We start from the raw sequence: 56255 nt of genomic DNA, 5'->3' as shown, positions 1-56255 counted from the left end.
TGCTTACTTCTTCCGGGCCGCGTTTCTATCCATGCAAAGCTTTTCCGGGCCACTGGCTTCGCAACGTTTGTCGATCAGAAGCCTGACGACCACTGCGCCAACAATTCCGACGATGAACAGCAAAATCATTAACTGAATGATGGTGATGCCTTTCATGCGATTCATTATCTTGACTCCCTTTACCGAGGAAACGAGAATCGTGTCCTTCGAACCGAACCATGCGGATGGAACCACCCAGCCGCGGCGACCACACAAAGCTGAAGCAAGAGCATCGCTTGAATGATTTGCTTCGGTTTACCCGGAATACTGTTCAGCTTTTACCAGGTTTTTCAACCAACAATAATACGCAACACTACAAGTTGCGAGAATGATCAAAGGAGACGCACATGAATGTGCAAATGCTGGGCCCGGAATATTCTCTGACCCCGTCGCTGTATGAACACTTGCAACAAAGCTTGCATGCGGCCTTTGCCCGTGCGCGCAGCCATGTTGTGCGCATCGTCGTGCGCCTGGGCGATCTCAACGGCCCCGGCGGGGGACGTGACAAGGTATGTCAGCTCAACGTCACCATGGCAGGCCAACCGGAAGTCGTGATTCGTGAAGTGCAGGAAGACATGTATTACGCAATCGATTGCGCGGTAAGACGCGCCGCGCATCGCGCGCTGCGCCTGATGCAACGCAGGCATGCCAGTCCGGCCAAGAGGGAGGACGCCGCGCCGGTCTGATATCAGAAGACGGCTTTGGCGATCATGCCAAGTGCAACGATCGCGGATACGAAGGCAAAGGCTTTCTGCATCTGCGATCCCGCCAGCCGATTTGCAGCCAGCCTGCCGGCGAACATGCCGGCAAGGCCACCGACAGAGAAGGGGAGCGCCACGTTCCAGTTCACATGACCTGCGATCGCGCTCGAGATCACCCCCATGGCCGATACGAGCGCGATGACAGCCAGCGAAGTCGTTACGACGGATTTCATGTCGAGGTCGGTGTAGCGTTGCAGCGCGGGGACCATGACGAAGCCGCCGCCCACTCCAAGCAATCCCGATAGGAGACCGGCAAGGGCGCCGGAAAGCGCGAGCGATCTCGCGCAGTGAGAGGTCCATATGAAGCGCCCGCTGGCTTGATGTCGCACGCATGGGGGCACAAGTTCCGGGTTCCGCTGTTGCGAGGATGGCGATGCGCCGGCCTGCCGGAAGGTGCGGACTGCAACGAGCAGCATGACGATGGCAAACAGGACAGCAAGCCAGCGATTGTCGATATGGCGCGCCAGCCAGAGGCCAGGCGGGGAAAACACAATGCCGAATCCAGCCATCAGGAGCGCTGCCCTATAACGAACGGTTCCCGTCTTGAGTCCAAGCGCCGCTCCCAGGGCGGCAGCCAGTCCGACGGCGAGAAGCCCGATCGGTCCCGCATCGGCGACGCCGAGATGGGCACCGAACATCAGTAGCGGCACGGCAAGAATGCCGCCTCCTGCGCCGGTCAAGGCCAGGATCACCCCGACAATCAGGCCCAGAACCAGGCTAGTCATCATTCTCCTTGATCGATCAGGCAGCCGCGCAGTATCAGCCCGCGAAGCGCCGGCGGACGAGGTCGCACAATGCATAGACGGATTCGTCGGCGATCCGGTAGTACGCGATCGTACCGTGGCCCCGGCGCGCGACCAGCCCGTGCTTGCTCAAAATTGCCAGGTGCTGGGAGATATTGGAAGAGGTGTAATCGCATAACTCCGCGAGTTCTCCGACATTGCGTTCGCCTTGACGGAGCAGGTTGAGGATGCACAGCCGGGCCGGCACCGACAGCACCTGAAAGTACGCGGCGACCTGCCTCGTGGTTTCTCTCGGTAATCCTTTCATCGTACATCCTTCATCACTGCGCGCGTGGCGCAAGGCAGATCTTGTTAAAATGCATGATTGCGTATTTACTTAAGTAGTCACATAATACATCAAAGCGGCCTGACAGAGATTTCCGCTTGGGCGATTTCGACACAAGACATGACACTCGGAGAGAACCATGGCTCATATCGTAATTCTTGGTGCGGGAATCGGCGGCATGCCCGCCGCCCACGAGCTTCGCAACATGCTGGACCGCAGCCACCGTATCACGGTGGTCAATGCCGTCGATTACTTTCAGTTTGTGCCATCGAATCCCTGGCTGAGTGTTGGCTGGCGGGACCGCAAGACGATCAGTTTTCCGATCCGGCCCTATCTCGAAAAGCGCGACATTGCCTTCATTGCGCAGCCGGTCACGATCATTGATGCGGCCAACAACGCATTGGTGCTGGCCGATGGCAGCCGGCTTGATTACGACTACCTGGTCATCACGACGGGACCCAAGCTGGCATTCGACGAGGTGCCGGGTGCGGGGCCGGCGGCCAATACCCATTCGATCTGCGCCCTGGATCATGCCGAGCAGGCTTTCGCCGACTACCAGCAATTCCTGAAGGAACCCGGACCCGCGATCATCGGGGCGATGCCTGGCGCATCCTGTTTCGGTCCGGCCTACGAATTCTCATTCATCTTCAATGCCGACCTGCGCCGCCGGAAACTGCGCAGCAAGGTGCCGATGACCTTTGTCACCAGCGAACCGTATATCGGGCATCTTGGCCTGGGCGGCGTGGGCGACTCGAAATCGATGCTTGAAAGCGAATTGCGGCAGAACGATATCAAATGGATCACGAATGCGAAGGTGACGCGCGTCGAGCCGGGAAAAATGTTCGTCACCGAACTGGATGAACATGGCGGCGTCAAAAAGGAGCACGAGCTGCCTTTCAAGTTCAGCATGATGCTGCCGGCCTTCCGTGGCGTCGATGCCGTCGCGGACGTCGAGGGATTATGCAATCCGCGCGGTTTCGTGCTGGTGGATGAGTACCAGCGCAGCAAGAAGTACCGGAATATTTTCGCCGCCGGCGTGTGCATCGCCATTCCACCTGTCGAGGCAACGCCCGTGCCGACCGGCGCGCCCAAGACCGGCTACATGATTGAAACCATGGTGACGGCCATCGTGCACAACATCGCCGCGGACCTTGCCGGCCAGCCGGCCACCGCGAAAGGAAGCTGGAACGCGATCTGTCTTGCCGACATGGGAGAAACCGGCGTCGCCTTCGTTGCACTGCCGCAGATCCCGCCGCGCAACGTCGCGTGGATGAAGAAGGGCAAATGGGTGCATGTGGCGAAGGTCGCCTACGAAAAGTACTTCATGTACAAGATGAAGAACGGAACCTCCGAACCGATTTACGAAAAATACATCCTCAAGTCGCTCGGTATCGAGCGGCTTGAACCTTGAATCTTTGGCAAAGGAACATGATGGGAATTTTGGGCAAGCTGTTTTCAATGGTTTCCGGCGGTGCATCGGAACAATTGCCGGAGCAGGCGACGCTGATCGACGTACGGTCGCCGGCGGAATTCGCTGCGGGGCATATCGATGGCGCCATTCCGCTGCCGCTGCCATCCATGGCGCAGGGAATCGACAAAATCGCACAAGACAAGGAGGCACCGATCATTGTCTATTGTCAGAGCGGGGCGCGCTCGGCTGCGGCAAGGCAGCAACTGATCAGTCTGGGTTACCGGCAGGTGGTGAACGGCGGCGGCGTATTCTCGCTGGCGCGGCGCATGAACCGTCGCATTCTCAGCTGAGCGACACGGATGCACCGCCTGCGGAACTTGATGCAAATCATTTTTTTCCGATGGGCGGCGGGGTACGCTGCCTTGAATGGAGACCACCCCAGGACAGGTTCTCGACATGCCATTTCAATTTACCCCCATCCCGGAATACGAACAGCTGGAAACGGCTTCGCATTACTTCGCGCTGTTTGCAGAACCGATGCGCCTGAGAATCCTCAGTACGCTACGCAATGGGGAGCGCACGGTCAATGAAATCGCGGCACATATCAACGCGAAACAATCCAACGTCTCGCACAAGCTCAAGCTCCTGCATCAGTCCGGGGTCCTCGTACGACGCAAGGAGGGCACCCAGGTTTTCTATGGCGTTGGCGACCAGAACGCGATGACGCTGTGCCGCGACGTGTGCCGCAAGAAGGCCATCGGCTGGCGAAATGCGGGTGGCGGAAACTTCGAGACCTGTCGCCTGCCCGACCGGCGTTGCAGCATTGGCGGAGGTAGCTGCCAGTGGGAGAAATCGCTGGCGCTCGTGACGAACGGACCTGCGATGCACGAAATTCCGTAAACGGAAACGTGTGCCTGCAGAAAATTAGTCTTATGCAGGCAGCGCCTGGCCGGCGAGCACCGCGAAGTAGGCGGGAAACAGTTCGCGCCGGCGTGCATGGGATTCGGTGATCCGCATGGTGTAGTAGCCGACCTGGTGGTAATAGGTGATGCGTGCGCGGATCATCGCTTCCTTTTCCGAGAAGCCCAGCGCCGAAAAAATCCGTGTGAGCACCTTCAGGCGCGCCGTATCGGCCGAGCGCACCGCGCGCGCCACTTCGGGAGCATTGCGTGCCCAGTCGCGCACCGCGCTGTCGAAATCGGGATCGAATTCCTTCTCCTCGAGCCAGATGCGGGTAAAGCGAGCGAGCTGCTGCAGTGCCGGCTCCTTGTCCTTGCCGATCACGCGCAGGAAAGGCTCGGTGTTTTGCGAACGCCAGTGCTTGAGCAGCGCATCGAGCAAGGCCTGGCGGTCCGCGAAATGCCAGTAGAAACTGCCGCGCGTGACGTTCAGGTCACGCGCCAGACGATCCACCTTGACGTCGGCCACGCCGTGACGTACCAGCGCCGCGCACGCAGCCAGAATCCAGTCTTCAGCCGACAGGTTGTCGGCCGTTTTGCTGCGCGCTTTCGTCATGGGTCGTCCTCACTTGTTGGAGATGGTTTCCAGTGGTTCGAACTTGCCGTTCTTGACCTGCGAAATGGTAACTGCCGCCGAGCGCAGGTCACCCTTGCTGTCAAATGCGATCTGGCCAGTCACGCCCTTGAAGTTGAGCTTGTAAATCTGGGGCAGATACTTCTTCGGATCAGCCGAGTCCGCCGCCTTCATGGCGTTGATCAATACGTTGGTCGCATCATAGCCATAAGGTGCGTACATGACAACCTTGCCGAACCTGGCATTGAACTTCTTCGTGAAGTCCGGGCCGCCGGGCATTTTCTCGATGGCCTGGCCGGAATCGCCGGAATAGGTGCCTTCCGCCGCATCCTTGCCGGCCAGGTTCGCGAATGCGTCGCTGGAAATCGAGGAGCCGAACAGCGGGATCTTCATGCCCATCTCCACCATCTGCTTCTTGAATGGACCCGCCTGCGCATCGACGCCGCCGTAGAACACTGCTTGCACGTCCTTGCTCTTGATCTTCGTGAGGATCGGGCGGAAATCGGATGCCTTGTCATTGGTATATTCGCGTGCGGCCACCTTGCCACCGAGCTTGGTCACCGTTTTTGCCACCACGTCTGCCAGTCCCTGTCCGAACGCGGTACGATCGTCGACTACCGCAACCGACTTCGCGCCGAGCTTTTCTACCATGTACTGGGCGATGGCTGCGCCCACCTGCTGGTCGTCGCCGATCACGCGGAATACCGTCTTGAAGTGCTGGCGGGTCAGTGTCGGATTGGTGGCTGCCGGTGCAACCTGCGGAATACCGGCGGCGTTATAGACCTTGGAAGCGACTACGGTGGGGCCCGAATTCAGATGACCGACAACGCCGGCGACGCCCGCATCGACGAAGCGATTGGCAATTGCGACAGCCTGCTTCGGGTCGGCCTGGTCGTCCTCGGAGAGCATCACAAAACGCACTTCCTCGCCACCCAGTTTGATGCCTGCGGCGTTCGCCTCGTCGATTGCGAGCTTGACCGCGTTTTCAAAGTCCTTGCCAAGGTGAGCCACGCCGCCGCTGTACGGACCGGACACGCCGATCTTGACGACTTTTTCGGCCGCAGCCGGCTGGCTGAATGCAAAGGCGCAGGTGCATAGCGCAGCGAGCAGCGTGAAGCGGCGCGGGCGCGAGAAAATTTCATGTTTCATTAGAGGGTCTCCCAGTGTGATAAAAAACAATGCGTCGCGGGGAACCCGCTCAGCCGGCTTGCCGGAAAACGACAGTGCGTTCTCCGTTCAACAATACACGCCGTTGCGCATGCCAGCGAACTGCACGCGACAGCACGACGTTTTCAATATCCTTGCCGATGCGCACGAACTCATCGGGCGTCAGACCGTGGTCCACGCGTACGGTTTCCTGCTCGATGATCGGGCCTTCGTCGAGATCGGGCGTCACATAATGTGCCGTGGCGCCGATCACCTTCACGCCGCGGGCGTGCGCCTGGTGATAGGGCCGGGCCCCCTTGAAGCTCGGAAGGAAGGAGTGGTGGATGTTGATGCAGCGCCCTTCAAGCGCGCGGCACAGATCGTCGGAAAGGATTTGCATGTAGCGCGCCAGCACCGTCAGCTCGGCCTTGTACTCGCGAATGGCGTCGAGCATGCGCGTTTCCTGCGCGCGCTTGTCGCCGCCTTCGAGCGGCAAATGCACATAGGGAATTCCATACCATTCCACCAGCCGGCGCATTTCCTCGTGGTTGGACACCACCGCGACGACATTGATCGGAAGCTCGCCCGAATGCCATTGATGCAGCAGGTTATTGAGGCAGTGGCCGTGCTTTGATACGGCGATGATGGTGCGCATCGCGTGCGATTCCGGCGTGATCTGGATCGTCATGCCGAAGCGTCCCGCCACCGCGTGCAGCGCCGCGTTGACCGCATCCATGCCGGCGAAGCCTTCGTCCTCGGCACGGAACACCGTGCGCATGAAGAACAGGCCGGTGTCCGGATCGCCGTAGTGCGAGGACTCGGTGATGAAGACCTTCTGGCTGGACAAAGCCGTGGCGACGGCGGCGACAATGCCCGACTGGTCGGCGCAGCGGACAGTGAGTATGTAATGTTCGTTGGGATGTTTCATATCGATCTACAAGGCATCGCAGGCATACGCCCACCAGTCGGCGAGATAGGGTTCCAGGGTGGCGTCAGCCAGCAGCAAGGCATCGAACTCCGAAATACGGAAGAGCACCGCGGCCACGTCCGCCCAGCGCAGGCGCGTGGCGTTGCCCGGCGCCGGCAATGCCGACACATCGGCCAGGCGCGCGAGCACGCCGGGCAGGGCGGCTCCTTCCAGTCGCCATACGCCGACGGCCTCGCTCAGGTCGATGGCGCAGCCCGCTTCGCTATTGCCCGGTTGCAGTTCCGTCAGCAACTTCTTCAGACGATCGGGCGAGGATGCCAGCGCGATTCGCTCCGTCCTGCTGCGCCAGGTCAGCCATGGATCCGTGCCGCTCCAGGCGCCATGCTGCTGCGGCCAGGCAGCGTGCAACGCAGCGGCGGCAGGCGCGGCAACGGCCGGCTCGTCATCCTTGAATACGCGTATCGTGGCCACACCCCATCCGCTCAATCGTGTCATGCTCGGGCGCATTGCATCAAGCTCCATTCAATCGTTCACCGGCCGGATCGTAAAACGGTGTCTCGACCACCTCCGCTTCCAGCCAGGCCCCCATGTGATGCAGCCGGATGCGTTCTCCCGTACGGCTGCGGCCGCGCCGCAACATCCCTAGCGCAACCGGTTCGCCGAGGATCGGACTGAAGTAACTCGACGTCACCCAGCCTTCGGTCTCGCAGGGCAGGGGAGCGGGCGCCACTTGCGCACCCACCGGCAGCCGCGTGCGCCGGTCCACCGGGCGCATGCCCACCAGTTGCATGCGGTTGGCATCGCGTGAGGCGGGGCGCAGCAATGAGCGGCGCCCGACGAAGTTGGCGGCCTTTTTCTCGATGCCGCGGTCGAAGCCGACATCGGCGGGCTGCGTGGTGCCATCAGTGTCCGCGCCGACATGCAGATAAGCCTTTTCGGTGCGCAGGATCTGCAGCGCTTCGACGCCGTAAGCAGTGACATCGAACTGTTTTCCGACCTCCCACAATCGGTCGAGCAATTCCTGCGCGTACGATGGCGGCAGGTTGATCTCGTAACTCAGCTCGCCGCAAAAACTCGCGCGCAGAACGCGCAGCGGCACACCATCGATTTCAGTGCCTTGCATCGTCATGTGCTTCATGTGTGACGGCGCGAATTCCGCGGGAAAGCCAAGCTCCTGCAGCAGCTTCCATGCAAGCGGCCCGGCGACGGTGATGTTGGCCCATTGCCCGGTGACCGGAATGACGGCCACGCGCATGTCGACGAATTCGCATTGCAGCCATTCATCGAATGCCGCAGCGGTGCGCTCCACGCCGCCGCTGGTGGTGTTGACCCAGAAATGCTGTTCCGACAAGCGCACCACGATGCCGTCGTCGACGATCACACCGTTCTCGTTCAGCAGCAAGCCGTAGCGTCCATGGCCGGGCTTGAGCGTGGACATGGTGCCGACATACATGAGGTCAAGGAAAGCGGCCGCATCCGGTCCCGCCACCTCGATCTTCCCAAGAGGAGAGCCGTCGAACAAGCCTGCGCCGCGCCGTACCGCGAGTGCTTCGCGCAAGGCCGCCTGCTCGAGATTTTCTCCTTCACGCGGATAGGCCGCCGGACGCATCCAGCCGCCGAATTCCTCGAACAACGCGCCGCGCTGCTCATGCCAGGTATGTGCTTGCAACCGGCGTCGCGGCCGGTAGCGCTCGCCGCTGCGGCCGCCGACGATGGCGCCCATGGTGATCGGTTTGAAGGGCGGACGGAATTTGGTCGTGCCCACTTGCGCCGGTTCGCGCGCGGTATGCGCACCTAGTCGCACCAGCGCATTGATGTTGCTCGTCTTGCCCTGATCGGTGCCCATGCCGGTCGCCGTGTAGCGCTTGAGATGCTCGACCGATCGATAGTTCTCGCTCGCGGCGATTCGTATGTCATCGCTGCTGACGTCGCTTTGCAAATCCACGAAGATCTTGCCTTTGCGCGCGCCTTTTTCCAGGGCTGCCGGCGCGGGATGGGTGTCTGCCAGACACGTTCCAACGCCGCCCACCGGCGCGGCCGGGATGCTGGCTCCGGCCAGCAGTGCGCGCACCGACTCTTCCGCGTGCATGCTTGCCGCTGCTTCGTCAAACACGCCGGCGCATGCGCCGACCGCCGCGATGCCGGCAGGCGTGCCGTGCGGCACGAACATGGCGGATTCGTCCACCCAGCGCAGCTTGCCGCCCGCTTGCGAAAACAGGTTCACGTTCGGCGTGAAACCGCCTGCACAGGCGATCGTGTCGGCGTCGATGCTGCGCACCTGCCCACCGGCCAACAACTGTGCGGATCGTACCGACGATTTGCCTTCGATACCGACCACCAAGGCATCGTGCCAGTGCGGCACGCCTGCTGGAACGGCGACGTGTGCACCACGGCTTCCTGCGGGCCGTGCGTCGGCGATTCCCGCGACCGCGATACCCGCACGCTGCAAGGCAGCCGCCGTCGCATAGCCGCTATCGGCGTTGACTGCCAGCAGAACCCGTTTCCCGCAGGCCGCCGCATAGTCGGATGCATAGCGTTGTACGGCGCCCGCGAGCATGACGCCCGGCCGATCGTTATCGGGAAACAGCATCGGCCGCTCAAAGGCGCCGGTTGCGAGCACGATATGCGACGCGCGTATCTTCCAGACCCGTTCGCGTACGTCGCTGCCGTTCGACAGCGCCTCCAGTGCTGTCACAAAATGGTGGTCGTAAACGCCGAATGCCGTGGTGCGAACAAGCACCTGCACGCCGGCGCGCGCGAGGTCTTCGCGCCATGAATCGGTATCCTGCTGCGTCGCCCAGCGCTGCCAGCCGCCCAGCGCCTTGTCCGATTCCAGCAGCACGGTGCCCGCACCGGCGGCAGCGGCCGCGCGCGCGGCTGCCACGCCGCTGGCGCCACCGCCGATCACCAGCACATCGGTATCGATGCTGACTTCATCGTAACGATCACGGTCGCGTCCCTGTGGCGCAACCCCAAGGCCTGCCATGTTGCGCACCTTCGGTTCGAACAGATGCCAGTTCGGCCACATGAAGGTCTTGTAATAGAAGCCTGGCGGCATGAAGCGAGCGAATTTCGCGGTTGCGGCCGAGAAGTCGAGATCGACACTTGGCCACGCGTTGCCGCAGTCGGCGATCAATCCGTCGAACAGCTCGATATCGGTAGCGCGTGTAACGGGCGTGCGATCGGCGCCAAGGCCGATGTCAATGATGGCGCTCGGTTCTTCCGGGCCGCAGGTGAAGACGCCGCGCGGCCGATGCAGCTTGTAGCTGCGTGCGACAGTGCGCACGCCGGATGCGATCAATGCCGATGCCAGCGTATCGCCTTCGTAACCCTGCAGCCTGCGTCCCGCAAACTGAAAATCGATGGGACGCGTGGTGTCGATCAGGCTGTGCCGATCAGCCTTCAGGCGGTAGCCGCTCATTCTGCATCTCCATTCGCCGGCAGATCCGGGCGCTTTCCGGTAATGTCATACACCGCATGCACCTCGTGCGTGATCGTGTCGCGCAATACGTTGAACCATTGTCCGCAGCCGAAAGTGTGGCGCCAGCGTTCGGCATGGGCGCCGCGCGGATTGTCCCGAAAGAACAGATACTCTCCCCAGGCCTCGTCGCTGACAGCGGAGGCAGGGCCGGGACGTGCGATGGCTGTCTGGCCGCCGCAGTGAAATTCGTTTTCTGGCCGCCCGCCGCAGCAGGGGCATGTGAGTTGCATCATGTCGGAGTCCTAATGCGCAATGCCTGACGCTGCCGCTTCGTCGATCAGCCTGCCGGTGTAAAAGCGCTCAAGCTGGAACGGCTCGGCCAGCTCGTGGCTGCGCCCGGTCGCCAGCACATGGGCGAGCGTCCAGCCGCCGACCGGGATCGCCTTGAAGCCGCCGGTGCCCCACCCACAGTTGATGTAGAGGCCGCGCACCGGCGTCGGCCCGATGATCGGGCTGGAGTCCTGCACCACGTCGACAATGCCGGCCCACTGGCGCATCAGGCGCAACCGGCTGAACGAAGGGAACATCTCCAGGGTTGCGGCCAGCACCTGCTGGGTGACTGCGTAACTGCCGCGCTGTGCATAGGAAATGAAGTGATCGATGCCACCGCCGATGACCAGTTCGCCCTTGTCGGACTGGCTCCAGTAGGCGCCCACGGCGGGCGACATGACGACCGTATCCAGTACCGGCTTGACCGGCTCGCTTACCATCGCCTGCAGTGCGTAGCTGGTCACCGGCAGGCGGAAACCGGCCATGTCGGCGAGCAGGGTGCTGCTGCCTGCGACGGCGACGCCGACCCGCTCGGTGCGCATCGTGCCACGGTTGGTCTTGACGCCGCTTATCTTCCCGCCTGACATCTCGAAACCGGTGACCGTGCAATTCTGGATGATGTCCACGCCAAGCGCCGACGCGGCGCGCGCATAGCTCCACGCCACGGCGTCATGGCGCGCGGTGCCGGCGCGACGCTGGATGAACCCGCCGAGAATCGGAAAGCGCGCCTGCGGGCCGCCATCGGCGAGGCGCGGGCACAGTTCCATCACTTCATCGCGGGAAAGCAGGTCGGAGTCAATGCCGTTGAGCCGCATGGCATTCGCCCAGCGCGCCATCGAATCCAGATCGTGGCGTGTGTGCGCGAGCGTTACCATGCCGCGCTGGCTGAACATGATGTTGAAATTCAGGTCGCGCGACATGGCTTCATAGAGCCGCACCGAGAATTCGTACAGCCGCGCGCTTTCGGGATAAAGATAGTTGGAACGGACCACCGTGGTATTGCGCCCGGTGTTGCCGCCGCCGATCCAGCCTTTTTCCAGAACGGCGACCCTGGTCATGCCATGGTTTTTCGCCAGGTAGTAAGCGGTCGCGAGTCCATGACCACCGCCGCCGACGATGATTGCGTCGTACTGCGGCTTTGGCTCGGCGTCCAGCCATGCGGGAGTCCAGTCGGCGTTGCCGCGCCAGCCCTCTCGCATCAAAGCCCATGCAGAATATTTCATCCGATGCAGTTTATCCGCGGCAATAATGGGTGTCAATACAGTACTGTATGGTGATTTTCGTCGTCACTCCATGCACTTCTGTATGGAGTGGAAATTGACCCTGTCGACGGACGGCGAAATGCGTTTGGATCGACACCCGACAACATCGAGCGTCAATACGCGGTTATTGCCACGTACTACTTTCCCGTCGATTGCACAATCTCATGGATCAATTGAAGGGCAGAAATGCCGATGCCCAGTAGCGCCGCGGAGGAGTACCATGTTCCTGTCCGGCGCGCTTGAAAATCGCCCCGAAGCGATTGTTCGCGGGCGTGCCACAAGGGACGCGCCTCTTCTCGAGATCACCATGCGTTGATCCGTCCGGGCCGAGGCGATGAAGGGGATTTATCGCATGAGCATGACAGACGCCTTCTGTACTCCGGCATGGGCTGAATGGTGTATTCGACCCGCCTTGAACCGGAAGTTCTCCCGCCATCGAAAGACCTTTTTCGGTGCCGCCGCCACTGCGCATGCGACAGATATCGACCAGACAATTCTTTAATCGAGAGGCGATGATGAACGACGAAAAGACTTCAAAAGACGAGCAGCTGCGCGAAGCTGCACTTGACTATCACCGCAACCCCACGCACGGCAAGATACAGGTGGTCTCCACCAAGGCCTTGTCCAATCAGCGCGACCTGTCGCTGGCCTATTCGCCCGGTGTTGCCTTTGCCTGCGAAGAGATCGAGAAAGATCCGTCCAAGGCCGCCGAGTACACCTCGCGCGGCAACCTGGTGGCAGTCGTGACCAACGGTACCGCCGTGCTCGGGCTCGGCCACATCGGTCCGCTTGCCGGCAAACCGGTCATGGAGGGAAAGGGCTGCCTGTTCAAGAAATTCGCCGGCGTCGATGTATTCGATATCGAACTCGACGAACTTGATCCGGACAAGCTGGTCGATGCCATCGCGATGCTCGAGCCGACCGTGGGCGGCATCAACCTCGAAGACATCAAGGCGCCGGAATGCTTCTATATCGAGAAGAAGCTGCGCGAGCGCATGAACATTCCTGTCTTCCATGACGACCAGCACGGCACCGCAATCATCTCGACCGCGGCCTTGCTGAATGCACTCAAGGTGGTGGGCAAGGACATCGGCAAGGTCAAGTTGGCGGTCTCCGGCGCGGGTGCCGCGGCGATTGCGTGCCTCGACACCATGGTGAGCCTTGGCGTGCGCCGCGAAAATGTCTATGTGGTTGATTCGCGCGGCGTGATCCACACCGGCCGCGATGCCAGCATGGAAGCCAACAAGGCGCGCTATGCGCAGGACACAACAGCGCGCACCCTGGCGGATATCGTCAAGGGTGCCGACGTGTTTCTCGGCTGCTCCACCAGCGGGGTATTGACCGGCGAGATGGTCGCCACCATGGCGGACCGCCCGATCATTCTGGCACTGGCCAATCCGGAACCCGAGATTCGCCCGGAAGTTGCCAAGGCGGCGCGCCCGGATTGCATCATCGCCACCGGCCGTTCGGATTACCCGAATCAGGTCAACAATGTGCTGTGCTTCCCCTACATCTTCCGCGGCGCGCTCGACTGCGGCGCCACCAAGATCACGGGTGAAATGAAGCTCGCCTGCGTGAAGGCCATCGCCGAACTGGCCGAAGCCGAAAGCAATGACGCCGTGGCCGCCGCCTATGCAGGCCAGGACCTGACCTTCGGCCCCGAATATGTGATCCCCAAGCCCTTCGATCAACGTCTCATCGAACGCATCGCACCCGCGGTTGCCAAGGCGGCGGCCGAGTCCGGTGTGGCCACGCGGCCGATCGCCAATCTGGATGCTTACCGCCAGCAGTTGAGCCAGCGCGTCTATCACACCGGGCTCATCATGCGTCCGGTGTTCAACACCGCGAAGATGTCGCCCAAGCGCGTCGCCTATGCCGAAGGTGAGGAAGAGCGCGTGCTGCGCGCAGTGCAGACGGTGGTCGACGAAGGACTGGCCAAGCCGATTCTGATCGGCCGCCCGCATGTGATCGACATGCGCATCCGGAAAGCAGGCCTGCGCCTGAAGGCCGGTGTCGATTTCGAAATCGTCAATCCCGAGGAAGATCCGCGCTACCGCACCTACCATGAAGCCTACCAGGCCCTGCGCGGACGCGACGGCATCACGCCCGACATGGCCAAAACCGCGCTGCGTCGATCCAACACGCTGATCGGCACGATGCTGGTGCATATGGGCGATGCCGATGCGATGCTGTGCGGAACCGTGGGACGTTTCGACGCTCACCTCGAACACGTTCGCGATGTCATCGGCCTGGCGCCGGGCGCCGGCGTGTTTGCGACGATGAATGCCTTGACGCTGGAAAAGTACACGCTGTTCATCACCGACACCTACGTCAATGACGACCCCAATGCGGAGGAGCTTGCGGCCATCACGCAACTGGCGGCGCGCGAGATCGTACGCTTCGGTTTGCAGCCGAAAGTTGCGCTTCTGTCGCACTCGATGTTCGGCTCGTCCTCGCGTCCATCCGCGCGGAAGATGCGCGCCGCGCGCGAAATTCTGGCACGTGTCGCACCCGATCTGGAGGTGGAGGGCGAACTGCAGGGCGATGCGGCACTGTCGGAGGATGTGCGGCGTCACTTCCTGCCGAGCTCCACGCTGACAGGCAGCGCCAACCTGCTCGTCATGCCGACCCTGGATGCGGCCAACATTGCCTTCAATCTGCTCAAGATCACGGGCGGTTACGGGGTGACGGTGGGGCCGATTCTGCTCGGTTCGGCCAAGCCGGTGCACATACTCAACCCCGCTGCGACGACGCGCCGCATCGTCAACATGACGGCACTGGCAGTCGCGGATGCAATTTCGTCGACACAGGCGTCAGGAGTTTCCGGTACGTAAGGCGCGCATTCGCCGAATCCCGTGGCGGCGCTCCAAACGCCGGCGCCGCCATGGCAGCATTTGCGAGGGAATGGCGATGCAGCAGGCACGCCCGCATTGCGCAATCCAGGCGCTGTTATCGCCTTCCCGTCATCTTGTCGACGCTTTGACGCAGGGGCGTTCCGTGTCCTGCGTCAAACATTTCCGATTTGTACCTGTCAGTACCCTTCGTGCTTGATCTGGCACAAGCAGGGGGTACTCGACAGGCATAGTCTGAATGCATATCGCCTGCCGGCGGAACGACGCATGCGTGTCACGCTGCGACAAACCACAGAAGTGCAACGTACGCGCTTCGCCCTCTCCTGAGGGCAGGGGAGTCAGGAATTGCATTTCGTACGAAATAGCACGATATAGCACCATGTGGAGCATGAAATGAAACATGCCAACGCTCTGGGCCTTCTGTTGGCCGCGATTTGTGCCGTGCCTGCCGCTTCGCAGGCGCAGCAGATGGCATTTACCTCGGTCGACGTTCACCTGAGAGCAGGGCCGTCCAGGGAGTATCCTGTTGTCGCCATACTCCCGGCGGGCCTCACGATATCCGTGCAGGGCTGTCTGGGCGATTACAGATGGTGTGACGTCATGGCGGGCCCCAATCGCGGATGGGTCTATGCGGGCAATATCGTCTATCCCTATCAAGGCACGAACGTTCCCGTTCTTACCTACGGCCCGGTGATCGGCATCGGCATCATTACATTCAGTCTGGGTTCCTACTGGGGTGAGCACTACCGTGGCCGCCCGTGGTATCCGCAGCGTCATCGCTGGATCGACCGGCCTCATCCTTACTACGGCCCCGGTGATCATCCGTCGCGACCGCATCCGGGATTCCGGCCGGATGCCAGACCGCATCCCTCGCAGGGACGACGGCAGGGCGATCATCGTCCGCCGGGGGCAAGACAGGGGCAGGAACCGAGCCGGCATCCCCCGCAAGGACAGGGCCCGGGTGGCTGGCACGGACGCTGACCATGCGCTCAAAAGATGAGCTGTTCCTTGCAGTACCTCGCAGAGCTTCCACGAAAAACCGAATCATTGAAACCGGTTACCGCACTGGTGGCGATTGCCTTCACAATGCTGATCTGCTCGATCGGCAGATCCATCATGATTTCGCGCGGTTTGATCAAGACCGGATTCGGCGTACGGCTGCTGTAAGGTAAAATTCAACGGTTGTTTTCACCGTCCCCGCATGCATGAGCAATTTCCCACGATTTTTCGCCGCTTCACTGTCCGCGCTGTTCCTCGCCGGTTGCTCGGCGCCGCCGCCGCGCGCCAATATCGAAAGCGGCGAGTTCGTTTCCACGGACATGTATTCGCGGGCGCTGCCGGGCACGAATGTCTCGGCATGCGAGGCCGCCCGGCGCGCGCTTCTCAGTCAGGGTTACGTGATGCGCGACATGAACGCATCCCAGATCAACGCGCTCAAGAAATTCCAGCCCACCGCCGACCGCCATGTGCAGGTTGAATTCCATGTCGTGTGCGAACCGAATGCCGACGGCAGCAATAGCGCGACGGTCTTCGCCAATGCGGTCCGCGACACCTACACGGTCAAGAAAAGCAGCAACTCGGCCAGCATCGGCGTAGGTGCCGTCGGGTCCCTGTCACTCCCGTTCGGCACCACCGACGACTCGCTGGTCAAGGTCGGCAGCGAAACAATCCAGGCGCGCAGTTTTTACGATCGCTTCTTCGAAATGGTCGAAGCGTATACCGACGAGAATCCGCCGGCAGCAGTCGGCCGTGTCCTGGACGACGAGCACAGTCACTGATCGCGGTGCAACGCAGGCCGACGGCAATCGCGCCGCCGACGACCGTCATCCCGCGACGGTGATCATCAACGTATCACCCGAGCGGAACCGGAACAAAGATCTTGGTATCCCCGCGTTGAATCAGCAGGGCCACATGCTTGCCTTCCTTCGACAGCAAGTCCTGCAGCTGCTCCACCGATTTGACCGGCGTGCCGTTGACCGCAATGATCACATCGCCGCTTGCCACACCGGCCCGCGCCGCGGCCCCTGTTACGCGCTCGATCATCACGCCCGATGCCAGATTGGCTTCATGCTTCTCTTCCGGCGACAGCGGGCGAACGGCCAGGCCCAGCTTGCCTTGCGGCCTGGCGCTGCTGTGGTCGTCCGATGCCAGCGAATCGCTCGCTTCCGTTAAGGTTGACGACAATTCCACGGTCTTGCCCGCGCGCCAGACCTCAAGCTTGGCCGCATCGCCGGGCTTGCCCATGCCGACGAGCGCGGGCAGGTCGCCCGAACGCGTAATGGCATGCCCGTTGTACTTCATGATCACATCGCCCGCCTTGATTCCCGCCTTCGCGGCCGCACTGCCGGGCGCCACGCTCGACACCAGCGCGCCTTGCGGTTGCTGCAGTTTGAACGAATCGGCCAACGTTTGGTTCAGTTCCTGGATCGTCACACCGAGACGTGCATGCGACACCTTGCCGTTCTTGACGATCTGGTCTTTCACATGCAGCGCGACATTGATGGGGATGGCGAAGGAAACACCTTCATAGCCGCCGGTGCGGCTGTAAATTTGTGAATTGATGCCCACCACATTACCGTTGGCATCGAACAGCGGCCCTCCGGAATTGCCGGGATTCACCGCGACGTCCGTCTGGATGAAGGGAACGTAGGTATCGCCCGGCAGCGCGCGGCCCTTGGCGCTGACAATGCCGGCCGTGGCGCTTTGCTCGAAGCCGAACGGCGATCCGATCGCGAGTACGTAATCGCCGACACCGAGCCGCTCGGGATCGCCGAGCTTCACTACCGGCAAATCACGCGCATCGATCTTCAGGACGGCGACGTCGGTGGCCGGATCGCTGCCCAGCACCTTCGCCTTGTACTCGCGGCGGTCGTTCAGCTTCACGATGACTTCGTCGGCGTCGCGCACCACGTGTGCATTGGTCAGGATCAGGCCGTCCTTGCCGATAATGAATCCCGAGCCTTGTCCGCGCACCGGCACGTCGCCGCGCGGAGCCCGCCCGCCGAACCCTGGCATGCCACGGAAAAACTGGAAGAACGGATCGTCCGGAAGGCCATCGTCGTCCATGCCTTTCATGCCGGCCTTGGCGACGCCTTCGGTATTGATGCCGACCACCGCCGGGCCGAAGCGCTCGACGATGGCGCGATAATTCGGCGCCGTGATCGGTCCGATCGGGCCGTCAGGAACGGCTTGCGTTGCGACGGCGGGACTGACTTGTTCAGGCGTGTTCTTGTGCAGCCAGTTCGACGGATTCCAGTTCAGCGCATTCGCGGTTCCGGCCGCAATCACGCCGGCGGCCATCATGCTGAGTGTCAGGGATTTGATCTTCATCTTCGATTCCTTTTCCAAGTCTCGGGAAACATCCACGGGACAAAGAGTAGAAAACGAAAATTAAGCGAGCATTAAGCTTGGTTGGGAAAGGCGATGCGAACTTTCAAGCCGCCCGCCGAAGAGCTGCCCAGATCGATCATCGCGCCATGCTGATCGGCAATGTTCTTGACGATCGACAAGCCAAGCCCGCTTCCTGTCTGGCCTGCAGTATCGCCACGATAGAAGCGATCGAATACCCGCTTGCGAACCGCTTCGGGAATGCCGGGCCCGGAGTCCTCGACCATCAGCACGACGCGTCCCGATTCTTCCGCAATACCCACGCGCACCCATCCGCCTTCCGGCGTGTAACGCACCGCATTGTCGAGCAGATTGCGGGCCAGTATGCGCAGGCCGGCTGCATCCGCGCGCAGGATCACCTTCTCGGGCGCGTCTTGCTCAATCCGAATCCCGCGTGCCTGCGCGAACATGAACACGTCCGCCAAGGCCTGGCGCATCAGTTCGGCAAGATCAATCGGTTGCGGCGAAGCGGCGCGGTCATTGGGATCGGTCTGCGCGGCAGTCAGCAATTGCTCGATCAGGTGCGTCGCCCGATCCACGCCTTCGTGCAGTTTGGCGAGTGCCGCCTTTTTCTCGATGTCGTCGGAAGCGCGTTCAAGGAGCTGCAATTGCAGTCTGACCGCGGTCAGCGGCGAGCGCAATTCGTGCGCGGCATCCGCCACGAAAGCATGCTGGCTCGCGAAGGCGCGCTGCAGCCGTTGCAACAGGGAGTTCAGCGCCTTGACCATGGGCGCGATTTCGTCCGGCAGACCGGTCTCGCTCACTTGTTCCAGGCTGTGCGCATCGCGCTGTCCGACTTCGCGCGCAAGCCGGCGCAAGGGCAGTAGCGAGCTGCCGACCAGCCACCATATCAGCAGGGCCATCAAGGGCGCGAAGGCCAGCAGTGGCGCCAGGCTGCGCAGTGCAGCCGATGCCGCCAGGTCGCGCCGCAGATCGACCGGTTGCGCGACCTGAATGATGCGGTCGCGCGCCGCCAGACTGTACACGCGCCAGAGGCGGTTGCCTGCGGCGACGTCGGTATAGCCGAGCATCGCGCGGGTGAACAGGGGATTGCCGGGATGCGACAAGTACAGCATGGTGCCGTTGGCTGTCCATATCTGAATCACCACGTCCGGCAGATCTTCATCGAATCCGAAACTTGGCGATGGCACGACGCCCTGATCACGCAGCGACAGCGCAATCTGCCGCAATTGGTAATCGAACAAATCCTCGTTTTGCCTCAGTGCTTGCCGATAGGTCACCACGCCGATGACCAATGCCGTGAGAATGGCTGCCAGCAGAAGCAACACCGACATTCGGATGCGGATCGACTTCATGTTTTTGCCCCCGGTTTCGGGACGAAGTATCCGACCCCGCGCACATTCTGAATGAAATCGCTGCCCAGCTTGCGCCGCGCGCCATGGATGTGGACCTCGACGGTATTGCTTTCCACTTCCTCGCCCCACGCGTACATGCGCTCTTCCAGCTGCGCCCGCGAGAGGATCGCACCGGGGCGCAGCATCAGCGCCTCGACCACCGCGTATTCGCGCGCCGACAACATCACCGGCCGGCCGTCACGCGTCACTTCGCGGGTCGCAGGGTTCAGGCGCACGCCCATCACTTCGATTTCCGGCTCCGCGTGCCCGGAACTGCGCCGCAAAGCGGAACGGATGCGCGCACCAAGCTCATCCATGTCGAACGGCTTGACCACGTAATCGTCGGCTCCCGCGTCCAGGCCCTTGATGCGCTCCCCGACGCCGTCGCGTGCGGTAATCACGATCACGGGAATCGTCTGCTTGCGTTGCCGAAGGCTCTGAAGCACGGCGATGCCATCCTTGTCCGGAAGTCCGAGATCAAGCAAGACCAGGTCGAAATGCTCGGCCGACAGCGCGGCTTCCGCAGCGCGTCCGTCGCGGACCCACTCCACCGCATAGCCGTCCTGCCGCAGCGAAGTGCGGACGGCATCGCCGATCATGGCGTCGTCTTCGACCAGGAGAATGCGCATGTTTTGCGTTAAGGAGTTGGCTGCCGGTTCAGGCGGCAATATGTTTCAGGCAATTCGATGATTCGCGTATTGCGGCAGGCGTGTACACGCCTGTCCGCCAATCGAAAAAACGATAGTATGCCTCAGGAAAACGGCGGCGGAGACGTGGCGTCAATGCTTCGCGCGACACGAATCGAGCGAAGTGCATTCGACGCCGAATCATTTTTTAAGAAGGAAGGAGCGTTGAGGCGGCACGGACACGAAGTGGCATGCCCCAGGCAAGGGAAAGTCTTCAAGTCTTGGGGTGGATATGGTCTGCAATATCCAGACCATTCCGAATGATGGTGGAGGCGGCGGGAATCGAACCCGCGTCCAAAGATCCTCTACAGCCAGTTCTACATGCGTAGTGCAGCCTATTGGTTTTAATCCTGATGACGCGGACGCACGCGCTTCACCAAGACGAGTCACCTATTTTTAACGTTACGCCAAGTAACCCGACGCAACGCGATTCCCTGTGAATGACTCTACTGCTGTTGCCAGCCCGCCCCAGGGACAAGACGGTGTAGAGCTAAGAAGTTATTAAGTTCCTAGTGGTTTACGCTGCGAGAGCGTAAGATTCATCGTTTGCATTTAAGCATTTCCGGTTGGATTTACGAGGTGACCAGCCCTCGGCATGCCCTGTACTGCTTCGCAACCCCTGTCGAAACCAGGTCGCCCCCAAAACAGCAACAAGTCTATTGTACTGCACTAGATGTGATCGAGCCGCTTGAATTCAAGACCTGAGCACGAATTAAATTCAGCAGATGCAAAGGCGACTCCACCAGCGCATCCGCATTCCAGGTAGCCGGCTCGACATGTCCGCAATAGCCCCAGGCTGCCGCGATAGTAACCATGCCTGCCGCTCGGCCAGCCTGGATATCACGCAAGTCGTCCCCAACGTACCAGCATTCTTGCGGCGCGACGTCCAGCCGACGAGCGGCTTCCAGCAGCGGTTCCGGATGAGGTTTGGCGTGCGCCGTGGTGTCGCCGGAAATCACGCATGCCGACTGATGCAAACCGATCCGAGGCACGAGCCGGTCGGTAAAGCGCGAGGCCTTGTTGGTAACGATACCCCACGCAAGTTTGTACTCTTGCAGGTTTGCCAGCAAGGCATCAATTCCTTCGAACAAACGGCTTTCCACCGCGATGAATGCTTCGTAGGTGTCGAGAAAGGCATCGCGCAATTCGTTGTAACCCTCATCCTCCGGTTTCATCGCGAAAGACGCGCCGATCAGGCCGCGCGCGCCGGCCGAGGCAACCGGGCGCAGCAGCTCGTAAGGAGTGGGCGCAAGTCCGCGTGCCGCACGTACGCGATTCATTGCAGCAGCAAGGTCGGGCGCTGTGTCGGCGAGCGTGCCATCCAGATCAAACAGGATGGCGCGAGGAGAAGTTAATGACATGATGCCGATATGAAGAGGGCAGATTCCGCGCACCGCACTATTGCAGAGCCGACGACTGCCAGGGTAAAGCGTTTACGCCGGCTTGGAGCAGGCAACCAGATAATTGACGTCGGTATTCTGATTCAGGGAATACACCTGTGTCAGCGGGTTATAACCCATGCCCTTCAAGCTTTCCAGCGTCAAACCCGCCTGCCGAGTGAATTGCGCCAATTCGGCCGGCGTGATGAACTTGGCATAGTCATGCGTTCCCTTCGGAAGCAATCGCAGCAAGTACTCGGCGCCGATGACTGCAAACAGATAAGCTTTCGGATTGCGGTTGATGGTCGAAAAGAACACATGGCCGCCTGGCTTGACAAGAGTGGCACAGGCTTGAACGACTGCGGCAGGGTCAGGGACGTGCTCAAGCATTTCCATGCAAGTGACAACGTCGAAGCTTCCCGGTTCACGGGCTGCCAATTGTTCGGCGGAAATCATTTCATAACGGACTTGCACGCCCGACTCGAGGCTATGCAGATCCGCAACCTTGAGGGCTTTTTCAGACAGGTCGATGCCGGTGACCTTGGCACCTTTTTTTGCCATTGATTCTGCCAGAATGCCTCCGCCGCAGCCGATATCGGCCACCATTTTGCCGGCAAGCGGAGCGCGGGCATTGATCCACTCAAGACGGAGTGGATTGATTTCGTGCAACGGGCGGAATTCGGATGTGGGGTCCCACCAACGATGGGCGAGATCGCTGAATTTTTGCAGTTCTAAAGGATCGGCATTCATAGTGCAAATGATAGCTGGAATAATGCTGCCTGTCGTGTCGTCGTAAGCGAATCGACCATGCGACCATAAAAAAAACCCCGCCGAGGCGGGGTTTCTCGTGAAGCGAATCGATTATCGGGTACGAGTACCGACGACTTCGATTTCAACACGACGGTTCTTGGCGCGGCCAGCGGCGGTCTTATTGCTTGCAACCGGTTGTTTCTCGCCTTTGCCTTCGGTATAGACGCGATTGGCTTCAATGCCCTTGGATACCAGGTATGCCTTCACAGCTTCGGCACGACGCACGGACAGTTTCTGGTTGTAGCTGTCGGTACCGATCGAGTCGGTATGGCCAACGGCGATGACGACTTCCAGATTCATGCCTTGGAGTTTGGAGGTCAGGTCGTCGAGTTTTGCCTTGCCATCGGGTTTCAGCACAGCCTTGTCGAAGTCGAAGAAGGTATCAGCAGCAAACGTGACCTTTTCGGAAACCGGTGCGGGAGCGGGAGCCGGGGCCGGTGCCGGAGCAGGAGCCGGAGCGGCGGGTGCCGGAGCAGGCGCTGCTTTTGCGATTTCTCCGTCGCAGCCGCCGACTGCATCGCCGGGAGTCCAGTAGCCGGTATGCCAGCACTGGCCAAACCCGCTACGGGTGACGACGCCGCGGCTGTCTTGCAGATAGGCGCTGCTCGGAGTCTTTGCCTGGATATCTTGCTGAGCCGATGCAGAGAACGAAACAACTGCGGACGCAGCAAAGATGAGTTTTGCTAATTTATTCATATTTTTCCTCTTGGTTGAGATATCCGCAGATTCACTGCGCAACTAATAACATTCTAGAACTTATACTACCACATGCTATTAAATCATCTTTTCGCAAGGTTGTTCACTTGCAATGCTCTTTAGCTAACTACATTTTGCCATAGGCGCGATACACAACGATTATTGCTAAGTCAACGATACGGCGTTTTTGACCGCGCGTTGTATTTTCGCAACGGAAAGTGTAAAAACACTGGCGTTTTAAAAAATCCTTGCGGACCGTGCAAGGATTTTTTTCAAGCGATTCTGTTATTTCGCAATGCCGCGTGCTTCGATGACCACCCGGCGGTTAGGTGCCAGGCACGCAATCAATTGTTTGCGGGGGAGTTTGTCGTCGCAGGCCTTGATCGACTGCGTCTTTCCCGCGCCCAAGGTATCAATGTTGGCGGTCACGCCTTTGCTCTTCAGGTAAGCCGCCACGGCATTCGCGCGCTTCTCTGAAAGGCGCTGATTGTAAGGATGCGATCCGAGACGGTCCGTATGACCGGTCACCAGCACGATTTCGACCGAGGCGCAATTCGACAGTTTGGCAAGCACGTCGTTGTCGATGCGTGTTTTTGCCGCGCTGCTGAGCGTCGCCTTATTGAACTCGAAGGTTTCATCGCTGCTCAGCGTGACGGCAAAATCGCAGCGCTTGGGAGCGGCGGGCGCGGCAGGTGCTTGCGCAACCGGTGCCACAACGGCAGGTGCGGTTGGCTTGGCCACGGGAGGAGCGAGTTCGCCGTCGCAGCCGGCTACGGCGTCGGCAGGTGTCCAGTCGCCGATTCGCCAGCACAGGCCGAACGGGCTGCGGGCGATGACGCCGCGGCTGTCCTGCAGATATGCACTTTTCTCCGGATTTGCTTTGATGTCTGAAGCGGTTTGGGCATGGGCGGCGAGTGCGCTGATGCCGAGAGCGAGGCCAAGCGTGATTTTATTGAGCATGTTTTTTCACTAACGGTTATTTGTAGGAATGATATTTTTTTGCCGCTTGCAACAGTCAATTTAATCACATTTTTCAGAATTCCGCCCCTCAGCATTTCCATGCGTACTCTATAAGCCGCTCGCTGCGGGGGAGGTCTCGGTCGCCGTGCTAAAATCCAATGTTTGGCATGCTGCGTGTATACGCGATACCGTTGCCAAGATATTCAGCCAACTTCTGCAGAGATAAGCCGACTCCCCAATGGATCAATTCGCTAAAGAGACAATCCCGATTTCCCTCGAAGAAGAGATGCGCAAGAGCTATCTCGATTACGCGATGAGCGTGATCGTCGGCCGTGCGCTGCCGGACGTGCGCGATGGCTTGAAGCCGGTGCACCGACGCGTTCTCTACGCAATGCATGAAACGAACAACGTATGGAACCGTCCCTATGTGAAATGCGCGCGCGTGGTTGGTGAGGTCATGGGTAAGTACCACCCGCACGGCGACCAGGCGATCTATGACACTCTGGTGCGCATGGCGCAGGATTTCTCGCTGCGCTATACCTTGGTGGACGGGCAGGGAAACTTCGGATCGGTCGATGGCGACAATGCTGCGGCGATGCGTTACACCGAGTGCCGCCTCGACAAGATCTCCAGTGAAATTCTGGCTGACATCGAAAAGGAAACGGTCGATTTCGTTCCGAACTACGACGGCAAGGAGAAAGAGCCGTCCGTACTGCCGACCCGCATTCCCAATCTGCTGATCAATGGGTCGTCCGGCATCGCCGTCGGCATGGCGACCAATATCCCGCCGCACAATATCTCGGAAGTAATCGACGGTGCGTTGCACGTGCTGCGCAATGCGGAATGCACGGTGGACGAGCTGATCGAGATCATTCCCGCGCCTGACTTCCCGACGGCCGGCATCATCTACGGCGTGTCCGGCGTGCGCGACGGTTACCGCACGGGGCGTGGCCGTGTGGTGATGCGCGCGAAGACGCATTTCGAGGAATTCGGTAAGGAAAACCGCACTGCAATCATCGTTGATGAATTGCCGTACCAAGTCAACAAGAAATCCCTCCTGGAACGTATCGCCGAACTGGTGCGCGACAAGAAGCTTGAAGGCATTTCCGACATCCGTGACGAATCCGACAAGTCGGGCATGCGCGTCGTGATCGAACTCAAGCGCGGCGAAGTCCCCGAAGTGGTGCTGAACAATCTGTACAAGCAAACTCAGTTGCAAGACACCTTCGGCATGAACATGGTCGCGCTGGTCGACGGCCAGCCGAAGCTGCTGAATCTCAAGCAGATGCTCGAATGCTTCCTGTCGCATCGCCGCGAAGTGGTGACGCGCCGGACCGTGTTCGAACTGCGCAAGGCGCGTGAACGAGGTCACGTTTTGGAAGGTCTGGCGGTTGCGCTGGCAAACATCGACGACTTCATCGCCATCATCAAAGCCGCACCGACGCCGCCGATTGCAAAATCGGAATTGATGGCGCGTGCATGGGATTCTTCGTTGGTGCGTGAAATGCTGGCGCGTACCGGTGCGGAGAATGCTGGCGGCATCGATGCCTTCCGCCCCGAGAACCTGCCCAAGCATTACGGTATCCAGCCGGACGGACTGTACAAGCTGTCCGACGAACAAGCGCAGGAAATCCTGCAGATGCGCCTGCAGCGCCTTACCGGCCTGGAACAGGACAAGATCGTCAATGAATACAAGGAAGTCATGGCGCAGATCGCCGACTTGCTGGATATTCTTGCCAAGCCCGAGCGCGTGACGGCCATCATTTCCGACGAGCTGACCGCTGCCAAGAACGAATACGGCGAAGGCGCGAAGGACGTGCGTCGTTCGCAAATCGAGCTGAATGCAACCGATCTCGAAACGGAAGACCTGATCGCGCCGCAGGACATGGTCGTGACCTTGTCGCATTCCGGCTACATGAAATCGCAGCCGGTGTCCGAATATCGCGCGCAAAAACGCGGCGGTCGCGGCAAGCAGGCAATGGCGACCAAGGAAGACGACTGGATCGATCAGCTGTTCATCGCCAATACGCACGACTACATCCTGTGCTTCTCCAACCGTGGCCGCCTGTACTGGCTGAAGGTGTGGGAAGTGCCGCAAGGCTCGCGCAATTCGCGCGGCAAGCCAATCGTCAACATGTTCCCGCTACAGGACGGCGAGAAGATCACCGTCGTGCTGCCGCTGTCGGGCGAGAACCGCAGCTTCCCGGAAGACCACTATGTCTTCATGTCCACGAGTCTTGGCACAGTCAAGAAGACGCCGCTGACCGAGTTCAGCAATCCGCGCAAGGCAGGCATCATCGCGGTCGATCTGGATGAAGGCGATTTCCTGATTGGCGCCGCGCTAACGGACGGCAAGCACGACGTGATGTTGTTCTCCGATTCCGGCAAGGCAGTGCGTTTCGATGAGAACGACGTTCGCCCGATGGGGCGCACCGCGCGCGGCGTGCGCGGCATGAGCCTCGAGGAAGGCCAGCAAGTCATTGCATTGCTGGTGGCGGAAAACGAGCAGCAATCCGTGCTGACGGCAACCGAAAACGGTTTCGGCAAGCGTACGCCGATCACCGAGTACACACGTCACGGTCGCGGCACCAAGGGCATGATCGCGATCCAGACAAGCGAGCGCAACGGCAAGGTTGTTGCGGCGACCCTGGTTGAACCCAGCGACGAAATCATGCTGATTACCACCGGCGGCGTTCTGATTCGCACCCGCGTCGCGGAAATTCGCGAGATGGGGCGAGCGACGCAGGGCGTGACGCTCATTGCCGTGGAAGATGGCACCAAGCTGTCCGGCCTGCAGCGCATCGTGGAAACCGATGTCGAGGAAGAAAACGGCATTGCGAACGGTGCCGACAATGGCGCAACGGAGGAGCAATGACACGCGTCTATAACTTTTCCGCCGGTCCCGCCGTCCTTCCGCAGGAAGTGCTTCAGATAGCGGCTGATGAAATGCTCGACTGGCACGGCAGCGGCATGTCCGTCATGGAAATGAGCCACCGTGGCAAGGAGTTCATTTCGATCTATGAAGCCGCGGAGCGTGATGTGCGCGAACTGCTGGCAGTCCCTGCGAATTACAAGATTCTGTTCCTGCAGGGCGGCGGCATTGGCGAAAATGCCATCGTGCCGATGAACCTGCTCGGCACGAAACCGCAACCGGCGACCGTGGATTTCATTCATACCGGTTCGTGGACGGGCAAGTCGATCAAGGAAGCGAAAAAATATTGCACGGTCAATGTTGCCGCTTCCTCCGAGAGCCAGAAATTTACTGCCATTCCGCCGCGCGACAGCTGGAAGCTGACGAAGGACGCGGCGTACGTTCACATCTGCACCAATGAAACAATCGATGGCGTCGAGTTCCAGTACACGCCGGATGTGGGCGATGTGCCGCTGGTCGCGGACATGTCGTCGCACATCTTGTCGCGCGTCGTCGATGTGTCGAGATACGGCGTGATTTTCGGCGGTGCGCAAAAGAACATCGGGCCCGCGGGCCTGACCCTGGTAATCGTGCGCGAAGATCTGATCGGTCATGCATTGACGATTTGCCCGTCGGCTTTCGACTGGAAGCTGGTCGCTGAAAACCATTCCATGTACAACACGCCGCCGACCTATGCGATCTACATCGCCGGACTGGTGTTCCAGTGGCTCAAGAAGCAGGGTGGTGTTGCGGCGATGGAGCAGCGCAATATTGCGAAGGCGGCGCTCCTGTATGACTATCTGGATTCAACCGATTTCTACATGAACAAGGTTGCGAAGGATTGTCGTTCGCGCATGAACGTTCCTTTCTTCCTGAAGGACGAATCCTTGAACGAGGCTTTCCTCGCGGGCGCGAAAGAGCGCAAACTGCTTCAGCTCAAGGGCCACAAGTCCGTAGGCGGCATGCGGGCATCCATCTACAATGCGATGCCGATCGAAGGCGTGCAGGCACTGGTCGATTACCTGAAAGAATTCGAAAAGAAGCATGGCTAGCCGATCGACCCGGCTGCAAGCCGTCGCTCTTCGAAACCCTCCCTCCACAGGGAAGGCGAAACGACTACGGACAAATGAATACGGACGATAAACTTAAACCCCTTCGTCAGCAGATCGACGCGATCGACGCACAGATCCTCGACCTGCTGAACCAGCGTGCGCGCGTGGCCCAGCAGGTCGGTCATGTCAAGGCTGAAACCAATGCCCCGGTCTTTCGCCCGGAACGCGAAGCGCAAGTCCTGCGCAAGGTCGGGGAGCGCAACCCCGGTCCGCTCGACAGCGGCGACGTGCAGAAGATCTTTCGCGAGATCATGTCGTCGTGCAGGGCGCTGGAAAGGCGCGTCACCGTCGCCTATCTCGGCCCGGCCGGAACCTTCACCGAACAAGCGGTGTACCAGCAATTCGGCCATGCCATCGAGGGCATCTCCTGCGTTTCGATTGACGAGATATTCCGCGCCGCCGAAGCCGGGACTGCCGACTTTGGTGTGGTTCCGATTGAAAATTCATCGGAAGGCGCAATCAACCGCACGCTCGATCTGCTGCTGCAATCGACCCTGTCGATCAGCGGCGAACTTTCGATACCGGTCCATCACAGCCTGATGACCAAGAGCGGTTCGATGGACGGCATCACGCGCATTTGCGCGCACTCGCAGGCGTTGGCGCAGTGCCAGGCATGGCTCAATCAACACTACCCGAACATTCAACGCCAGGCCGTTGCGTCCAATGGTGAAGCCGCTCGTATTGCAAGCGAAGATCCGACCGCAGCCGCCATCGCCGGTGAAGTCGCAGGTCAGCGCTACAACCTCGGCATCGTCCAGGCGCACGTCCAGGACGACCCGCATAACCGCACCCGTTTTGCCATCATTGGCCGTCTGCAGCCTGCCCCCAGTGGCAAGGATCAGACATCGCTCGTTTTTGCCGTGCCCAACAAGGCTGGTGCCGTCTACAACATGCTGGCACCGCTCGCCAAGCATGGCGTATCGATGACCCGCTTTGAATCGCGCCCGGCACGCGTCGGCACCTGGGAATACTACTTCTACGTCGACGTCGAAGGACACGTACAGGAAGAGAAGGTTGCCAAGGCACTGGCGGAAGTCAAACAGAACGCAGCCTTCTTCAAGTGGCTGGGTTCATATCCTTTCAGTTTGTAATCGAGAGGCAAGCCAGCTCGCGGAATTGCCAGCGAGCCGGACGCCGATCCTGTTTTTTGGGAATCAAAAATGTCTATCCAATTCGGTCCAGAATATGTCCGTGCGATCGCTCCGTATCAGGGCGGCAAACCGATCTCCGAGGTCGCGCGCGAATTCGGCCTCGACGAAGCCAAGATCATCAAGCTTGCCTCCAATGAAAATCCCCTGGGCATGCCGGAATCGGCAAAACAGGCGATGCTTGAGGCGGTGTCGGATATCGGCCGCTATCCGGACTCGAATGGCTTTGAATTGAAACAGGTGATCAGCACCCGTTATGGTGTCCCGCAAGACTGGATCACGCTGGGCAACGGCAGCAACGATATTCTTGAACTCGCCGCGCATGCGTTCGTACAGCCGGGGCAGTCCGTGGTCTACGCACAGTATTCCTTCGCGGTTTACGCACTGGCGACGCAGGGCGTCGGCGGCCGTGCAATCGTCGTGGCAGCGAAAGACTACGGCCATGACCTGAAGGCCATGGCCGAGGCGATTACCGAAGATACCAGGCTGGTATTCATCGCCAACCCCAACAATCCGACCGGCACTTTTCTTCCGGCGGCTGACATCGAAGCCTTCCTGAAGTCTGTGCCGAAGAATGTGGTTGTTGTGCTGGACGAAGCGTATAACGAGTACCTTGCGCCGGAGCTGCAGTATGAATCGACGGCATGGGTCAAGCAGTATTCGAACCTGCTGGTGTCGCGCACCTTGTCGAAGGCATACGGACTGGCAGGCTTGCGCGTGGGCTTCGGCATAGCGCAGCCGGCAGTCACCGATTTGCTGAATCGCATTCGCCAGCCGTTCAATGTCAATTCGATGGCGCAAGCCGCGGCAGTGGCCGCATTGAATGACAGTGATTTCCTCAAGAAAAGCGCCAGGCTGAACGCGGAGGGTTATCGTCAGCTGACCGAGGCATTTGACGCGCTGGGCCTTGAGTACGTGCCTTCCTTTGGCAATTTTGTCCTTGTCCGGGTGGGCAATGACGACAGCGCAGGTGCGCGGATCAATCTCGCATTGCTCAAACGCGGAATCATCGTCCGTCCAGTCGGCAATTACGGTCTGCCGCAATGGTTGCGTATTTCGATCGGCTTGCCGGACGAGAATGCCGCATTTATCGATGCGTTGAAGAAGGTGCTGCCCTGACTCGTGTTGAATGAGCCACAATCCCAGATGAAAAAAATTGCAATTTTCGGCGTCGGCCTGATTGGCGGGTCCTTTGCATTGGCGCTCAGAAAAGTAGGCGCGGTGCAGCACGTGGCCGGCGTCGGGCGCAGCCTGGCGCCGCTGATGCGCGCCAAGGAACTGGGCATCATCGACACGGCTTGTTCTTCGGTCGAGGAGGCGGTCGCCGCCGCCGATCTGATCCTGGTGGCCGCGCCGGTGGCGCAGACGGAAGCAATTCTTGCGTCCATTGCGCCTTGTCTGGAACCGGGCACGGTCGTGACCGATGCGGGCAGCACCAAGACCGACGTTGTCGCGGCGGCGCGCAAGGCACTCGGAAAAAAAATTGCACAGTTCGTTCCTGGGCATCCGATTGCCGGGCGTGAGCAAAACGGGCCGGATGCGGCGATTGTCGATTTGTATGTCGGCAAGAAGACGGTAATCACGGCATTGCCGGAGAATACGGAGAGCGATATTGCTCGGGTCGCCGAAGCCTGGCAGCGCTGCGGATCGATCATCCACCGCTTGACGCCGCAGGAGCACGATCGCGTGTTCGCGGCAGTCAGTCACTTGCCGCATCTGCTCGCATATGCCTTGGTCGACGACATCGCAAAGAAACCGCATGCGGACTTGCTGTTCCAATATGCAGCAAGCGGATTTCGCGACTTCACACGCATTGCCGGTTCATCCCCGGAAATGTGGCGCGATATTTCCCTGGCAAATCACACGGCCTTGCTCGGCGAACTGGACGCCTACATGGAGCGCTTGAATGAATTGCGCGGCTTGCTGGCCGAGCGTAATAGCAAGGGCATTGAAGCAGTGTATGCAAATGCACAGCATGCGCGGCAGAACTGGATTCGCACGATCGAGGCTGCCGAACAACAGAGTAAGCAAGGCGGCGATTAATGAAGCATTATCCTCACTATCTTGAATTGCAACCGGCGATGCATGCGCAAGGGACTGTGCGCCTGCCGGGATCGAAAAGTATTTCCAATCGCACCCTGCTGCTTGCCGCACTGGCGCAAGGAACCACGCAGATTTTCGACCTGCTCGCCTCCGACGATACCCATGTGATGTTGATGGCCCTGCAAAAGCTGGGCGTCCAATGGGAGCAGGTCGGCGATACACGACAATATGTTGTGCATGGCGTTGGTGGTGTGTTCCCTGTGCACCAGGCGGATTTGTTCATGGGGAATGCCGGCACGGCCATCCGGCCCTTGACGGCCGCTTTGGCGGTTATCGGGGGTGACTACAGCTTGCATGGTGTATCGCGCATGCACGAGCGTCCGATCGGCGACCTGGTCGATGCTCTCAATGCAGCCGGCACGCAGATCGAATATGCCGGGCAAGCCGGTTTTCCGCCCTTGCATATCCGGCGCGGACATATTCATACGCAGCGCATGCGGGTGAAGGGCAATGTTTCCAGCCAGTTTCTGACGGCCTTGCTGATGGCTGCGCCTTTGATGGCGATCGATCAGGCTGTAACGGTCGATGTCATTGGCGAACTGATTTCCAAGCCCTACATCGAAATCACGCTGAATCTGATGCGGCGATTTGGCGTCGCCGTCGAGCGCAATGGCTGGCAGTCCTTTACGATTCAGGCCGGGCAAAAATACGTCAGCCCGGGCGTGATCCACGTTGAAGGCGATGCCTCGTCCGCTTCCTATTTTCTCGCGGCTGGCGCCATTGCCGGCGGCCCAGTGCGAGTCGAAGGCGTCGGCCGCGACAGTATCCAGGGCGACGTGCGCTTTGTCGAGGCACTGGAGCAAATGGGCGCGTCCATTACCATGGGCGATAACTGGATCGAAGCGAAATCGAATGGAGTATTGAAAGCCATCGATGCCGATTTCAATCACATCCCGGATGCGGCGATGACGATTGCGGTGGCAGCCTTGTATGCCGACGGTCCGAGCACGCTGCGCAACATCGGCAGCTGGCGCGTGAAAGAAACCGACCGGATCGCCGCGATGGCGACCGAATTGCGCAAGCTTGGCGCGACCGTTGAAGAGGGTGCCGACTATCTACGCGTTACACCGCCGACCGTCATTCAGTCCGCGGCCATCGATACCTACGACGACCATCGCATGGCGATGTGTTTCTCGCTTGCATCACTGGATGGCGCCGCGCGTCGCGGAAACCGGATTCGCATCAACGATCCAAAATGTGTCGCTAAGACCTTCCCGGATTACTTCGATGCCTTCGCAAAAATCGCACAGAACAACTTGTTCTGAACACCTTGCAGCACTGAAGGAATTGCAGCGGATTCCCGGCGTGGGCCCGCGCGTGGCGCAGGACTTTTTTGTCCAGGGCTTTCGTCGTGTCAATGAATTGAGAGGACGCGATCCGCAGGCGCTGTATGAGCGGCAATGCGAGCTCGAAGGCCGCCATGTCGACCGTTGCTGGTTGTATGTTGCACGTTGCGCCGTCTATTTCGCGCAAACAGCACGGCCCGACCCTGACAAATTGAAATGGTGGAACTGGAAAGACAAATAAGGGCCGCATTCGGCACGTTCTTTCTTCCGCTGAACATAATGACGTTTTCTACTTCTGGACGATGCAGATACCTTCCATTCCGGTCATTACGATAGACGGCCCCACGGCCTCAGGTAAAGGCACGGTCGCACACCGTGTGGCTTTGCAACTGGGTTTCCATTACCTCGATTCCGGCGCACTTTATCGGCTGACTGCCCTGTCTGCGATTCGTCATCAGGTATTGCTGACGGATGAGCACGCGCTTGCCAAGCTGGCCGAAAAGCTGCCGTGCAGGTTTTCCGGCGACCAGGTCTGGCTGGCAAACGAAAACGTGACTTCCGCGATCCGCGCCGAGGAAGTTGGCAATACAGCATCGAAAATCGCCGCTTTGCCGACAGTCCGGCATGCCCTGGTCGGGCTGCAGCTCGGGTTCCGGATGCCGCCAGGGCTGGTTGCCGATGGCCGGGATATGGGTACCGTTATTTTTCCTCACGCAACGCTCAAGGTATTCCTCACCGCAAGTGTTGAGGCGCGTGCAGAAAGACGATATAAGCAATTGATTGACAAGGGTTTTTCTGCTAACATGCAAGACCTTCTCAAGGATTTGAGGGAGCGCGACGCGCGCGATTCGAATCGCACAATCGCACCATTGAAACCAGCAGAAGGCGCACACATCTTGGATACGTCGCGTATGACCGCCGATGAGGCTGTCGAGCAGGTTCTGAGGTGGTATGCGGCAGTAAAAAAACATGCGTAAGCAGTAACTACGCGATTTGCAGTGCGATTGGTGCCCGGCTTGGCGCAAGGCCATGTCGGGTGTTGATAAACCTAACCCAGCATTTGGTCAATCTGGTCAAACAAGACACGATTCCCGCTGGAAAACTTTTCTTATTTATGTCTACTGCGCAACAACAACCTACCGGTTCCGAAAGCTTTGCAGCCCTGTTCGAGGAGTCCTTGTCCCGCCAGGACATGCGTTCCGGTGAAGTGATTTCGGCTGAAGTCGTTCGTGTCGACTACAACTTTGTCGTCGTCAACGCCGGCCTGAAATCGGAAGCATTCATTCCTATCGAAGAATTCAAGAACGACAACGGCGAACTCGAAGTCAATGTTGGCGACTTCATCACCGTTGCGATCGAGTCGCTGGAAAACGGTTTTGGCGACACCATCCTGTCGCGCGACAAGGCCAAGCGTCTCGCCTCGTGGCTCTCGCTCGAAAAAGCGATGGAGTCCGGCGAAATCGTGACCGGCACCGTCAACGGCAAGGTCAAGGGCGGTCTGACCGTTCTGACCAACGGCATTCGTGCATTCCTCCCGGGTTCGCTGGTTGATACCCGTCCGGTGAAGGACACCACGCCGTACGAAGGCAAGACCATGGAATTCAAGGTCATCAAGCTGGACCGCAAGCGCAACAACGTTGTGCTGTCCCGCCGCGCCGTCATCGAAGCATCGATGGGCGAAGAGCGCGCCAAGCTGATGGAAACCCTGAAGGAAGGTACTGTCGTCACCGGTATCGTCAAGAACATCACCGACTACGGTGCGTTCGTTGACCTCGGCGGCATCGACGGCCTGCTGCACATCACCGATCTGGCATGGCGTCGCGTGCGTCATCCGTCGGAAGTGCTGTCCGTCGGCCAGGAAATCACCGCCAAGGTCCTCAAGTACGATCAAGAGAAGAACCGCGTTTCGCTGGGCGTCAAGCAGCTGGGCGACGATCCGTGGACTGGTCTGTCCCGTCGTTATCCGCAGGGCACCCGTCTGTTCGGCAAGGTCACCAACCTGACCGACTACGGTGCATTCGTGGAAGTCGAGCAAGGCATCGAAGGCCTGGTCCACGTGTCCGAAATGGACTGGACCAACAAGAACGTTGCTCCGAACAAGGTTGTCCAGCTGGGCGACGAAGTCGAAGTCATGGTTCTGGAAATCGACGAAGAGCGTCGCCGCATCTCCCTCGGCATGAAGCAGTGCAAGCCGAATCCGTGGGAAGAGTTCGCGATGAACCACAAGAAGGGCGACAAGGTGAAGGGCGCGATCAAGTCGATCACCGACTTCGGCGTGTTCATCGGCCTGCCGGGCAATATCGACGGCCTGGTTCACCTGTCCGACCTGTCCTGGACCGAAGCTGGCGAAGAAGCTGTCCGCAAGTTCAAGAAGGGCGACGAACTGGAAGCTGTCGTGCTGGCCATCGACGTCGAGCGCGAGCGTGTTTCCCTGGGCGTCAAGCAGCTGGAAGGCGATCCGTTCAACAACTTCGCTGCCATGAACGACAAGGGCGCAATCGTCTCCGGTACCGTCAAATCGGTCGAGCCGAAGGGTGCCGTGATCCAGTTGTCCGATGATGTCGAAGGCTATTTGCGTGCATCCGAAATCTCCCGCGATCGCGTGGAAGATGCCGGTACTCACCTGAAGGTCGGCGACAAGGTCGAAGCCATGATCATTAACATCGATCGCAAGGCACGCAGCATTCAGCTGTCGATCAAGGCCAAGGACAATGCGGACACGCAGGAAGCCATGCAGAAGATGTCGGCTGACTCGAGCGCAGCCTCCGGCACGACCAGCCTGGGCGCTCTGCTGAAGGCAAAACTCGACAACAAGCAATAAGGTCGAGTCGATAAATGACAAAGTCGGAGCTGATTGCCCGTCTGGCTGAGCGTTATCCGCAACTGGTTGCAAAGGATGCGGATTACGCGGTGAAAACCATTCTCGATGCAATGGCCGATGCGTTGTCGAATGGGCAGCGCATCGAGATCCGTGGTTTCGGCAGCTTTGCGTTGAACAGCAGGCCGCCGCGTATCGGTCGCAACCCGAAGTCGGGTGACAAAGTGATGGTGCCCGAAAAGCGGGTGCCCCACTTCAAACCCGGCAAGGAATTGCGGGAACGGGTGGATGCCATGGTCGGGCAACCGATCAAGGAAGACTGAGTCGCCAAGGCGGCACAAATCGCGGCAAGATAGGCGGGCTGTGAAGCGGTAGTACGTTGAACTGTCCGTCGTCAAACCCCTGCAGAAGGGAACAGCCAGATTTGAGTTGTATTGGTTATTTGCAAGAAATCAAAACGGCATCCTCGGATGCCGTTTTTTTTCACGTACAATTTCAATTGTTTTGCCATTCAACATATTGGCCCCGGTGCCTGAAAACAATCATCAATAAGGACGTCGCAGTATGAAAATTCTTTTCAGAATCGTTGCTGCCATTCTCTTTATTGTTTTCTTCGGATTCGCGCTCAAGAATACTCAGGAAGTCGCGCTGCGCTTCTTCTTCGATTACGAGATCCGTGGTCCTCTGGTGCTGTTGCTGCTCTCGTTTTTCGCGGGCGGTGCCGCGCTTGGCATTCTCGCGATGATTCCGACGCTGTTTCGCCACCGTCGTGACCTGTCCAAACACAAGAAAACGATTTCTGCCATGGAGCAGGAGCGGGAAGCGCAACGCCTTGCGCGGGTGCAGCCGCCGCAACCGGATAGCGTCAGCAAATAAACCCGAAACACGACAACAATTAAAAACGGCATGGAATTCGAAACCTGGTGGCTGCTCGGCATCCCAATCTTTTTTGGCCTTGGCTGGATCGCGGCGCGCGTCGACATCAATCAGCTCGTCTCTGAATCGCGCAGCCTGCCGCGCGGCTATTTCAAAGGACTGAATTTTCTCCTGAACGAGCAACCGGACAAGGCGATTGATGCCTTCATCGAGATCGTCAAGCTCGATCCTGAAACCATCGACCTGCATTTCGCTCTCGGCAATCTGTTCCGCCGCCGCGGCGAAATTGAACGCGCCATCCGCGTTCACCAGAATCTGCTGGCGCGTCCGGATCTCCCGCAGGAACATCAAGTGCATTCCCAGTACGAACTCGGACAGGACTACCTGAAGGCCGGCTTGCTGGACCGTGCCGAAGAAACCTTCAACGGATTAGTGGATACGCAATATGGCGCCCAGGCGCGCCGCGCACTGCTGGAAATCTATCAGCGGGAAAAGGAGTGGATGCGCGCCATCGACGCCGCCCGCGCCTTGCAGGAATCCGGTGCCGGTGCACGGCAGAAGGAGATCGCCCAATTCTATTGCGAAATGGCGCAGGATGAACTGGTCCATACACATCCTGACGCGGCTCTGGCAATGCTGGATAAGGCGCTCGCGGCGGATCGGAACAACGTCCGTGCGGCCATTCTGATCGGAGACGTGCATCTCGCCAAGGGAGACACCGAAGCGGCCCTGCTGGCGTGGCGCAGGGTCGAGCAGCAGAGCGTGCCGCATGTGGCACTGGTCGCGCAGCGTCTGATGGACGGCTATCGTGCGGTTGGCCGATCACAGGAAGGGCTCAATCTGCTGAAGAATTATCTCGCGGAAGCACCTTCCATCGATTTGCTTGAGGTCGTATTCAAGGCCGTGCTGGAGCTCGATGGAGTCGATGCGGCCAATCAGCTCGTCAGCGACGAATTGCGGCGTACGCCGACCTTGCTCGGCCTGGACAAATTGCTAGAGGCGCGCCTGATGGAAGCGCCGCCTGAAGTTCGCCCGGAACTCTCGCTGGTCAAGAACCTGGTGCATGGATATACGCAGAAACTGGCGCGCTACCAATGCAGTCATTGCGGGTTCAAGGCACGCCAGTTTTATTGGCAATGCCCCGGTTGCAGCCAATGGGAATCCTATCCTCCACGGCGGACTGAAGAGCTCAACGTGATGAACTAACCAAAGCCTACCCACTTAATCCGCCATCATGAAAATTACGATAATCGGCACAGGCTACGTCGGCCTGGTCACCGGAGCATGCCTGGCAGAGGTCGGCAACGATGTCTTCTGTCTGGACGTCGATCAGGCAAAGATAGATTTCCTCAACAGCGGCGGGATACCCATACACGAACCGGGATTGAGTGACATCGTCGCACGCAACCGTGCCGCACGCCGGCTGAGATTTTCATGCGATGTCGCTGCCGGTGTGGAACACGGTGAAATTCTCTTCATTGCCGTCGGCACGCCGCCGGATGAAGATGGATCGGCAGATCTGAAGTACGTGCTGTCCGTCGCAAGTGATATTGGCAGGTACATGAACGGCTTCAAGGTGGTGGTCGATAAATCGACCGTGCCGGTCGGGACGGCCGATCGCGTCCGTACAGTCATTCAGGATCAATTGCGGGCGCGGAACAGTAATGCTGGGTTTTCGGTGGTATCGAATCCCGAGTTCCTGAAGGAAGGTGCGGCTGTCGAAGACTTCATGCGTCCCGACCGTATCGTGATCGGTTGCGATAACACGCCGGAAGGCGATCGCGCGCGCCTGCTGATGAAGACCCTTTACATGCCGTTCAACCGGAATCACGAGCGCACTTTCTGGATGGATGTACGCTCGGCGGAATTCACGAAATATGCTGCCAATGCGATGCTGGCCACGCGTATTTCATTCATGAATGAAATGGCCGATCTGGCCGATATGGTCGGCGTGGATATTGAAGCGGTTCGCCATGGGATTGGTTCAGACCCGCGCATTGGATACAGCTTCCTGTATGCGGGATGCGGTTACGGCGGTTCGTGTTTTCCCAAGGACGTGCAGGCGTTGGAACGCACCGCGCGCGAACACGGCCAGGACCTTCTGATCCTGCGCGCTGTTGAAGCGGTGAACAATCAGCAAAAGCAGGTGCTGGGCCAGAAGATCATGCATCGCTTTGGCGAGAATCTGAACGGCAGGCATTTCGCGCTCTGGGGCCTGGCATTCAAACCCAATACCAATGACATGCGCGAAGCACCGTCCAGGGTCCTGCTGCGACAACTTGTCACCCGTGGTGCAACGGTGGCGGTCCATGATCCGATTGCCATGACGGAGGCGCAACGCGTTCTGGCGGCCGATTTTGCGGAGACGTCGGAACTGTTGGCGCGCATCCGGTTCAGCGATAGTCCGATGGATGCCTTGAAAGATGCCGACGCATTGGCCATCGTCACGGAGTGGAAAGCATTTCGCAGCCCGGATTTCGCCCAGGTGAAGTCTCTTTTGAAAGCGCCGGTCATTTTCGACGGGCGCAATTTGTTCGACCCGCAAGTAATGACCGACGCCGGAATCGAGTATTACGGGATTGGCCGTTCCGTGCGCAACGGATTGCAAGCAAGATGACTATTTCATTGAAGACGCCCCGTCTGCTGGTCGTGGGCGACGTGATGCTGGATCGTTACTGGTTTGGTGAAGTCAGCCGAATCTCCCCGGAAGCGCCGGTGCCGGTAGTGCGCGTGGAGCGACGCGAGGAGCGCCTGGGAGGCGCTGCCAACGTGGCGCGCAACGCGGTCGCGCTTGGTGCGCAAACGGCGCTGCTGGGTGTGGTCGGGCAGGATGAAGCCGGGGACGTGGTACAGAAGCTGCTGACGGATCTCCATATCGACAGCTTCCTCAATCGCGACCCGGCCATTTCAACCATCATCAAGCTGCGAGTGATCGGTCGTCAGCAACAACTGCTGCGGATCGATTTCGAGCATCCCCCCACGGACACGGTATTGCGCAACAAGCTAACGCAATACAACGCACTGCTGCCGCAATACGACGTCATCGTACTATCGGATTATGCCAAGGGCAGTCTGGTCAACGTCGTTGAAATGATTGCCGCGGCCAAGCGCTTGGGCAAGCGCATCCTGGTCGATCCCAAGGGAGATGACTTCGCACGCTACAAGGGCGCGTCCATCCTGACGCCGAATAAATCGGAACTGCGCCAGATCGTCGGCTCCTGGAAAAACGAAGACGAACTGACGACAAAAGCGCAGCACCTGCGCGAGTCGCTTGATCTCGAGGCGCTGCTGCTGACGCGTTCTGAAGAGGGCATGACTCTCTACACCGAGGGACAAGCCATCCACATTCCAACCGTTGCACGCGAAGTGTATGACGTTTCGGGTGCGGGCGATACGGTGATCGCGGCCCTCGCGACCATGCTTGGCGCCGGCATGTCCATTGCCGAAGCGGTCGAAATTGCCAATCGGGCCGGCGGTATCGTGGTTGGCAAGCTTGGGACGGCAACGGTCACAAGAGAAGAGCTTTTCGGCTGAATCCGGTGTAATCGACAAAATTGATGTTTCTTTGTCAACCTTATCTATTGTCAAATCGTTATTGTTTTTGAGGCAAGCTCTTGCTTCATTCTTTAACCATTTCGACACAGGAGAAATACTCAAATGCTGAAAAAACTGCTTCTCGCCATCGCTACTCTGATTGTCACGACGGGCTTTGCATTCGCCCAGGTTGACGTCAACAAGGCCGATCAGGCGGCGCTCGACAGCGTCAAGGGCATTGGCCCGAAAATGTCCAAGAACATTCTCGATGAGCGCAAAAAAGGGGGGGATTTCAAGGACTGGGCTGATTTTGAGGAGAGGGTAAAAGGCGTCGGCGAAAAGAACGCAGTCAAACTGTCAGACGCCGGTTTGACCGTGAACGGCCAATCGCTAGGCAAGAATACAGCCGGGGCCGGCAAGGATTCCGGCAACACGAAGGCGAGAGGGAAAAAGGATACAAAGAAGGATTCGAAGAAAGACGAGCCAAAGAAGTAACCGCCGTCATCTGAACTGAAACCCCGCACTGCGACAGGCGGGGTTTTTTTATGTGAACCCGACCTGCCCGCACCCAGGCAAGTGCAGATGCGCGGCGGCCCCGGCTGCACCAGCCCGGAAGTGACTTCTGGTAGTGCCAAACGTCGATCAGCGTCTGCGATTAAAATGACATCTTTACTGAAGCAGCCAATCCCACACACCATGCCTTATCTGACGATCGAAGACACAATCGGTAATACTCCCCTGGTACAGCTCAAGCGCATTCCCGGCGATGAGGCGGCGCGCCGCAACAATGTCATCCTCGGCAAGCTGGAGGGTAATAATCCGGCGGGATCGGTCAAGGACCGTCCAGCGTTATCGATGATCAAGCACGCGGAGGAGCGCGGTGAAATCAAGCCGGGCGACACCTTGATCGAGGCTACCAGCGGCAATACCGGGATTGCACTGGCGATGGCCGCGGCACTGCGCGGCTACAAAATGGTGTTGCTGATGCCCGAAAATCTGAGCGAAGAGCGTCGTCAAAGCATGGCCGCATATGGCGCACACATTATCCTGACGCCAAAGACGGGCGGTATGGAATATGCGCGCGACCTTGCGGAACAAATGCAAAAGGAAGGCAAGGGAATCATTCTGGACCAGTTTGGCAATCCCGACAATCCGCGCGCGCACTACGAGGGAACGGGACCGGAAATCTGGCGCGACACGGGCGGGCGCATTACGCATTTCGTCAGCGCAATGGGCACGACCGGCACCATCATGGGTGTGTCGCACTTCCTGAAAGAAAAAAATCCGGATGTTCGAATTATCGGTGCGCAGCCTGAAGAAGGCTCACAGATCCCGGGCATCAGAAAATGGCCCGAGGCCTACATGCCAAAGATCTACGATAAGTCGCGCGTGGATCAGATCGAATATGTCAGCCAGGCGGCGGCAGAACGCATGGCGCACCGGATGGCAGTTGAAGAGGGAATCTTCTGCGGTATTTCAGCCGCAGGCGCCTGCGAGGTCGCGTGCCGCATCTCGGGCACAGTGGAAAACGCGACAATCGTATTCATTGTCTGCGACCGCGGCGATCGTTATCTCTCAACCGGCGTCTTCCCTGCTTGACAGGCTGGAAGCGGGGCAGGCCGGTTTCTTATTCGCGTTGCTCGCCCGGCGTCGCAGCGGCGAGCGGTTCCTTGGGTTTGAACTGCTTGTCGCTGATACGGAATTTATCGCGACGATCACCCATGAGAATCCGCAACTCCTTGATGCTCAAATCGCTGACTTCGTGCATGCGAATCAGCAGCGAAGCGCCAACCGGAAGGCGGCGATGGCGGATCTTGCTGATTACTGGCGGCGCAACTTCAAGTGCTCGCGAAAGCGCGGCATCATTCTTGAGGTTGAGCTTTTCAATCAGCGCATCCAATAGATTGTTGGGATCGTAATTGACCTGGTCGGCTAGTCTTGTACTGTTCATAGCATTGCCTAATTGAGTAGTCATAGTCTCAATAATTCCACACTGCAAGATTATTGTACAGAAAAAAACAACAAGTGTTTAGACAAAGCATCAAGTTTGGACAGATTTTCGTTAAAAAAGCTGCAACATGTGCATCTTTGCAACTTGACATGTCAAGAATACTTATTGTCTGTATGCAATCTAATAAAAAGATTTCAAAAAAGCAATGTTAAAAAACAGCTAAAACCGAGTGCTGTCTATCGTTTGCTCATCGGCAGTGTGGCAACGATGGGGGTGCGAACGAGGAATTTCACTTCCTCTGATCGTCATATGATGGCGGATTGCGTAAATTCAATTGCATTCTAACCAAGCACTCCGGCTGCATTTTGATGCTCCGCAATTGCACTTTTCTATCGCTGAATTTCGTCGGGACGCTGGGAAATTTATGCCCCGATGTCTGGCTCTGCCGGCATTGGAACCGCACGCAAAGTATTAGTTCTTTCTCTTTTCGCCCGATTCTTGGACTGTCGGCAACGATCCTGTTGCGATATTCAATTGCTTCCAGCCTTCGTATCCAAGCCGTCGTATGGTTTCAATGTTCCTGCCGAATATTTCTTCTGCATCCGGGAATGCAGCGACCGCGCGATCGATGCTTTCTTCCCGCAAAAGATGAAGCATCGGGTAAGGGGAGCGGTTTGTGAAATTGCCGATGTCGTCCGGCTCGGCATCGGCAAACTGGTACTGTGGATGAAAGCTTGCGATTTGAATCTTTCCGGCGAGACCCAGGCCCGCGACCGTCGCATCGGCAAGGTCGAGAAAATTGTTGTAGCTCAGAAAATCGGTCAGTGCCCAGGGATGAATAAGCAGGGAGGTATCGATGCTGTCGGGATCCGCGTCCTGCAAGGCCTGCAATTCTGCAATCAGATCCAGGTGAAGTTCCCCTTCGTTTGTCGCCCGACTGACTGCGTAGCGGATCTGCTTCTTGATGTGAACACTCTTCGCGAACGGGCACAGGTTCAGCCCGATCACGGCCTTTTCGAGCCATTGCCTTGTCGCCTCGGTGACGTATCGGGCGGTTTCATCAGTATGGATTGTCATGGTCTTTAGACTAGCTTGAACGCGCAAGCGGATCAATAGCGTCGTTCGTTCTCGTTTGCACGGGGTGTTTGCTTCTTGCCGAAGTTGGCGTCTGTCCCCGCTTTACTGTACATTTGCCGGTCCACGCAACCCACGTAATCGAAGGCGGATGGTCCGCGAATGACCCCGCACGATTCATCCGGAAATCGACATGGCACTCAAAGCAACCATTTTCAAGGTAGACCTTCAGATCTCGGACATGGATCGGCAGTATTACGCCGCCCATGCGCTGACTATTGCGCGCCATCCGTCCGAAACCGACGAGCGCATGATGATTCGCCTGCTTGCGTTCGCACTCAATGCACATGACGCGCTCATTTTCGGCAAGGGTCTGAGCACTGACGATGAGCCGGACTTGTGGCAAAAGGATCTGACCGGTGCGATCGACTTGTGGATAGAAGTCGGTCAGCCGGACGAGAAACGCATCCTCAAGGCCTGCGGGCGCTCGTCGCGGGTGCTGGTCTACAGCTACAGCAGTACCAGCAACATCTGGTGGAACCAGATCGCGAACAAGGTCGATCGAGCGAAAAATCTCTCCGTGCTCAATGTGCCGGCCGAATCCAGTCTCGCCTTGGCCAAGCTCGCGCAGCGAACCATGCAACTTCAATGCACGATTCAGGAAGGGCAAATCTGGATGAGCGGCGGCGAGGACACGGTGCAGCTTGAGCTGAACACGCTCAAGCTGCTGGCCGGCGCCTCGTAGTCCGATCAGCCGCCGCGTGCCGTGCGCACTGCACGGCCGAGTTCGACGACGGACATCGCATAGAAGAAGCTGCGATTGTATTTGGTGATCGCAAAGAAATTTGTCGTCCCCAACCAGTACTCGGTGGGTTCTTCGCCGTTCTGCAGATCCACCAGGCCGAACTGCAGATCAGCCGGAGGTTCCTTGCCCGGCGTGACGCCGGCTCCTTTCAACTCGTCAAGCGTGAATTTCGCTTCCAGCGGCTGTCCGATAAACATATCCCATGCGCGTCCGGGTTCGGTTTGGGAGACGATGGCCGGGAAGGCGATCGGCTCGCCGCGCTGCCAACCATGCTCCACCAGGAAATGGGCGACACTGCCAATCGCATCCACGGGCGAGTTGCGCAGATCCACCATGCCGTCGCCATCGAAGTCGACTGCAAATTTGCGTATGCTGCCAGGCATGAACTGCGGCAATCCGACGGCGCCGGCATAGGACCCGAGCAGCGACAACGGATCGATATGCGAGTCGCGCGCAAACAGCAGAGTCTGTTCCAGCTCACTTCGGAAAAACTGCATCCGTGAAGTGCGGTTTGATGTGGCCGGGTAGTCGAAGGCGAGCGTGGTCAGCGCATCGAGAACCCGGAAGCTTCCGGTATTGCGACCGTAAATGGTTTCCACGCCGATGATGCCGACGATGATCTCGGCCGGCACGCCATATTGCTCTTCGGCGCGGGCCAGCGCATCGGCGTGTGCGTCCCAGAAGGCAACGCCGGCATTGATACGTAGCGGTTCGACGAAGCGTGCGCGATAGGCACGCCAGTTTTTCGGCTTGCCCGGCGGCGCGGGCTTGATCAGTTGAATCGTGGTTTCGACATAGCGTGCTTTCTTGAACAGCGACTCCAATTCAGCGCGATCAAAGCCGTGCCGGTCCACCATCAGGTCGATGAATTCGGCCACATCTTTCCATTGTGTGAAGTTGGCAAATTCGCCAAGGCCGTCGTCCGACTTGAGCGCAACCTTGTGGATCCCGGCATGCGTTGTTTTCTTTACTGTTCGCTTTGTCGTGTGTTTCGAGGAGGCGTTTGCATGGGCGGTCAATGCGAGCAACAAGCCTGCGAGAAGGGCCGAGCGTTTGGTGGGTTTGACAATCATCGACATTCAGCTAACAAGGATTTGAGTTCGGAGAGTGCGGATGAACTTAGCTGGCGCTGCACTCCATACCGCACTGTCTCATAGTGTTCCAGAAAACGGGCCAGCGCCGCCTTTTTTTCGGGGGGCAGCGGAGAGTCTGGGGCGGTCAGGCGCGCACGATAGGCGCGCGGCCCTTCGTATGGGTGGCGCGGCAAACCTTGCTGTGCGAGCCTGCCGCAGAATTTCTGGTATAGCGCGTCGACCGGATCGCGTTTTTGCTGATGCAGCATCATGGGCAAGATCGCAATGGCAACTGCTGCAATGCCGAGCACAACCATGACGGCGATGACGACGGGCCAGGCAACATCGCCAAATCCGAGCGAACGGATGAAGCTCTTTTGCTTTTCGGGTGTGTAGTTCAATACCCATTGATTCCATGCATTGGTTACGGCATCCCAGTTCTGGCGGAATTTCAGCAGCGGTGCAAGCAATTGGTTGTTGGTGCCATCGATCGTAATCAGCCCGGCCAACACGCGACGCGGGATCACGCTTGCAAGATTGTGTTCGACACGTTCAGGCGCGACTGCAGCAGTGGGATCGATGCGCACCCAGCCGCTTTTCTCCAGCCATACTTCTGCCCATGCATGCGCATCCGATTGGCGTACGGTCAGGAATCCGTCAGCCGGATTCATCTCGCCACCCTGGTAGCCGGTGACGACGCGCGCCGGGATGCCGAGTGCCCGCATGAGCACGACGAAGGCGCCCGAATAATGCTCGCAGAAACCGGCCCGCGTGGCAAACAGGAATTCATCGACGGAGTGTGTACCAAGTACCGGCGGTTCCAATGTGTACCTGAAGTTCTGCTCCCGGAAAAAACGCAACACCGCGTCGATCATCTCCACAGGATTGCTGGATTGGCTACGCAAGCGTGCTGCATATTCCAAGGTGCGCGGGTTGAAACCGTCCGGCAACTGCAGCCATTGCCGTAAGACAGCCGCGGATTCATTCGGTTGCAAATCAAAATCGGTATGCGAGACGAGGTTGTACCGCACGCGACTGTTGATTGGATTTGTGGTCAGGATTTGCAGTTCGGGCGTGACGCCTGCGGGATTGTCGTCGATGATCGGCAGCGCCTGTGGCACTTCGAGTGCGAACAGCCAGCGATGACCATGCGGCTCGAGCGTCACCTGATAGCCAACCGGAGCTCCGCGCAGCCTGATATTGACACGGCGATTCGCGCCGGCGGCCTGCAGCGGGGTCCAGGTGCGTCCGTCATATCGTCCAAGGACGACGCCGCGCCAGTAGAGTTTTGAGTTGGCGGGCACCGCATCCTTGAATTTGACGCGAAACGCGATCTCGTCGGACAGCGCGAGCTTCGCGATATTCCCAGGCGCCATGGTTTCCGACAATCCGGTGCGTCCGGCCTGCGCGTCGCTGGGCAAGCCCCACAACGGACCCTGAATGCGAGGAAACAGCAGGAATAACACCAGGGTGAGCGGCCCGGCCAGCGCCAGAATCAAGGCGCCGAATTGAAAGCGCTTTTTCAGCGACGGAACGACACCCGTGTATTGAAACGACAACTGCGTGGTGAGCAGCGCGATCACGGCGAGGATGGTCATGAGCGCCGTGCCGATGGATTGCGAATTGAAGAAACTTGCCAGGACCAGAAAGAAGCTGAGGAAGAGTGCGACAAACAAATCGCGCTTGGCATGCATTTCCAGCAGCTTCAATGTGAGCAGCAATGTCAGCATGGCTACGCCGGGCTCGCGTCCGAAGAAGGATTTGAACGTGAGGTAGACGCCGCCCATTGCGAGCAGGGCAATCGAGACAAGCAACCAGTTCGACGGCATGCGGTTACCGCGGAACGTGATCCAGCCACGCCAGATCAGGATCGTCAGGCAACTCGGAAACACCCAGCCCGGAAGGTGGCTTGCATGGGGCAGCAGTACGAGTGTGCAGGTGGCCAGCAGGAGCAAGGTATCCGCCTTGTCGCGCGACAAGGGCCGCATGACGGGACGCTTGAGCGATATGGGAGCCTTCATGGCGTTTTCTCAAACAAGGCCAGCGCGCGCAGACAGCTTTCCCGATGTGCTGGTCCCAGCGCTGCCGGAAAGTTGATCTCGCCGAGGCGAAATGCGTAGGCCAGGCCGCGCGCATCCGCTTCGAGCACCCAGCGTGTCATGCGCGACAATTTTGCTTCGGTATCCATGTGCTGAGGCAGGTGCGCAAAATCGATCGCAATCTCGCTTGCAGCACCGCCTTCGAAGTGCTTGGAGATCAGCGTTCCGCTTGCATCGGCGTCGACCCGAGCAATCTGCCGCCATGCAAGACGTTTCATTGAATCGCCGGCCTGATATCCACGGATGCCCGCGAAATCGTCCTCCCCGGCCTGACCCTGGCCATCGTTTTGTTCGATGGCGGCCAAGGGCAACGGAGGGCCATCGTCTTCGGGACAGGGATAGACCAGCGCTCTTGCATCCGGTTGCCAGTAACTCCATGTACGCAGCAAACCGAGCGGAAAGCGTGTCTGCAAACGCACGCGTGGCGCCTGCAGCCAGCCCCTTTGCTGCGAGATCGTCGACAGGGTCACGCGCGTGCTTGCATTGCCGGCGACATCGGCCGCCTGCGCGAGATCGGGCCGATCATCCGCAATGAAATCGAGCCAGATTGCGTAACGGTCATACTTGCGGCGGTTGATCAGATGCAGTTCGAATTGCGCTGCTTCGCCCGCAAACACGGCACTTGCATGGCCGGCCGCCAGATGAAGATGCGCCAGATTGCGGAAGGTCAGATGCATGTCGATCAGGCCGCAACCGCCGAGCAAGAACGTGAGCGCGAAGCCGAGACTCAGGTTGTAGTTTGCCGACCCGATGAAGAGGACGACCAGCATCACGCAAAACAGCAGGCCCGGGTGCGTGGGGACGATGAACACGCGTCGCTGGTTGAGGAAAACCTCGCCATGCTCCGGGCCGTTGAGGCGAAACAGCCACTTGCTGGCGCGCCTGCGGATACCGTGCTCCAGCCTGCCGTACGGGGAGAGTTTCTTCTTCACACCGGAACGGTCTTCATCAATTGCAGTACAAGGTCGCGACTGCCGAGTGCGGAACTGCCTGCCGATTTCAACGGGCGCAGGCGATGCGCGACAACCGGCACCAGGACCGCCTGCACGTCTTCTGGAATGACATGATTGCGGCCCTCCATTGCAGCCCAAGCACGCGATGCCTGCAGCAATGCAATCGTTGCACGCGGACTCATGCCTTCCGCAAACAGGCCGCTCTGTCGCGAAACCTGGGCAATCGCTTGCACATAATCGATCAATGCCGATGCAACATGGATTTCCTTTAGCGCGGCTTGTGCGATCAACAATTCTTCAGGCTGCATGGCCGTCGGCAGGGATTTCAACAGTGTTCTGCGGTCTTCGCCCATCAACAGGGCACGCTCTGCCGCCGCATCCGGGTACCCGAGAGACAAACACATCAGAAAGCGGTCCAGTTGCGATTCCGGCAGTTGGAAGGTACCGATCTGATGTGTCGGGTTTTGCGTCGCGATCACGAAATACGGCTGCGGCAAGTCGCGCGTGGTGCCGTCCGCCGTGACTTGCCGTTCTTCCATGGCTTCAAGGAGGGCAGACTGGGTTTTGGGTGTGGCGCGGTTGATTTCGTCGGCCAGCAACACTTGCGTGAAGACCGGACCGGGATGAAACACGAAGCCATTCTTTTCGCGGTCGTAGATCGAAATGCCGATGACATCCGCCGGCAGCAGGTCGCTGGTGAACTGCAATCGGCTGAATTTCAGGCCGAGCGAAATCGCCAGCGCATGTGCCAGTGTGGTCTTGCCCACGCCCGGCACGTCCTCGATCAGCAAATGGCCGCCGGCCAGCAGGCAGACCAGCGATTGCCGGATTTGCAGGTCTTTTCCGACGACGATCTGGCTGACTTGTCTGGCGACGGCGTGGATTTTTGCGAACATGGATCTTCTGTAATCTGTGTGAAAGGGAAACGCGCTATGGTGAGGACCTGTTGAGCAATCGCAAAGCCAGACTGACAACAAAAGACCTGTAATACATCGTTTTCTTCGTTACACTATCAGAATCGATGTCATCGATATTTGCACAAATATCGACGCCGCGTAGATTCTATTCGAGAACCCGACCGCACATTCAGCTTCACGCTTTACCGAAATGACCACTGCCATCTATTCCCATCCCGATTGCAAACGCCATGAAATGGGGCAATGGCATCCGGAATGTCCGGCGCGCCTGCAGGCGATCGAAGACCAGCTTATCGCAAGCCGCATCAGCAGTTTGCTCGAACATCGGGATGCGCCGAAAGTCGATGTTGCCGAAATCCGCCGCGTACACACCGCCGATGCGGTTGCCCGCGTACAGCAAAACGTGGCGGCATTGGCTGACTCGGGCGGCGGGTATTACCCGCTCGATGCCGATACCATGCTGAACGAGCACAGCTGGAATGCCGCCTTGCGCGCGGCCGGCGCGGCGGTGGCGGCAACCGATGCGGTGATCGCAGGGGAACTGGACAATGCCTTCTGCGCGATTCGTCCGCCAGGGCATCATGCGAGACCGAGCGAGGCGATGGGTTTTTGCCTGTTCGACAATGTTGCGATTGCCGCCAAACATGCACTTGATGTGCGAGGTTTGCAGCGCGTGGCGATCGTCGACTTCGATGTCCATCACGGCAACGGGACGGAAGAAGCGTTCCTGGACGATCCGCGCGTGATGATGGTCAGCTTTTTCCAGCATCCTTTCTATCCTTATTCCGAGCTTCGACAGGACACGCCGCACATGGTCAACGTGCCCGTCCCGGCGTATTCCAAGGGCGACGTGGTACGCCAATTGGTGACTGAAAAATGGCTGCCCGCCCTGCATGCCCACCGGCCCGAGATGATCTTCATTTCCGCGGGCTTCGATGCGCATCGCGAAGACGACATCGGGCAGATGGGGCTGGTGGAGGACGACTATGCCTGGATCACGCAACAGATTCTGGGCGTGGCGAAGCAGCATGCGCAGGGGCGCATCGTCAGCTGCCTGGAAGGCGGCTACAACCTGTCCGCTCTCGCGCGCAGTGTTGTCGCGCACATCAAGGTGCTTGCCGAACTTGACTGACTTGCCAGCGTCGTATTGACGCGTGAACAAGGCAGGCACCGGGTAGAATAGCGCTTTGCCTCGTTCCAACAAAATCACGCATGTCCATACAATGGTTCCCCGGTCACATGAACGCCGCCCGCAAGAAGGCGGCGGAGTCCATGGAGAAGACCGACCTCGTTATCGAGGTGCTGGACGCGCGCCTGCCGCAAGCCAGTTGCAATCCCATGATCGAACAGCTGCGCAAGCAGCGCCAGCGCCCCTGCCTGAAGATCCTCAACAAGGCCGACCTTGCTGATCCCGTTGCCACCAAGGCCTGGCTTGAGTACTACAACGCCCAGAAAGACGTGAGCGCGGTTGCGCTGAGCTGCAAGAAACCGGCCGATGTGGCAAAGGTGCCGGGCTTTGCGCTGGAACTGGCGCCGCATCGTGGCACCGCACTCAAGCCGCTGCGCATGATGATCATGGGCATTCCGAATGTGGGCAAGTCGACCTTGATGAATGCCTTGCTCAAGAAGCGCGTGGCGGCCGTGGGTGACGAACCCGCCGTTACCAAGACGCAGCAGCGCCTGTATCTGGGCAATAACATGGTTCTGATCGACACGCCCGGTATGTTGTGGCCGAAGATAGAACATCCAACAGACGGCCTGATGCTCGCGGCGAGTCACGCGGTTGGCGTCAACGCCGTGATCGAGGAGGAGGTGGCGACCTTTCTTGCCGACCAGTTGCTGGCGCATTATCCGCAGCTCCTGACGGCGCGTTATGGATTTTCGATCGATGGTATGGACGGTGTCGCCGTGCTGGAAGGCGTGGCGAAGCGGCGTGCCTTTCGCGTCAAGGGCGGTGACCTGGATCTGGAAAAGGCCGCGCATACCCTGTTGCAGGACTATCGCAGCGGCGCGCTCGGCCGCATCAGCCTGGAGACGCCGCAGAGTCGCGCTGCTCTGCTGGCAAGTTACAAGCCTGAGCCATCGCTCGGCGAACAACAAGACAACGAGGGCGAGGAGGGCGACGATGAGCAGTGAGACACCTTATGTGATCCGATCCGTGCACGATGGCGTGGCGACGCTCACGCTCAATCGCGGCGAGAAGTTCAATCCGCTTTCGGAAGAAATGCTGGACGCATTGCAGGCGGAACTCGATGCGATCAAGAGCGATGACGGCATTCGCGTCCTTGTTCTTGCTGCGGCAGGCAAGGCATTTTGCGCTGGACACGATCTCAAGCAGATGCGTGCTCAGCCTTCCGAGCCGTATTACAAAAAGCTGTTCAACCAGTGCAGCAAGGTCATGCTGACGATTCAACAGATGCCGCAGCCGGTGATTGCAAGAGTGCAGGGAATCGCGACGGCCGCGGGATGCCAGCTGGTCTCGATGTGCGATCTGGCGGTCGCGTCCAGCGATGCGAAATTCGCCGTATCGGGAGTGAATTACGGTTTGTTCTGTTCGACGCCATCGGTCGGCCTGTCACGCAATGTCTCACGCAAGCACGCCATGGAAATGCTTCTGACCGGTGAATTCATCGATGCGGAAACAGCGCGCGAGTATGGTCTGGTCAATCGCGTGGTGTCTGCCGAACGGCTCGATGCCGAGGTCGGAAAACTGACCGCCAGCATTCTGGCCAAACCAGCCGTTGCGGTGGCGATGGGCAAGCAGCTTTTCTACAAACAGCTGGAGCTGGGGATTGGTGCGGCTTATCAGCTCGCCGGGCAAACGATGGCATGCAACATGATGGACGAGGCGGCGCTGGAAGGCGTGCAGGCGTTCATCGAGAAGCGTGCACCTGGCTGGAAGAAATAAGCGGGTCTTGTAAAAAATCCCCTTGGTTGCATCAATGCGGCCAAGGGGATTTTTTCATGTGGCCGTGCGAGCGACCGGACGGTATCAATTATTTGTACACGCCCACAGCGAAGCCGTAGCCATCGAACGGTTCGATATACGTGGTCTTCGACTCAATTTGTTTCGTCACCGGGTTGGGCCATTTGTAGTCGACCCAGCCGATTTTTTTCGACTTCGTGTGCGCGATCAGCTCCTGCGCGAAAAACTTTCCGTCGGCATCCTTCAGGTTCGTCAGATCTTTACCGATCAACTTCTCATTCGCGCCATGCGCCATCATGATGCCGTTTGCGTCGAGTATGTACACATATATGTCGCGGTCGACGAATTGTCCGGTCTTGTTGCTCACCTCGGCAAAGGCTTTTTCCTTGCCATTGGCTTTGTAGAATGCGATTGCCTTGTGCGCAAGCGCTACCGCTTCTTCCTTGGTGCCTTTATCCCCCGCGTTTGCTGCTGCGACAAGCCCGATGCTCAGGCTTGCGCCGATGAAAAACCTCAAAATACTCTTCATTACCATCTCCGACAAAATTGATCTGTTGACCTGCGCCAGTTAACCATGAGGACGCTCGGGTCTTTGGGCGCATTCACGACTCTAGCGGTTTTATTTCCATGCAGCAAGAAATGAATCCGGGGACGACAGGTTCTGAATGTTTCAAGGTTGCTGGCACATCACACTTCCGGGCGCTCTTGCCAGCGAAGCAAGAAAAACAAAAAGCCCGCCGAAGCGGGCTTTTCTGCGACAGGGAATGTCGAAAGGCGAATTACATCATGCCTTCCATGCCACCCATACCGCCCATGCCACCCATACCGCCCATGCCACCAGCAGCCGGTTTCTCTTCAACCAGCTCGGCAACGGTGCAATCGGTGGTCAGCATCAGGCCGGCGATCGACGCTGCGTTTTGCAGAGCCGAACGGGTGACCTTGGCCGGATCCAGCACGCCCATTTCGACCATGTCGCCATAGGTGCCGTTAGCGGCGTTGTAACCGAAGTTACCCTTGCCTTCCATGACCTTGTTGACGACCACGGATGCTTCGTCACCGGCGTTGGTCACGATCATGCGCAGCGGCTCTTCCATTGCGCGCAGAACGATCTTGATGCCGGCTTCCTGATCCGGGTTGTCGCCCTTGATCGTCAGGTTTGCGCGAGCGCGCAGCAGTGCCACACCGCCGCCAGGAACGATGCCTTCTTCAACGGCGGCACGGGTTGCGTGCAGCGCGTCTTCGACACGTGCCTTCTTTTCTTTCATTTCGACTTCGGTCGCAGCGCCAACCTTGATCACTGCAACGCCGCCTGCCAGCTTGGCAACGCGTTCCTGCAGCTTCTCGCGGTCGTAGTCGGAAGTCGCTTCTTCGATCTGAACGCGGATTTGCTTGACGCGTGCTTCGATCGCGGCAGCCTGGCCAGCACCGTCGATGAGGGTGGTGTTTTCCTTGCCGATTTCGATGCGCTTGGCTTGGCCGAGGTCGTTCAGCGTGGCCTTCTCCAGGGTCAGGCCGACTTCTTCAGCGATCACTTGACCGCCGGTCAGGATAGCAATGTCTTCCAGCATGGCCTTGCGACGGTCGCCAAAGCCAGGCGCCTTGACTGCGCAGGTCTTCAGGATGCCGCGGATGTTGTTCACAACCAGGGTTGCCAGTGCTTCGCCTTCGATATCTTCGGCGATGATCAAGAGCGGACGGCCAGCCTTGGCGACTTGCTCCAGTACCGGCAGCAGGTCACGGATGTTCGAGATCTTCTTGTCGAACAGCAGGACGAACGGGTTTTCCAGAACCGCGACTTGCTTTTCCGGGTTGTTGATGAAGTACGGGGACAGGTAGCCGCGGTCGAACTGCATGCCTTCGACGATGTCGAGTTCGTCGTTCAGGGACTTGCCGTCTTCAACCGTGATCACGCCTTCCTTGCCGACTTTTTCCATTGCTTCGGCGATGCGGTCGCCGATGGATGCGTCGGAGTTGGCGGAGATTGCGCCGACCTGGGCGATTTCCTTGGAAGTGGTGCAGGGCTTGGCGATCTTCTTCAGCTCTTCGACTGTAGCGGTAACAGCCTTGTCGATGCCGCGCTTCAGGTCCATCGGGTTCATGCCGGCGGCAACATACTTCATGCCTTCGCGGACGATCGCTTGCGCCAGGACAGTAGCGGTGGTGGTACCGTCGCCTGCGTTGTCAGAAGTCTTGGAAGCAACTTCCTTGACCATCTGTGCGCCCATGTTCATGAGCTTGTCTTTCAATTCGATCTCTTTAGCGACCGAAACACCGTCCTTGGTGACGGTCGGGGCGCCGAACGAGCGCTCCAGCACAACATTGCGGCCTTTCGGGCCCAGGGTAACTTTAACAGCGTTGGCAAGGATGTTGACGCCTTCAACCATCTTGGCACGGGCGGCATCGCCGAAGACTACTTCTTTTGCTGCCATGTTTGTAACTCCTTATATTGAATAGGTTCTGTATTACTTCTGGACGATTGCCATGATGTCTTCTTCGCGCATCACCAGCACCTCTTCGCCTTCGACCTTCACGGTCTGGCCGGAGTATTTGCCGAAGAGCACGACGTCGCCGACTTTGACGTCCAGCGCGCGGACTTTGCCATCTTCCAGAATCTTGCCGTTACCAACTGCGAGCACTTTGCCCTGATCCGGCTTTTCCGCAGCTGCTTCCGGAAGAACGATGCCGGACGCAGTCTTGGTTTCCTGGTCGAGGCGCTTGACGATGACGCGATCGTGCAATGGACGAAGGTTCATACAAACTCCTTAATTATCAATAAGTTATGGTTATTTGCGGCAGATTTGCTGCAACTTGCATTTATTTCACTGTGCAGCGAGACCGCACGGGAAAATCTGAAGCCAGGCGGAGTTGTTGTTAGCACTCTCCCCTAACGAGTGCTAAGTATATGGGCGGGTAATCCTTTTTTCAAGACCGTCCCGACGAAGGATTGTTTTTTGCCTAATTTGCCTGCCCGCCGGTTTCCACAGAACGCCTCGGTCCAAAAAAAGAAACCCCACCGGCGAACCGACGGGGTTTCTCGTCAAAACGAGCGGCTGATTATTCAGGCCAGCGCGACCCTGACATCGATGTTCCCGCGCGTTGCGTTGGAGTAGGGGCAGACTTCATGCGCCTTGTTGACCAGCGTCTGGGCAGTTTCCTGCTCCATGCCTGGCAAGACGACACGCAGATCCGCGGCCAAGCCGAAGCCGCCGCTGCCGTTCGGGCCGATACCGACTTCGGCAGTCACTGCGGCGTCGGCCGGCAAGGGAATCTTGGCGTGCATGGCGACGAATTTCATCGCAGAGAGGAAGCACGCCGAATAGCCGGCAGCGAACAATTGCTCCGGGTTGGTGCCTTCGCCGCCCGGCCCGCCGAGTTCTTTCGGAGTGCTCAGTCGAGCGTCGAGTTTCTTGTCGCTGGAGACGGCGCGGCCATCGCGGCCGCCGGTTGCGGTGGCTTGTGCCTTGTACAGAATCTGCATGAGATGCTCCTTCTTCAAATAAAGGTGTTGGGACAACGTAATCGATCGGAACGCAGTATTAAGATAGCACGCAATTAAATTGTGTGCAATTTAAAAGTGCATGCGAGACGGGAGGCGAAAGGCTTGTGCTTTGCTACGAGTCTGACTTGACCAGGTCGTTACGCAAGATGGAAAGCTGATTGCGAAGACGTGCGAGCGCTTCCGGGGATTGTCCGCTGGCGCACAACACTTGCTGGGGAATGCACTGTGCCTTCTTCTTGAGCGCGCGGCCTTCCTTGGTGAGCGTGATCCTGACCTGACGTTCGTCAGATTCGTCGCGAGTGCGTTCGATCAGCGAAGATGCTTCCAGGCGTTTCAACAGGGGCGTGAGCGTGCCGGAATCCAGAAACAGCTTTTCGCCTATGGATTTGACCAATACGTCGTCCTGTTGCCAAAGAACCAGCATCACCAGGTATTGCGGATAGGTAAGCCCAAGCTTGTCCAGAAAGGGCTTGTAGGTTTTTGTCATGGCCAGGGACGCAGAGTACAGTGCGAAGCAGAACTGGTTATCCAATGCGAGAGGATCAAAGCTGTGTGCTTCGGGCGGTGTGGCGGATTTGGGCATGGTTTGCAGCTCTGACGTGGGATAATTACATTGCGCGTGACATATTTTTCTAATCCTATGCGAATTCCGAGAAGACTCCAAGTTGCGTGTAGCCTGTTTGCGTTTGCCGGCAGCGTGATGGCGCAGCAATTGCCGATACCCGTCGCGGATGCCTTGCAGCGCGCGCAGATTCCCGAATCCGCAGCCGGAATCTATGTTCAGGAGGTCGGCGCAGGTCCGGTTTTGCTCGCATCGAATGAAAAGACGCCGCTTAACCCGGCATCGACCATGAAGCTGGTGACCAGCGATGCCGCACTCGAAATGCTGGGGCCGACCTTTACCTGGAAGACCCAGGCTTATGCGACCGGCACGCAAGCCGGCGACGTGCTGCACGGCGACCTGATTATCAAGGGTAGCGGGGATCCCAAGCTGGTGCTGGAGAACTTCTGGTTGTTCCTGCGCCGCATACGCGCGAAGGGCATTCGCGAAATTCGCGGCAACCTCGTCCTGGATCGAAGTGCCTTCGAGAGCATGGAGTACGACCCTGGCCAATTCGATGGCGACCCGATGAAGCCGTACAACGT

The 56255-nt window shown here is 58.7% G+C and carries 57 protein-coding genes and 1 other RNA gene; 29 read left to right on the top strand and 29 right to left on the bottom strand.

Translation table 11 applies throughout. The features are described 5' to 3' along the window. Positions 1-3 precede the first annotated feature (3 nt). A complete protein-coding gene (locus VJ651_RS00375) occupies positions 4-165 on the bottom strand; it encodes a hypothetical protein (protein ID WP_324105518.1) in 162 nt (53 codons plus the stop codon). Between the two features lie 221 nt (positions 166-386). Between VJ651_RS00375 and VJ651_RS00370 the strand changes: the two genes are divergently transcribed. After that, positions 387-725: an HPF/RaiA family ribosome-associated protein gene (locus tag VJ651_RS00370; RefSeq protein WP_324105517.1), complete on the top strand. Its 339-nt coding sequence runs from the start codon at positions 387-389 to the stop codon at positions 723-725. Between the two features lie 2 nt (positions 726-727). Here the strand turns inward: VJ651_RS00370 and VJ651_RS00365 are convergent, their stop codons facing one another. Together VJ651_RS00365 and VJ651_RS00360 are read right to left on the bottom strand one after the other, a co-directional pair. Beyond that, positions 728-1528, bottom strand: coding sequence for a sulfite exporter TauE/SafE family protein (locus VJ651_RS00365; protein WP_324105516.1), 801 nt, complete (start codon positions 1526-1528; stop codon positions 728-730). Between the two features lie 31 nt (positions 1529-1559). After that, positions 1560-1850, bottom strand: coding sequence for a metalloregulator ArsR/SmtB family transcription factor (locus VJ651_RS00360; protein ID WP_324105515.1), 291 nt, complete (start codon positions 1848-1850; stop codon positions 1560-1562). A 157-nt stretch (positions 1851-2007) separates the two neighbouring features. Between VJ651_RS00360 and VJ651_RS00355 the strand changes: the two genes are divergently transcribed. The 3 genes from VJ651_RS00355 (at position 2008) to VJ651_RS00345 (ending at position 4179) form a co-directional block, all read left to right on the top strand. Beyond that, positions 2008-3279 carry an NAD(P)/FAD-dependent oxidoreductase gene (locus tag VJ651_RS00355; protein WP_324105514.1) on the top strand — a complete coding sequence of 424 codons (1272 nt, stop codon included), beginning with the start codon at positions 2008-2010 and terminating at the stop codon, positions 3277-3279. A 17-nt stretch (positions 3280-3296) separates the two neighbouring features. Next, complete coding sequence (locus VJ651_RS00350; RefSeq protein WP_324105513.1) at positions 3297-3629, top strand: rhodanese-like domain-containing protein; 333 nt, start codon at positions 3297-3299, stop codon at positions 3627-3629. A gap of 106 nt (positions 3630-3735) precedes the next feature. Continuing rightward, positions 3736-4179 carry a metalloregulator ArsR/SmtB family transcription factor gene (locus VJ651_RS00345; RefSeq protein ID WP_324105512.1) on the top strand — a complete coding sequence of 148 codons (444 nt, stop codon included), beginning with the start codon at positions 3736-3738 and terminating at the stop codon, positions 4177-4179. 30 nt (positions 4180-4209) lie between these two features. On the opposite strand, the gene VJ651_RS00340 is transcribed toward VJ651_RS00345, so the two are convergent. The 7 genes from VJ651_RS00340 to VJ651_RS00310 are packed head-to-tail and all read right to left on the bottom strand — an operon-like array spanning position 4210 to position 11860. Then, positions 4210-4794 (bottom strand): TetR/AcrR family transcriptional regulator, encoded by a 585-nt coding sequence (locus VJ651_RS00340; RefSeq protein ID WP_324105511.1) that lies wholly within the window; start codon positions 4792-4794, stop codon positions 4210-4212. Positions 4795-4803: 9 nt separating this feature from the next. Then, a complete protein-coding gene (locus VJ651_RS00335) occupies positions 4804-5961 on the bottom strand; it encodes a branched-chain amino acid ABC transporter substrate-binding protein (RefSeq protein ID WP_324105510.1) in 1158 nt (385 codons plus the stop codon). Between the two features lie 49 nt (positions 5962-6010). After that, a complete protein-coding gene (gene purU / locus VJ651_RS00330) occupies positions 6011-6886 on the bottom strand; it encodes a formyltetrahydrofolate deformylase (protein WP_324105509.1) in 876 nt (291 codons plus the stop codon). A 6-nt stretch (positions 6887-6892) separates the two neighbouring features. After that, on the bottom strand, positions 6893-7381 hold the full coding sequence (locus tag VJ651_RS00325) for a hypothetical protein (protein WP_324105508.1): 489 nt from the start codon (positions 7379-7381) through the stop codon (positions 6893-6895). 16 nt (positions 7382-7397) lie between these two features. Further along, positions 7398-10307 (bottom strand): 2Fe-2S iron-sulfur cluster-binding protein, encoded by a 2910-nt coding sequence (locus VJ651_RS00320; RefSeq protein ID WP_324105507.1) that lies wholly within the window; start codon positions 10305-10307, stop codon positions 7398-7400. Continuing rightward, positions 10304-10600 carry a sarcosine oxidase subunit delta gene (locus VJ651_RS00315; RefSeq protein ID WP_324105506.1) on the bottom strand — a complete coding sequence of 99 codons (297 nt, stop codon included), beginning with the start codon at positions 10598-10600 and terminating at the stop codon, positions 10304-10306. Before VJ651_RS00315 ends, VJ651_RS00320 begins: the two co-directional genes overlap by 4 nt. A gap of 9 nt (positions 10601-10609) precedes the next feature. After that, a complete protein-coding gene (locus VJ651_RS00310) occupies positions 10610-11860 on the bottom strand; it encodes a sarcosine oxidase subunit beta family protein (protein ID WP_324105505.1) in 1251 nt (416 codons plus the stop codon). A gap of 551 nt (positions 11861-12411) precedes the next feature. On the opposite strand from VJ651_RS00310, the gene VJ651_RS00305 reads away from it, so the two are divergent. The 4 genes from VJ651_RS00305 to VJ651_RS00290 all read left to right on the top strand — a co-directional run bounded on the left by VJ651_RS00305 (position 12412) and on the right by VJ651_RS00290 (position 16529). Further along, positions 12412-14733, top strand: coding sequence for an NADP-dependent malic enzyme (locus tag VJ651_RS00305; RefSeq protein WP_324105504.1), 2322 nt, complete (start codon positions 12412-12414; stop codon positions 14731-14733). Between the two features lie 411 nt (positions 14734-15144). Beyond that, positions 15145-15732 (top strand): SH3 domain-containing protein, encoded by a 588-nt coding sequence (locus tag VJ651_RS00300; protein ID WP_324105503.1) that lies wholly within the window; start codon positions 15145-15147, stop codon positions 15730-15732. Positions 15733-15759: 27 nt separating this feature from the next. Continuing rightward, positions 15760-15918 (top strand): hypothetical protein, encoded by a 159-nt coding sequence (locus tag VJ651_RS00295; protein WP_324105502.1) that lies wholly within the window; start codon positions 15760-15762, stop codon positions 15916-15918. Between the two features lie 38 nt (positions 15919-15956). After that, complete coding sequence (locus VJ651_RS00290; RefSeq protein WP_324105501.1) at positions 15957-16529, top strand: DUF2242 domain-containing protein; 573 nt, start codon at positions 15957-15959, stop codon at positions 16527-16529. A 73-nt stretch (positions 16530-16602) separates the two neighbouring features. Here VJ651_RS00290 and VJ651_RS00285 read toward each other — a convergent pair whose 3' ends face one another. From VJ651_RS00285 to VJ651_RS00250, 8 genes are all read right to left on the bottom strand, one after another. Further along, entirely contained in the window at positions 16603-18081 is a 1479-nt protein-coding gene (locus VJ651_RS00285; protein WP_324105500.1) for a Do family serine endopeptidase, read from the bottom strand. A 71-nt stretch (positions 18082-18152) separates the two neighbouring features. Next, complete coding sequence (locus tag VJ651_RS00280; RefSeq protein WP_324105499.1) at positions 18153-19454, bottom strand: ATP-binding protein; 1302 nt, start codon at positions 19452-19454, stop codon at positions 18153-18155. Beyond that, the gene (locus VJ651_RS00275) at positions 19451-20122 is read right to left on the bottom strand and encodes a response regulator (RefSeq protein ID WP_324105498.1); all 672 of its coding nucleotides are present in this window, start codon (positions 20120-20122) and stop codon (positions 19451-19453) included. The genes VJ651_RS00280 and VJ651_RS00275 overlap by 4 nt, the downstream gene beginning before the upstream one ends. Before the next feature lie 321 nt (positions 20123-20443). Continuing rightward, positions 20444-20820: a transfer-messenger RNA gene (gene ssrA, locus VJ651_RS00270) on the bottom strand. Between the two features lie 15 nt (positions 20821-20835). Next, complete coding sequence (locus VJ651_RS00265; RefSeq protein WP_324105497.1) at positions 20836-21540, bottom strand: HAD-IA family hydrolase; 705 nt, start codon at positions 21538-21540, stop codon at positions 20836-20838. Positions 21541-21612: 72 nt separating this feature from the next. Further along, the gene (ubiG, locus tag VJ651_RS00260) at positions 21613-22308 is read right to left on the bottom strand and encodes a bifunctional 2-polyprenyl-6-hydroxyphenol methylase/3-demethylubiquinol 3-O-methyltransferase UbiG (protein WP_324105496.1); all 696 of its coding nucleotides are present in this window, start codon (positions 22306-22308) and stop codon (positions 21613-21615) included. Between the two features lie 111 nt (positions 22309-22419). After that, complete coding sequence (gene ompA / locus VJ651_RS00255; RefSeq protein WP_324105495.1) at positions 22420-23064, bottom strand: outer membrane protein OmpA; 645 nt, start codon at positions 23062-23064, stop codon at positions 22420-22422. Between the two features lie 285 nt (positions 23065-23349). Further along, on the bottom strand, positions 23350-24024 hold the full coding sequence (locus VJ651_RS00250) for an OmpA family protein (protein ID WP_324105494.1): 675 nt from the start codon (positions 24022-24024) through the stop codon (positions 23350-23352). 238 nt (positions 24025-24262) lie between these two features. On the opposite strand from VJ651_RS00250, the gene gyrA reads away from it, so the two are divergent. The 16 genes from gyrA to cysM all read left to right on the top strand — a co-directional run bounded on the left by gyrA (position 24263) and on the right by cysM (position 41411). Next, positions 24263-26899, top strand: coding sequence for a DNA gyrase subunit A (gene gyrA / locus VJ651_RS00245; RefSeq protein ID WP_136418345.1), 2637 nt, complete (start codon positions 24263-24265; stop codon positions 26897-26899). Further along, positions 26896-27987 (top strand): 3-phosphoserine/phosphohydroxythreonine transaminase, encoded by a 1092-nt coding sequence (gene serC / locus VJ651_RS00240; RefSeq protein ID WP_292936460.1) that lies wholly within the window; start codon positions 26896-26898, stop codon positions 27985-27987. Before gyrA ends, serC begins: the two co-directional genes overlap by 4 nt. Positions 27988-28061: 74 nt before the next feature. After that, positions 28062-29138 carry a prephenate dehydratase gene (pheA, locus tag VJ651_RS00235; RefSeq protein WP_136418347.1) on the top strand — a complete coding sequence of 359 codons (1077 nt, stop codon included), beginning with the start codon at positions 28062-28064 and terminating at the stop codon, positions 29136-29138. A gap of 69 nt (positions 29139-29207) precedes the next feature. Continuing rightward, entirely contained in the window at positions 29208-30314 is a 1107-nt protein-coding gene (gene hisC, locus VJ651_RS00230) for a histidinol-phosphate transaminase (protein WP_324105493.1), read from the top strand. A 27-nt stretch (positions 30315-30341) separates the two neighbouring features. Then, positions 30342-31238, top strand: coding sequence for a prephenate dehydrogenase (locus VJ651_RS00225; RefSeq protein ID WP_324105492.1), 897 nt, complete (start codon positions 30342-30344; stop codon positions 31236-31238). Next, complete coding sequence (gene aroA, locus VJ651_RS00220) at positions 31238-32563, top strand: 3-phosphoshikimate 1-carboxyvinyltransferase (protein WP_324105491.1); 1326 nt, start codon at positions 31238-31240, stop codon at positions 32561-32563. Before VJ651_RS00225 ends, aroA begins: the two co-directional genes overlap by 1 nt. Continuing rightward, positions 32448-32825 (top strand): helix-hairpin-helix domain-containing protein, encoded by a 378-nt coding sequence (locus VJ651_RS23560; protein ID WP_349254714.1) that lies wholly within the window; start codon positions 32448-32450, stop codon positions 32823-32825. Before aroA ends, VJ651_RS23560 begins: the two co-directional genes overlap by 116 nt. 61 nt (positions 32826-32886) lie before the next feature. Continuing rightward, a complete protein-coding gene (gene cmk / locus VJ651_RS00215; RefSeq protein ID WP_324105490.1) occupies positions 32887-33561 on the top strand; it encodes a (d)CMP kinase in 675 nt (224 codons plus the stop codon). A 137-nt stretch (positions 33562-33698) separates the two neighbouring features. Continuing rightward, positions 33699-35405 (top strand): 30S ribosomal protein S1, encoded by a 1707-nt coding sequence (gene rpsA / locus VJ651_RS00210; RefSeq protein WP_136418353.1) that lies wholly within the window; start codon positions 33699-33701, stop codon positions 35403-35405. A gap of 14 nt (positions 35406-35419) precedes the next feature. After that, positions 35420-35725, top strand: coding sequence for an integration host factor subunit beta (locus tag VJ651_RS00205; RefSeq protein ID WP_057289648.1), 306 nt, complete (start codon positions 35420-35422; stop codon positions 35723-35725). Positions 35726-35966: 241 nt separating this feature from the next. Continuing rightward, positions 35967-36278 carry a LapA family protein gene (locus tag VJ651_RS00200; protein ID WP_136418354.1) on the top strand — a complete coding sequence of 104 codons (312 nt, stop codon included), beginning with the start codon at positions 35967-35969 and terminating at the stop codon, positions 36276-36278. A gap of 30 nt (positions 36279-36308) precedes the next feature. Continuing rightward, a complete protein-coding gene (lapB, locus tag VJ651_RS00195; RefSeq protein WP_324105489.1) occupies positions 36309-37484 on the top strand; it encodes a lipopolysaccharide assembly protein LapB in 1176 nt (391 codons plus the stop codon). A gap of 28 nt (positions 37485-37512) precedes the next feature. After that, a complete protein-coding gene (locus tag VJ651_RS00190) occupies positions 37513-38895 on the top strand; it encodes a UDP-glucose/GDP-mannose dehydrogenase family protein (protein ID WP_324105488.1) in 1383 nt (460 codons plus the stop codon). Next, on the top strand, positions 38892-39812 hold the full coding sequence (gene rfaE1 / locus VJ651_RS00185; RefSeq protein ID WP_324105487.1) for a D-glycero-beta-D-manno-heptose-7-phosphate kinase: 921 nt from the start codon (positions 38892-38894) through the stop codon (positions 39810-39812). The genes VJ651_RS00190 and rfaE1 overlap by 4 nt, the downstream gene beginning before the upstream one ends. A 123-nt stretch (positions 39813-39935) precedes the next feature. Further along, the gene (locus tag VJ651_RS00180; protein WP_324105486.1) at positions 39936-40307 is read left to right on the top strand and encodes a ComEA family DNA-binding protein; all 372 of its coding nucleotides are present in this window, start codon (positions 39936-39938) and stop codon (positions 40305-40307) included. A gap of 201 nt (positions 40308-40508) precedes the next feature. Continuing rightward, on the top strand, positions 40509-41411 hold the full coding sequence (cysM, locus tag VJ651_RS00175) for a cysteine synthase CysM (RefSeq protein ID WP_324105535.1): 903 nt from the start codon (positions 40509-40511) through the stop codon (positions 41409-41411). A gap of 28 nt (positions 41412-41439) precedes the next feature. On the opposite strand, the gene VJ651_RS00170 is transcribed toward cysM, so the two are convergent. Together VJ651_RS00170 and VJ651_RS00165 are read right to left on the bottom strand one after the other, a co-directional pair. Continuing rightward, positions 41440-41787, bottom strand: a complete 348-nt coding sequence (locus VJ651_RS00170) for a hypothetical protein (protein WP_409482635.1) — start codon at positions 41785-41787, stop codon at positions 41440-41442. Positions 41788-42234: 447 nt separating this feature from the next. After that, complete coding sequence (locus VJ651_RS00165) at positions 42235-42840, bottom strand: DUF1415 domain-containing protein (protein ID WP_324105534.1); 606 nt, start codon at positions 42838-42840, stop codon at positions 42235-42237. A 190-nt stretch (positions 42841-43030) separates the two neighbouring features. On the opposite strand from VJ651_RS00165, the gene VJ651_RS00160 reads away from it, so the two are divergent. Continuing rightward, positions 43031-43582, top strand: a complete 552-nt coding sequence (locus VJ651_RS00160) for a YaeQ family protein (protein ID WP_324105485.1) — start codon at positions 43031-43033, stop codon at positions 43580-43582. Between the two features lie 5 nt (positions 43583-43587). Here the strand turns inward: VJ651_RS00160 and mltB are convergent, their stop codons facing one another. The 4 genes from mltB to VJ651_RS00140 are packed head-to-tail and all read right to left on the bottom strand — an operon-like array spanning position 43588 to position 48663. Then, on the bottom strand, positions 43588-44715 hold the full coding sequence (mltB, locus tag VJ651_RS00155) for a lytic murein transglycosylase B (RefSeq protein ID WP_324105484.1): 1128 nt from the start codon (positions 44713-44715) through the stop codon (positions 43588-43590). After that, positions 44712-46736: a DUF3488 and transglutaminase-like domain-containing protein gene (locus tag VJ651_RS00150; protein ID WP_324105483.1), complete on the bottom strand. Its 2025-nt coding sequence runs from the start codon at positions 46734-46736 to the stop codon at positions 44712-44714. Before VJ651_RS00150 ends, mltB begins: the two co-directional genes overlap by 4 nt. After that, the gene (locus VJ651_RS00145; RefSeq protein ID WP_324105482.1) at positions 46733-47746 is read right to left on the bottom strand and encodes a DUF58 domain-containing protein; all 1014 of its coding nucleotides are present in this window, start codon (positions 47744-47746) and stop codon (positions 46733-46735) included. The genes VJ651_RS00150 and VJ651_RS00145 overlap by 4 nt, the downstream gene beginning before the upstream one ends. Next, positions 47743-48663, bottom strand: a complete 921-nt coding sequence (locus VJ651_RS00140) for a MoxR family ATPase (protein WP_324105481.1) — start codon at positions 48661-48663, stop codon at positions 47743-47745. The genes VJ651_RS00145 and VJ651_RS00140 overlap by 4 nt, the downstream gene beginning before the upstream one ends. Positions 48664-48874: 211 nt before the next feature. Here VJ651_RS00140 and VJ651_RS00135 point away from each other — a divergent pair, with 211 nt between their 5' ends. From VJ651_RS00135 to VJ651_RS00125, 3 genes are all read left to right on the top strand, one after another. After that, complete coding sequence (locus VJ651_RS00135) at positions 48875-49816, top strand: histone deacetylase family protein (RefSeq protein ID WP_324105480.1); 942 nt, start codon at positions 48875-48877, stop codon at positions 49814-49816. An 80-nt stretch (positions 49817-49896) separates the two neighbouring features. Beyond that, positions 49897-50820: a ribosome biogenesis GTPase YlqF gene (ylqF, locus tag VJ651_RS00130; protein WP_324105479.1), complete on the top strand. Its 924-nt coding sequence runs from the start codon at positions 49897-49899 to the stop codon at positions 50818-50820. Then, positions 50810-51592, top strand: a complete 783-nt coding sequence (locus tag VJ651_RS00125; RefSeq protein ID WP_324105478.1) for an enoyl-CoA hydratase — start codon at positions 50810-50812, stop codon at positions 51590-51592. Before ylqF ends, VJ651_RS00125 begins: the two co-directional genes overlap by 11 nt. A gap of 88 nt (positions 51593-51680) precedes the next feature. Here the strand turns inward: VJ651_RS00125 and VJ651_RS00120 are convergent, their stop codons facing one another. From VJ651_RS00120 to VJ651_RS00100, 5 genes are all read right to left on the bottom strand, one after another. Then, positions 51681-52139, bottom strand: a complete 459-nt coding sequence (locus VJ651_RS00120) for a cache domain-containing protein (protein WP_324105477.1) — start codon at positions 52137-52139, stop codon at positions 51681-51683. Positions 52140-52389: 250 nt separating this feature from the next. Further along, complete coding sequence (groL, locus tag VJ651_RS00115) at positions 52390-54039, bottom strand: chaperonin GroEL (protein ID WP_324105476.1); 1650 nt, start codon at positions 54037-54039, stop codon at positions 52390-52392. Positions 54040-54072: 33 nt separating this feature from the next. Continuing rightward, positions 54073-54363 (bottom strand): co-chaperone GroES, encoded by a 291-nt coding sequence (groES, locus tag VJ651_RS00110; protein ID WP_040041505.1) that lies wholly within the window; start codon positions 54361-54363, stop codon positions 54073-54075. A gap of 305 nt (positions 54364-54668) precedes the next feature. Continuing rightward, the gene (locus tag VJ651_RS00105; protein ID WP_324105475.1) at positions 54669-55088 is read right to left on the bottom strand and encodes an organic hydroperoxide resistance protein; all 420 of its coding nucleotides are present in this window, start codon (positions 55086-55088) and stop codon (positions 54669-54671) included. 133 nt (positions 55089-55221) lie between these two features. Continuing rightward, complete coding sequence (locus tag VJ651_RS00100; RefSeq protein ID WP_324105474.1) at positions 55222-55692, bottom strand: MarR family transcriptional regulator; 471 nt, start codon at positions 55690-55692, stop codon at positions 55222-55224. Positions 55693-55809: 117 nt separating this feature from the next. Here VJ651_RS00100 and VJ651_RS00095 point away from each other — a divergent pair. Then, positions 55810-56255, top strand: a 446-nt coding sequence (locus tag VJ651_RS00095) for a D-alanyl-D-alanine carboxypeptidase (protein ID WP_324105473.1), incomplete at its 3' end; no start/stop codon positions are given.

This window comes from Noviherbaspirillum sp. (assembly GCF_035254865.1).
Classification (GTDB): Bacteria; Pseudomonadota; Gammaproteobacteria; order Burkholderiales; family Burkholderiaceae_D; genus Noviherbaspirillum.
This window is presented reverse-complemented; position numbering and strand designations above follow the sequence as displayed.

Coding starts and splice junctions, on each gene's coding strand:
- VJ651_RS00375 (WP_324105518.1), bottom strand. CDS start 165: ATGAATCGCATGAAAGGCATCACCATCATTCAGTTAATGATTTTGCTG.
- VJ651_RS00370 (WP_324105517.1), top strand. CDS start 387: ATGAATGTGCAAATGCTGGGCCCGGAATATTCTCTGACCCCGTCGCTG.
- VJ651_RS00365 (WP_324105516.1), bottom strand. CDS start 1,528: ATGATGACTAGCCTGGTTCTGGGCCTGATTGTCGGGGTGATCCTGGCC.
- VJ651_RS00360 (WP_324105515.1), bottom strand. CDS start 1,850: ATGAAAGGATTACCGAGAGAAACCACGAGGCAGGTCGCCGCGTACTTT.
- VJ651_RS00355 (WP_324105514.1), top strand. CDS start 2,008: ATGGCTCATATCGTAATTCTTGGTGCGGGAATCGGCGGCATGCCCGCC.
- VJ651_RS00350 (WP_324105513.1), top strand. CDS start 3,297: ATGATGGGAATTTTGGGCAAGCTGTTTTCAATGGTTTCCGGCGGTGCA.
- VJ651_RS00345 (WP_324105512.1), top strand. CDS start 3,736: ATGCCATTTCAATTTACCCCCATCCCGGAATACGAACAGCTGGAAACG.
- VJ651_RS00340 (WP_324105511.1), bottom strand. CDS start 4,794: ATGACGAAAGCGCGCAGCAAAACGGCCGACAACCTGTCGGCTGAAGAC.
- VJ651_RS00335 (WP_324105510.1), bottom strand. CDS start 5,961: ATGAAACATGAAATTTTCTCGCGCCCGCGCCGCTTCACGCTGCTCGCT.
- purU (WP_324105509.1), bottom strand. CDS start 6,886: ATGAAACATCCCAACGAACATTACATACTCACTGTCCGCTGCGCCGAC.
- VJ651_RS00325 (WP_324105508.1), bottom strand. CDS start 7,381: ATGACACGATTGAGCGGATGGGGTGTGGCCACGATACGCGTATTCAAG.
- VJ651_RS00320 (WP_324105507.1), bottom strand. CDS start 10,307: ATGAGCGGCTACCGCCTGAAGGCTGATCGGCACAGCCTGATCGACACC.
- VJ651_RS00315 (WP_324105506.1), bottom strand. CDS start 10,600: ATGATGCAACTCACATGCCCCTGCTGCGGCGGGCGGCCAGAAAACGAA.
- VJ651_RS00310 (WP_324105505.1), bottom strand. CDS start 11,860: ATGAAATATTCTGCATGGGCTTTGATGCGAGAGGGCTGGCGCGGCAAC.
- VJ651_RS00305 (WP_324105504.1), top strand. CDS start 12,412: ATGATGAACGACGAAAAGACTTCAAAAGACGAGCAGCTGCGCGAAGCT.
- VJ651_RS00300 (WP_324105503.1), top strand. CDS start 15,145: ATGAAACATGCCAACGCTCTGGGCCTTCTGTTGGCCGCGATTTGTGCC.
- VJ651_RS00290 (WP_324105501.1), top strand. CDS start 15,957: ATGAGCAATTTCCCACGATTTTTCGCCGCTTCACTGTCCGCGCTGTTC.
- VJ651_RS00285 (WP_324105500.1), bottom strand. CDS start 18,081: ATGAAGATCAAATCCCTGACACTCAGCATGATGGCCGCCGGCGTGATT.
- VJ651_RS00280 (WP_324105499.1), bottom strand. CDS start 19,454: ATGAAGTCGATCCGCATCCGAATGTCGGTGTTGCTTCTGCTGGCAGCC.
- VJ651_RS00275 (WP_324105498.1), bottom strand. CDS start 20,122: ATGCGCATTCTCCTGGTCGAAGACGACGCCATGATCGGCGATGCCGTC.
- VJ651_RS00265 (WP_324105497.1), bottom strand. CDS start 21,540: ATGTCATTAACTTCTCCTCGCGCCATCCTGTTTGATCTGGATGGCACG.
- ubiG (WP_324105496.1), bottom strand. CDS start 22,308: ATGAATGCCGATCCTTTAGAACTGCAAAAATTCAGCGATCTCGCCCAT.
- ompA (WP_324105495.1), bottom strand. CDS start 23,064: ATGAATAAATTAGCAAAACTCATCTTTGCTGCGTCCGCAGTTGTTTCG.
- VJ651_RS00250 (WP_324105494.1), bottom strand. CDS start 24,024: ATGCTCAATAAAATCACGCTTGGCCTCGCTCTCGGCATCAGCGCACTC.
- gyrA (WP_136418345.1), top strand. CDS start 24,263: ATGGATCAATTCGCTAAAGAGACAATCCCGATTTCCCTCGAAGAAGAG.
- serC (WP_292936460.1), top strand. CDS start 26,896: ATGACACGCGTCTATAACTTTTCCGCCGGTCCCGCCGTCCTTCCGCAG.
- pheA (WP_136418347.1), top strand. CDS start 28,062: ATGAATACGGACGATAAACTTAAACCCCTTCGTCAGCAGATCGACGCG.
- hisC (WP_324105493.1), top strand. CDS start 29,208: ATGTCTATCCAATTCGGTCCAGAATATGTCCGTGCGATCGCTCCGTAT.
- VJ651_RS00225 (WP_324105492.1), top strand. CDS start 30,342: ATGAAAAAAATTGCAATTTTCGGCGTCGGCCTGATTGGCGGGTCCTTT.
- aroA (WP_324105491.1), top strand. CDS start 31,238: ATGAAGCATTATCCTCACTATCTTGAATTGCAACCGGCGATGCATGCG.
- VJ651_RS23560 (WP_349254714.1), top strand. CDS start 32,448: ATGGCGCCGCGCGTCGCGGAAACCGGATTCGCATCAACGATCCAAAAT.
- cmk (WP_324105490.1), top strand. CDS start 32,887: ATGCAGATACCTTCCATTCCGGTCATTACGATAGACGGCCCCACGGCC.
- rpsA (WP_136418353.1), top strand. CDS start 33,699: ATGTCTACTGCGCAACAACAACCTACCGGTTCCGAAAGCTTTGCAGCC.
- VJ651_RS00205 (WP_057289648.1), top strand. CDS start 35,420: ATGACAAAGTCGGAGCTGATTGCCCGTCTGGCTGAGCGTTATCCGCAA.
- VJ651_RS00200 (WP_136418354.1), top strand. CDS start 35,967: ATGAAAATTCTTTTCAGAATCGTTGCTGCCATTCTCTTTATTGTTTTC.
- lapB (WP_324105489.1), top strand. CDS start 36,309: ATGGAATTCGAAACCTGGTGGCTGCTCGGCATCCCAATCTTTTTTGGC.
- VJ651_RS00190 (WP_324105488.1), top strand. CDS start 37,513: ATGAAAATTACGATAATCGGCACAGGCTACGTCGGCCTGGTCACCGGA.
- rfaE1 (WP_324105487.1), top strand. CDS start 38,892: ATGACTATTTCATTGAAGACGCCCCGTCTGCTGGTCGTGGGCGACGTG.
- VJ651_RS00180 (WP_324105486.1), top strand. CDS start 39,936: ATGCTGAAAAAACTGCTTCTCGCCATCGCTACTCTGATTGTCACGACG.
- cysM (WP_324105535.1), top strand. CDS start 40,509: ATGCCTTATCTGACGATCGAAGACACAATCGGTAATACTCCCCTGGTA.
- VJ651_RS00170 (WP_409482635.1), bottom strand. CDS start 41,787: ATGACTACTCAATTAGGCAATGCTATGAACAGTACAAGACTAGCCGAC.
- VJ651_RS00165 (WP_324105534.1), bottom strand. CDS start 42,840: ATGACAATCCATACTGATGAAACCGCCCGATACGTCACCGAGGCGACA.
- VJ651_RS00160 (WP_324105485.1), top strand. CDS start 43,031: ATGGCACTCAAAGCAACCATTTTCAAGGTAGACCTTCAGATCTCGGAC.
- mltB (WP_324105484.1), bottom strand. CDS start 44,715: ATGATTGTCAAACCCACCAAACGCTCGGCCCTTCTCGCAGGCTTGTTG.
- VJ651_RS00150 (WP_324105483.1), bottom strand. CDS start 46,736: ATGAAGGCTCCCATATCGCTCAAGCGTCCCGTCATGCGGCCCTTGTCG.
- VJ651_RS00140 (WP_324105481.1), bottom strand. CDS start 48,663: ATGTTCGCAAAAATCCACGCCGTCGCCAGACAAGTCAGCCAGATCGTC.
- VJ651_RS00135 (WP_324105480.1), top strand. CDS start 48,875: ATGACCACTGCCATCTATTCCCATCCCGATTGCAAACGCCATGAAATG.
- ylqF (WP_324105479.1), top strand. CDS start 49,897: ATGTCCATACAATGGTTCCCCGGTCACATGAACGCCGCCCGCAAGAAG.
- VJ651_RS00125 (WP_324105478.1), top strand. CDS start 50,810: ATGAGCAGTGAGACACCTTATGTGATCCGATCCGTGCACGATGGCGTG.
- VJ651_RS00120 (WP_324105477.1), bottom strand. CDS start 52,139: ATGAAGAGTATTTTGAGGTTTTTCATCGGCGCAAGCCTGAGCATCGGG.
- groL (WP_324105476.1), bottom strand. CDS start 54,039: ATGGCAGCAAAAGAAGTAGTCTTCGGCGATGCCGCCCGTGCCAAGATG.
- groES (WP_040041505.1), bottom strand. CDS start 54,363: ATGAACCTTCGTCCATTGCACGATCGCGTCATCGTCAAGCGCCTCGAC.
- VJ651_RS00105 (WP_324105475.1), bottom strand. CDS start 55,088: ATGCAGATTCTGTACAAGGCACAAGCCACCGCAACCGGCGGCCGCGAT.
- VJ651_RS00100 (WP_324105474.1), bottom strand. CDS start 55,692: ATGCCCAAATCCGCCACACCGCCCGAAGCACACAGCTTTGATCCTCTC.